Genomic DNA, 53,824 nt, shown 5'->3' with positions numbered 1-53,824 from the left:
GCCGCCGAACTGATACGTGATTGGACGGACGGCAAGGAACGAGGCCAGGCCCAGCCCGATCAGGAACCCCGCCCACGGGCGCGGACCGCGCTCGCGGCGGGCCTTACGGCTCACCCCGAGCGGGCTCGTGGTGACCGTACGCAGCATCAGAGCGGTAACCAGCGCTGCGACGACCGGCAGACCGAGCACCACTGCGGCCAGAGCCCCGGTCGACGGCAGCACGTCGGTGGGCAGAGCCAGTTGACCTCGCTCGTCGGGGCGGTGCAGCTGCACACGGCCGACCAGGTAGACGCCCAGCCCCACGAGCGTGCCGAGCAGGGCGGCCACGCCGGTCTCCAGCACGGCCAGCCTGGTGACCTGGCCGGGAGTCGCGCCGGCCAGCCGGAGCGCGGCCAGCCGCCGATCCCGCGCTGGCGCGCCGAGCCGGGCGCACTGGCCAGCCAGCGCAAGCACCGGAATCATCAACATCAGCAACGCGAACGCCGTCCCACCCCGCAACCCGGGCTCGACCAGCAGCGCATTGTGGTATTGCTCCGACCATCTGTTGGGATTTTCGTCCGTTGCCGCTGGCGTCGGGATGGCCAGCACGGTGAGTGCCGCGAGCCCGGCCAGGGTCGCCAGCAGGGCACTCAGCGCGGTGAGCACCACCCGGGCGGTGTCGGTGCGGGTGCCGGCGAGCGCGAGGCGGACCAGCGTCGCCGGTCTCACCGGGCGCCGCCGACCACCGGCACGTCGACCCCCAGGCCGGTGTGGTCCACCAGGCCGTCGCGCAGCACGATCTCCCGATCGGCGTACGCGGCAATCCGCGGTTCGTGGGTGACCAGCACGACGGCGGTGCGCTGCTCTCGGGCGAGCCGGACCAGATGAGTGAGCACCTGCTCACCGGCGAGCGTGTCCAGTGCGCCGGTCGGCTCGTCGGCGAAGAGCACCCGGGGCTCCGTGACCAGCGCCCGTGCCGTGGCGCAACGCTGCTGCTGGCCACCGGACATCTCACCCGGCCGAAGGTCGGCCAACTCGGCCACACCGAACCGATCCAGCCAGGTGAGCGCCGCCGTCCGCGCCTCTCGCCGCCCCGTGCCGGCGAGAAGCAGGGGCAGGGCGACGTTCTCCGCGGCCGTCAACTCGGCCACCAGTTGGCCGAACTGGAACAGCACCCCGAACTCGGTGCGCCGCAGCCGGGAACGCGCCGCCTCGGACCAGGTGTCGATGCGGTGCCCGCGCCAGGTGACCTCGCCGGCGTCCGGCCGGAGGATCCCGGCCAAGCAGTGCAGCAAGGTCGACTTGCCGCAGCCACTCGGACCGGTGACGGCGACGATCTCACCCTCGGCCACGTCGAGTGTCACGCCGCGCAGCGCGGGCGTCGGGCCGTACGCCCGAACCACGCCGCGAGCCTGGAGTTGCGTCACGGATGCACCTCCCGGTGCCAGTCGGCGACCCGGCCCAGGGTGGCGTGCAACCACCCCAGATCCGCATCGAGGTGGGCGATCGCGAAGTCGGCCGCGACCACATCGCTGAGGGTGGCGGTGGGGTCTCCCTTGACCGCGGTCAGCTCACGCAGCCGTGCGGTGTGCGCGGCGCGCTGGGAGATCAGGTAGGACCGTGCCCGGTCGACATCGGCGACCAGGAGCGCCACCATGACCTTGGCGAAGAGCGTGCTGGCCACGTACGGCATCGGTGGCTCGACGGTGGACAGCCACTGGTCCAGCGTGGCCCGCCCCTGGTCGGTCAGCGCGTACGCCGTGCGATCCGGCCCCGCCGCGCGATCCTGCCCGGCGGTGGCCACCAGACCGTCGCGTTCGAGGCGGCCAAGGGTGGCGTAGACCTGCCCGAAGGCCAACGGCCGGGCCCGGGGCAGCCGCTCGTCATGTGCACGCTTGAGGTCATAGCCGTGCCGGCTGCCCTCAGCAAGCAGCCCAAGCAACACATGCGGCGTAGACACGCCCGCCACTATTCACCGAGCGAATACCCAAAGTCAACAACCCACCCACCCCACCCCCCACACCCCCACCCCCACCCGGGTGATCAAGAAGTTTGCGTCACCAGCGCCCCGAAACCTGACGCAAACCTCTTGATCACCGAGACGGGGTGGGGGGTGGGGGGTGGTTAGGGGGTTGGGGTGGGCCAGGTGGGGGTGCGGCCCGTTTGGGACAGTAGGTGGGCCAGGTCGGGAGTGGAGGTTGGGGTGGTGGCGGTCGGGAGCGGCTCGGCGAAGACGCCCATCTTGCGGGCGGTGGGGCCCAACTGCTCGACCAGGCCGTGCAGTTCGGCCACAGCCTCCGGGGCGGGCTGGTACGGCTGGCCAGTGGCGACGGCAAGATCCCAGCCGTGCACGGTCAGATCCAGCAGAGCCATACCGCCGATGACGGTCTGCGGCATGCCCATGCCCGGCGACACCCCCTCCAGGGTGGAAGGATCGGCCCAGGCGGCCACCAAACGGCCGGTCTCCGCCTCGAACCGGTCCTGCCAGCCGCCGACCAGGTGGTCCGGCTTCTCGGCCCATTCCACCTGCCGCTTCAAGGCCAGATCCTGGAAGTTGACCACCACCTCGAACAGGTGGTTGAGCAGATCACGAACGACGTAGTCACGGCACGGCGTGGGCAGGTCGAGTTGGTGGTCGGCGATACCGCGCACCACATCGACGGTTCGCGGCGCGGCAGCCGCCAGCAGATCGCTAGTCTGAGTGGTCATACGGCCAGCGTATGAGGGTGGTCTTGAATAAATGCGACATCGACCGCGTGGCGACAGCCGGGGAATTCTCGACCCGGAGCGGATGCTGCGCGAGGTGCGCTTCCGTCGGCACCTGCCGGTGGAGTCGCTACGCCCTTGGGTCGAGCACTACTGGCTGATCGACTGGACGTTGAGCACACCGTTCGAGCAGCGGATCGTGCCGCACCCGGCGGTAAACGTGGTGTTCCGGCGTGACGGCGACGGCCCCGAGTTCGGCGAGGTGGCCGGGGTGGGCCGCGACCTGTTCCGGATCACGCTCACCGGCACCGGCCGGGTCTGCGGGGTGCAGTTCCGTCCCGGCGGCTTCCACTCGTTCTGGCGTCGACCGGTCACCGAGCTGACCGGCCGCCGGGTGCCGTTGCCCGCTGGCCGACTGGCACTCCCCGACACCCCGGTGTGCGTGGCGACCGACGACGAGCGCTGCCACGCGTTGGACACCATGCTCACCGCCTGGGAACCGGAGCCGGACCCGATGACCGAGGAGGCCGTCCGGCTGGCCGAGGCGATCCGCACCGACCGGACGGTGCTACGCGTCGACGACTTCGCCGCGCGGCACGACATTCCGGTCCGCCGGTTGCAGCGGCTCTTCATGGAGTACGTGGGGGTCGGGCCAAAGTGGGTGATCCGCCGCTACCGGCTCCAGGAGGCCGTCGAACAGGCCGCTGGTGGCCCACTGAGCTGGGCGGATCTCGCCGCCGACCTTGGTTACAGCGATCAGGCCCACCTGGTCCGCGACTTCACCGCCGTGGCCGGGATGTCACCCGCCGCGTACGCCCGCTCGGTGCACTGAGCCCGGCAACGCACCAAGGCCGGCAGCACACCGAGGCCGGGCTCAGCGTCGGCGCAGGACGACGACGGCGACGTCGTCCTGGATCTCCGGTGGCGCCAGCTCCACCAGCAGTCGGGCGCAGAAGCGCTCCAGGTCGTCGTCGACCGTGGCGCAGACCGCGGCGAGTGCGGCCAGCCCCTCGTCGATGGTGGCGTCCCGTCGCTCGATCAGCCCGTCGGTGTAGAACACCAGCGTCGCCCCGGCCGGAAGCACGAACTCCAGGTCGGCCGGGCGAGGCGCGCGGATGCCGAGCAGCGGCGCCGAGTGCTGCACGAACTCGACCTTGCCCTCCTTGCTGAGCACCGGCGGAAGATGCCCGGCGCTGGCCAGCCGCACCCGCCCGGTCGGCGGGTGCAGCAGCAGCACGCAGAGCGTGGCGATCTCGTTCGGCAGCAGTGTCCGCATCAGCTCGTTGACCCGGTGCAGGATCTCGCCGGGCTGGTGCCCCTCGACGGCGTACGCCCGCACCGCGTGCCGCAGCTCGGCCATGACGGTCGCCGCGTGCAGCGAGTGGCCGGCTACGTCGCCGATAGCCAGCAGCAGGTGCCCGTCGAGCATCACCAGCTCGTAGAAGTCGCCGCCCACCTCGGTCTGCGCGCTGGCCGGCTCGTAGCGCACCGCGAGGTCCAGGCCGGCAACCGTGGGCAGCCCGCGCGGGAGCAGGCTGCGCTGGAGGGTGACCGCGATCCGGTGCTCCTCGTCGAACGAGCGCTGCGCCTCCACGGCGGCGGCCACCGCCTGGGCGAGCTGCTTCAGCACCGGGGTCCGAGCGGTCTGGGTGGCGGTCGGGACGACCACGTACAGCGGGGCCCGGTCCTCCCGCAGTTTGGCGGCGGCAACCGTCACCGAGTCGTCGGCCGGCCAGTCGAGCAGCGCCCACTGTGCCGGGGTCTCCACCCGGACCGTCGCGCCGGTCGGCACCCCGGTGTCGTCGACGACCCACGGCACCACGGCGGCTACTGCGCCCGGACCGGCGCAGATCCCGGCAAGACAGTCACCGTCGAACGTTTCGGCGATCACTGCCGCTGGGCTCTTGAAGATCTCTGCGGCCCCCGCCGCGGCGGCCTCCAGCAGGCGTACGAAGGTCGGGGCGGCGTGCACCGCCACGGTCGTGTCGGCCAGCCCGAGCAGCCGCTCGGCGAGCAGTTCGGCGCGCTGCCGGGCCTGGTAGTAGCGCAGCACCGCCCGCGTGGTGGCGATCAGCTCTTCCGGCTCGATCGGCTCGGTCAGGTACGCGTCCGCGCCCCGGGTCAGCCCCTGGGCACGGTCGGCCACGTCCACGGCGTGCGCCGACACGTGGATCACCGGCTTTGCCGGGTGCCGCGCCTTGATCTGTTCGCAGACCTCGTAGCCGCTGAGGTCGGGCAGCCGGACGTCGAGGACCACCAGGTCGATCCGGTCGACCTCGATCCGGGCCAACGCCTCGGCGCCGTTCTCGGCCTCAAGCACGGTGAACCCGGCCCGGGTCAGCCAACTGACCAGCAGGTAGCGCTTGGTACGACTGTCATCGACCACCAGGATGGTTGCCGGCATGCCGTCCACGCCGTCACATCCCGCCGGCGGGCAGGGAGACGGTGAACGTGCTGCCCTGGCCGGGTGCGCTGGTCAGCTCCAGTGTCCCGCCGAGCAGCGTCACCAACCGCCGGGCGTACGGCAGGCCGAGGCCGGTGCCGCCGACCCGGGTGGCACCCGGCACCTGGTAGAACTCCTCGAATATCCGGTCGTGCAGCTCGGGCGCGATGCCCGCCCCGGTGTCACTGACCTCGAAGTTCCACCGGGCGCCGTGTTGGCGGGCCCGCAGTCGCACCTCGCCGCGCTCGGTGAACTTCAACCCGTTGTGCAGCAGGTTGCGCAGCACCTGGCCGAGCAGCACCTCGTCGGTGCGGAGCACGGCCGGCGCAGCCGGCTCCTCCACCACCAGCTCCACCTCTGGGCGGGTGGCCAGCGCGCGCAGGGTGCCGCGCAGTTGACCGAAGACCGGGCGCAGGTCGACGTCCGCCAGGTCCGGTTCGATCCGGCCGGACTCCGCCTTGGCCAGATCGAGGAGTTCGTTGACCAGCCCGAGCAGGTCCGCTGCGGAGGAGCGGATCAGGTCGACCTGGCGGGCCTGCTCGGCGGTGAGCGGGTCGGAGGCGGAGTCGGTGAGCAGCCGCCCCAGCCCGATGATCGCGGTGACCGGGGCGCGCAGCTCATGGCTGACGTTTGCCAGGAAACGGCTCTTCGACTCGCTCGCGGCACGCAGTTGCGCCGATTTCTCGTCCAGTTCGGCGTAGAGGGCGACGACGCCCCGGTTGGTTTCCTCCAACTCTTCGGTGAGCTGGTTGTAGAGCGCCAGCACACCGCGGTTGGTTTCGGCTAGTTCCTCGTTCAGTACGGCCAGTTCGTCGCGCTGACTGCGCACCTCGTCGAGTGCGGCGATGAGCTGCCCGTTCTGCACGGTCAGCTCGTCCAGCGCACTGGACGGCGCGGTACGGCCGAGTTCGGTACGGAACTCGGCGAGCCGCGCCGGGGTCGGCATGGGCGCGTTGGCCGGGACTCGTCGGGACATCCTCACGACCGTAACCCCCTCGACGGTCGACACGCTCAGTGTGTCGACCAGTCGGGACACCGCGCCGGACTGCGGCTCGTAGCGGCCGCCGGGCAGCGGGGCCACCGGGGCCAGGTCTGCGCGCAGGTGGAAGCGGCCGTCGACACCCGCGTCGATGTGGAAGGAGACGTCCGCACCGCCTGTCGTTCGCAGCAGGTCCCGGGCGACCTCGCTGAGCGCGGTGGCGATGCGGACCTGGTCCTGGTGTTCGAGACCGACCACGGCGGCCACCTCGCGGCCGCGCTGGCGGATCACGAAGATGTCCTGCTCAACCCGCAGCGCCATCTGCAGCAGCGGCAGCGCGGCCGGTTCGCCGGTCATGCCCAGGACCTCGCGACCAGTACGCAGGCGTCGTCGCGTCGCACACCGGCGTCGCGTAGCAGTGTCGCCGCCATCACCAGCGGGGACCGCTCCGCGAGGCCCGGGTAGTCGGTCAACCGCCAGCGGTCGACAACTCCGTCGCTGTGCATGACCAGTCGGGCACCCGGACCGAACGGGTAGTCGTACTCCCGGATTGTCGGCCGCTGGTGCCCGGAGATGCCGGGCAGCGACACCAGCCCTCGGCGTTGTCCGTCGCCCTCGACGACCACGCCGGAGATGTTGCCCAGGCCGGCGTAGTGCAGCACACCGGCCTCCGGCCGCAGCTCGGCGACGGCGAGCGCGGCACCACGGGTGTGCGACATGCTCCGGTGCAGGTGACCGACCACCGCAGCCGGTGGGCCGGCCGGGGCGTTGCGGAAGGCAGCGAGTGCCGCGTCGGTGGCGGCACCGGCCAGTGGGCCGTGCCCCAACCCGTCGCTGACCAGCACCTGGTGCCGGCCGTCGGCGACCCGGACGGCGTACCCGTCACCGCTGACCGTTTCGCCGGTGAGCGGCCGGGTGAGGGCGCCGGCCCAGGACGGCCGGGCCGGCTCCGCCGGCCAGACCTGCACGGCGAGGACGGTGCCCCGGCCGGGCAGGGAGTATCCGTCGAACCAGCTGGCCTGCCGGACGATGGCACCCAGACCGATGCCGAGCGTGCCGGCGGTGGAGTGCCCGTCCTGCGACGAGACGGTCAGGTCGGCCATGCCGGGCCCGGAGTCGGTGGCCACCAGCTCCACGCCGGCCTCCCCGGCGCGGCGCACCGGCCGGAGCAGCAGGACGCCCTCGTCGGCGTGCTTGACCAGGTTGCTGGTCAGCTCGGCTGCGACGATGGCCAGGTCGGCGATTCGTGCCGCACCCATCTCCACCTGAGCACCGAGGCGTTCGGCGGCGCGCCGGACGGTGCTCGCCGCGCTACTGGCCTCCACCCGAAACCAGATGCCACTGTCAGTAACCGCGTCGGCGTTCACCGGGACCACTTGGTGACCGTAATGCGCGTGCCGGTCTCCGGAGAAGTCTCGATCTCGAATTCGTCGACGAGTCGGCGGGACCCGCTGAGGCCGAGGCCGAGGCCGCCGCCTGTGGTGTAGCCGTCGGTCAAGGCCAGATCGAGGTCGGCGATGCCCGGCCCGGAGTCGGCGAAGACGATCCGGACGCCCTTACGTCGGCCGTTGTCCACGGTTGTCACCTCGACCGAGCCGCCGCCCCCGTACACCAGGGTGTTGCGGGCCAACTCGCTCGCCGCGGTGACCACCTTTGTCTGGTCGACGAGGGAGAGCTTGACGGCCACGGCCACGGCGCGGACCAACTGCCGGACGCGCACCACGTCCTCGTCGCTGCGGACCGACTGCGCCTGTGGGTGGCCCAGGTCGATGCCCGCGGTCACGGCGTGGCCGTCTCGGCGTCCGGATCGTCGTCGAGCTGGTAATCGAGCTCGTCGGCGTGGGCCGCCGCGATCAGCTCCATGCCGCGCTCGACGTTCAGCGCGGTACGGATGCCGTTCAGCGACAGCCCCAGTTCGACAAGGGTGATGGCGACTGCGGGGCGCATCCCGACCACGACCGTCTCCGCGTCGAGCACCTTGGAGATCGACGCGATGGTGGAGAGCATCCGCCCGACGAAGGAGTCGACGATGTCCAGCGCGGTGATGTCGATGATGACGCCGTGGCAGCCGGTGTCCACGATCCGCTCGGCGAGGTCTTCCTGGAGCTGGACCGCGGTCTGGTCGGACATGTCCAGTTGGATGGAGACGAGCAGGATGTCGCCGATCTTGAGGATCGGCACGCGTTCCATCAGAAGCCCCGGCGCGGTTGGCGGCGGGCGGTCTCCACCCCGCTGAGCCGCAGCACGTGGCGCAGCGCGTCGGCGAGGCTCGCCTTGGTGGCGATGTCGCCGAACTCGATGCCGAGCGCGACGATGGTCTGCGCGATCTGCGGGCGGATGCCGGAGATGATGCAGTCGGCACCCATCAGTCGGGCGGCCACCACGGTCTTCAGGATGTGCTGGGCGACCTGGGTGTCCACCGCGGGGACGCCGGTGATGTCGATGATCGCGTACGGGGAGCCGGTATCGACCAGGGTCTGCAGCAGCCGCTCCATCACGACCTGCGCCCGGGCCGAGTCCAGGGTGCCGACCAGCGGGACGGCGACCACGCCCTCCCAGAGCTTGACCACCGGCGTGGAGAGCTCGAGCAGCTGCTCGGCCTGGTCGGCGATCAGGCTCTCCCGGGTGCGTACGAAGCTTTCGAAGGTGAACAGGCCCATCTCGTCGACCAGCTTGGAGAAGGCGACGTAGTCGGGCAGCGCATTGGTGCCACCGGCCTCCTGGACCAGCTCGGCCAGCACGTCCTTGAGCGCGAAGATGCTGACCGTGGTCTCGGTGGCGGAGAAGCCCTGCCGGGCCCGGCCACGGGACAGGTCGGCGAGCGCCGCGCGCAACTCGGCGGCGTGGTCGGCGGACAGGTCGATGTCGCCCTGCTCGCCGGTGGTGACGATGGCGCTGTGCAGGTCCTGAACCTGCCGGCGCAGCTCGGCCTGGCTCAGCCGGCCCCGCAACGAACTGGTGACGATCTCGGTCCACCGAGACGTGACCCGCTCGGCCTGCCCGCTGAGCAGTGCGGCGAGTCGACCACTTTCTTCGGTGCTCAACGCCATTTGGAACCCCCTTGACCTGGACCGGGCGGACTGTATCACCGGAGGCTCACCAACTACTTGCCCCGTAGCAACAAAATGATGATGGCCACCGGATCACGCCTCCCGTTCTGCGTACGACCCCGGTCGTGGGATACCGTTCCCCCGATAACAGGAGGTCTGGCGGATGTCGTTGACGGTGCATACGGAACAGCGCGGCGACGTGGTCGTCGTGTCGGTCGCGGGCGAGTTGGACATGGCCACCGCACCGCAGTTGCAGGACCAGATCACCGACCTGCTCGACAAGGGTCGCAACCGGCTGGTGTTCGACCTGGCGGACGTCTCGTTCTGCGACTCGACCGGCCTGTCGGTCTTCGTCCGCGCCAAGAACAGCTGCGACGAGGCCGGCGGCGTGGTCCGGCTGGCCGCCCCGCAGCGGGGTGTGCTGCGCATCCTTGAGGTGAGCGGGCTGGTCGAGGTGCTGCACACCTACCCGACGGTGGATGAGGCAGTCGCCGGCAAACCGACGCCGGCCTCCTCCTGACCGTTGCCGTTGCTCACTCGTCCTCGACGTAGCGGGGACGGGCGATCGCCATGCCCGCCGCCGTCTGCACGGCGAGTGCACCCAGCAGGAACCCGATCGGCGCGGTCCAGCCGCCGGTGACCTCGTAGAGGATGCCGACCATCAGCGGGCCGAGGGCTGCGATCACGTACCCGGTGCTCTGCGTGAACGCGGAGAGCGCGACGGTGCCCTCGGCCGTGCGGGCGCGCAGGCCGATGGCGGTCAGGATCATCGGGAACGCGCCCTGGCCGATCGCCAGCAGGATCACCCAGAGCAGCGCGGCGCCGTGCGGGGCGAGCGCCAGCCCCAGGTAGGCCAGTGTCGACGCGGCGGTCATCCCGAGCACCAGCGGGCGCAGGCTGGCCATCCGGCCGGCCACGGTGGGCATCAGCAGCGCGATCGGCACGCCGAGCGCGGTCACCCCGGCGAGCAGCAGCCCGGCCGACTCCGGCTGGTAGCCGGCATCGCGGAACAGTTGGGCCAGCCAACCCATGATCGCGTACCCGCTGAGCGACTGTGCCCCGAAGTAGACGGCCATCGCCCAGCCGAGCCGGGTCCGCGCCGGCCGGACCCGAAGCGGCGCGGCACTGGCCGCCGTCGAGGTCGCGCGCCGTGCGGCGGCGCGGGTCCGCATTGCCAGCGGCACCCACGGGAGTACGGCCACCGCGGCCATCGCAGCCCAGATGCCGAGGCCGGCCCGCCACGACCCGAAGGCGTGCGCGATCGGCACCGCGGAGGCTGCGGCCACCGTCGTGCCCAGGGTCAACGCCATCGTGTACGCCCCGGTGACCAGGCCGGTGCGCTGCGGGAAGTGCTGCTTGACCAGCATCGGTAGCAGGATGTTGGCGACCGCGATGCCGGACAACGCCAGCGCGCTGGTGAGCACGAAGATCAAGGCCGAGTCGGTGGTGGCCCGAAGCACCTGGCCGACGGCGAGGGCGAACATGGCGACCACCAGCACCCGGGCCGGCGCCACCCGGCGGACCAGCCACGGGGTGAGCGCGCCGAGGCCGGCGAACGCGATGGTCGGCAGGGTGGTGACCAGGCCAGCGGTGGTGCCGGAGAGGCCGAGCCCGTCGCGGACCTCGTCGAGCAGTGCGCCGAGGCTCGTCACCACGGCGCGCAGGTTGAGCGCGACCAGCAGCATCCCGACCAGCACGAGCGCGCCACCGGTCGCCGGGTGCGTCCGTCGGCCCGTACCGGGGTCGCGCGTTGAGCGCGGGTCGACGGCGACGGGAGCAGGCGGCGCCGGAGCGGCGATAGGTGGCGGGGTCATGGCATCCAACCTACAATCATGGGATGAATTTGAGCCCGGTGATGTAACCAGTGCCACCGTCGGTCGATTTCCCCTCCGCGCCGCCGGTGCCGCCCAGCGGCCAGCCAGCAGTGCCGCCCCGGGGCCACCGGGTCCGGCAGACCATCGAGCAGCTCCGCGCCCGGATCCTCGCCGGCGAATGGCCGGTCGGCGGGCGCATCCCCACCGAGCCGCAACTGGTCGCCGCGCTGGGCGTGGGCCGCAACACGGTCCGCGAGGCAGTCCGCGCCCTGGTGCACGCCGGGGTGCTGGAGTGCCGGCAGGGCTCCGGCACGTACGTGGTGTCCACCGACGAACTGGCCCCGGTGGTCGCCCGCCGGCTCGGCGACGACCGGATGACCGAGGTCGTCGAGGTGCGTCGCGCCTTCGAGGTGGAGGCCGCCCGGCTCGCCGCGCTGCGGCGTACACCGGAGGACCTCGCGGCGCTCGACGGCGCGCTCGCCGCGCGCGAGGCCGCCTGGCACGGCGGCCGGGTCGACGCGTTCGTCGAGGCCGACGCGGCACTGCACACCGCGGTGGTCGCCGCCGCGCACAACGCCATGCTCGCCGAGCTGTACGCCTCGTTCGGCGCCGCCCTGCGCAGCACGGTCGCCCAGGCGATGGGGGAAGCGCTCACACCTGAGCGCTACGTCGACCACACGCGGCTGGTCGAAGCGATCCGGGCCCGTGATCCAGGCCGGGCGGCGATCGAAGCTGGCGCTTTCCTGGAGCCCGCTCCCGGGGCATAGGTTGTCCCGGACAGAAAAGCGGACACCTCGGGAGTACGGATGCTCAAGGGCTTCAAAGACTTCATCATGCGCGGCAACGTCGTCGACCTGGCGGTCGGTGTCGTCATCGGCGCCGCGTTCACGGGCGTGGTCACCCAACTCACCAAGTCGTTCCTGGATCCGCTGATTCGGGTCTTCGTGTTGCTCATCACGGGCAGCGACAAGGGCCTCGCCGGCACGGCGCCCGAGTTCCGCGGCATCGCATTCGACTGGATCGCCTTCGTCAACGCGGTGATCACCTTCCTGCTGACCGCGCTGGCGCTCTACTTCCTGGTCGTCTACCCCATGAACAAGCTGGCCGAGCGGCGCAAGCGGGGCGAGGAGCCGCCGCCGGCTGCGCCGAGCGAGGAGGTCAAGCTGCTCACCGAGATCCGGGACGCGCTGGTCTCCGCCGGCCACACCACCCCGGGCCAGCAGCGTGGGGCGCTGGACGACGTGCTGGCGCGTCGCACCGAGCCGCCGACGCAGCGCTGACCCGAGCGGATACACATCGGCCCCTGCGGGATTCCCGCAGGGGCCGCACCTTCTCGTACGTGTGTTCGATAGAGTCCCGCCATGGAGCAGCGCAAGCACTGGTGGAACGGGAAATGGGGGCGACTCGCCCGGCGGGACGTCTTCCTGCGGGTGGACGCCGACCGGTGGCACGTCGAGCAGCGGGCCGGCGGCGCCGAGGGCATCTCCCGGTTCTACGAGTACGGCAGTGCGGACGAGGCCGAGGACACGGTCCGGGCGCTGCTCGACGGCCCGGACACCTGGCGTGAGTTGTCCCCCCGCCCGCCGGGCAGCTGGACCCTTCCGAACAGCTAAGCGATCGCCGTCGCCCACCGCCATTCCGGACTTGGAGGCGGTAGTGCTCTCGTCGGTTATGACTCAGTGGCATAAATATGCCGCAGAGTCATAACGCTCTCCGGGCCCATCGCATCCGAGCCCATCGCATCCGAGCCCTGCCGCCCCGCCGAGCCCTGCCTCCGCCGGGCTGCCGGGTCAGCGGCCTGCCGGCGGGCCGGCGGGCCGGCCTCCGGGCGGAGCGTTGGGCGGGTCGGCGGTGGCGTTTAGCGGCGTACCGCCCCGGGAACCGCAATGGGATGGACCAGCAGGACGAGCAGCAGGCGACCATCTCGCGGATCACCACCGGAATGCCGGTGATCGACTCAGCCGGCACCGAGGTCGGCACGGTGGACCTCGTCCAGCGGGCCGACCCGAACGCGGTCACCGTCCAGGCACCGACCGCCGACCCCGGCAGCAGCCTGAACGAGTTGATCGAGGCCACAGCGGTCGAGGAGCCGGATGTTCCGGCCGATCTGGCGGCGCGGTTGCTGCACAGCGGCTACCTGAAGGTCTCGACGGATCTGACCCGCACCGGGGCGGTCTACGTATCGGCCGACCGGATCGGCTCGGTCGCCGACGGCCGGGTCCTCCTCGCCGTGGACGTGGCCGACCTACCGCCGGAGGAGTGATCGACTCCATATCGGCGACGTGGCGGCATCCCCGGGCGGCGCTGGAAGAGCAGCAGCATCAGGCAGCCGGCGACCAGACCCCAGAACGCACCGCCCACCCCGATCAGCGTTACCCCGGAGGCGGTCACCACGAAGGTGACCACGGCGGCCTCGCGGGTCGCCGGGTCGGTCACCGCCGAGGCGAGCGCGGTGGCGAGGGCGCCCAATAGGGCCAGCCCGGCGACCGCCTCGATGAGGATCGGCGGGGCGACCGCGACCAGCGCGGTGGCCACGCCGGCGCCCAGACCGAGCAGGGCCAGCCCGACGCCGGCGGTGACCGAGGCGACCCATCGGCGCTCCGGGTCCGGGTGCGCGTCGGGGCCGGCGGCCAGCGCTGCGGTGATCGCCGCGAGGTTCACCGCGTGCCCTCCGGCCGGGGCTGCGAGCAGGCTCGCCAGGCCGGTGGCCCGAAGCGCGGCACCGAACGGTGGCCGGTAGCCGTAGCCGACCAGCACCGCCATACCGGGTACGTTCTGCGCGGCCATGGTGACCAGGAACAGCGGCAGGGCGAGCCCGATCAGCGCCGACGCATTCCAGGCCGGCGCGGTCAGGGTGACCGACGGGGCCAACACGGCACCGGTCAGGCCGGCCGGCGGCGCGGTCAGCGCGATCGCGACCACCGCTACCAGCAACGCGCCGGGCACCGCCCAGCGGCGGGCGAACCGGTGCAGCAGCAGCCAGCCGACCACCACCGGGGCAGCCACCGCAGGCAACTCGACAAGCGCGCGGACCGGGGCGGTGCACAGCGGCAGCAGCACCCCGGCGAGCATCGCGCCGGCCACCGGTTTGGGGATGGCGGCCACCGCACGACCGAGTGGCGGGAACAGCCCGGCCGCCACGATCAGCACACCGGAGACGAGGAAGGCACCCACCGCCACGGGCCACCCGCCCGGCGGTGGCCCGGTCGCCACCAGCAGCGCCGCACCCGGCGTCGACCAGGCCACGCTCATCGGTATCCGGTGCCGCCAGCCCAACCAGGCGGCGGTGAGCCCGCACGCCACGCAAAGAGCGAGCAGGCCGGAGGCGGCTTGCGCGTCCGATGCGCCGGCCGCCCGGAGCCCGGCCAGCACGACAGTGAACGAGCTGGCGAAGCCGACCAGGGCGGTCACCGCGCCGGCCAGCACCGGTTGGACGCGTCCGGCCACCCCACCCTCCCGAGTGTTCCGTTTACGGAACGACAGTGTGTAGCACGATAGCCGGGTGCCGCACCCACCACCAGCCCGCCGTCCGGCCCTCGACGTGGATCCCGCCGTCGTCGGCCGCCGGGTCCGTGCCCTGCGCGAGGAGCGGGGGATCTCGCTGTCCACACTGGCCCGGCTCGCCGGTGTGGGGAAGGCCACCCTCTCCGGCCTGGAGCACGGCACCCGCAACCCGACCCTGGAGACGCTCTGGGCGGTCACCGCACAGCTCGGCGTACCGTTCACCGCTCTGCTGGCGGAGCCGACCGCCGGGCCCACCGCGCACGGCACCGCGGTCACCGCCACCCTGCTGGAGGTGTTCACCGACACCGACGCGACCTACGAGTTGTATCGGATGCAGGTCACGCCCGGCCCAGGTCAGCTCTCCCCCGCCCACCAGCCAGGAGTCACCGAGCACGTCACCGTCTTCGCCGGGGTGCTGCGCGCCGGCCCGGCCGACGCACCACTGACCGCACCGGCCGGCGGTCACCTCCGCTGGGTCTCCGACGTGCCGCACACGTACGTGGCGGTGGGTGACGAGGAAGTCACCGCCAGCTTGCTACTGCGCTATCCACGCCGCTGAAAAACCGGCCGATCGGCCCTGGTTCGCCAGCTGCGACGACGAAGATCGCAATCATTTCTCGACCCTACGCAGTAGGCGTAGAGACGAATGCGGGTTGTTCTTGGCAAGCTTGACCCCATGACGCTGATCCTCCGCTCGGTCATCCTCAACGACATCGGCTTGGTCCGCACCAACAACGAGGACTCCGCCCTCGCCGGTGACCGCCTGATCGCCGTCGCCGACGGCATGGGCGGACTGCCCGCGGGCGAGGTGGCGAGCGAGATCGTGATCCGGATTCTGGACGAGCTGGCTCCGCCCACCGAGCCCGATGGTGCCGCCGACGCCCTGCGTGCCGTAGTCAGCGCCGCCAACCAACGGATCCACGCCGCCATCACCGTCGACCCGAGCCGCGACGGGATGGGCACCACGCTCACCGCGGCGCTACTGGCCGGGGAGACGCTGGTGCTGGCCCAGGTCGGCGACTCCCGCTGCTATCTGCTGCGCGACGGGGAGCTGACCCAGCTCACCCGGGACGACACCTTCGTTCAGGCACTTGTCGACCAGGGCACCCTCTCCCCCGAGCAGGCCCGCCACCACCCGCAGCGGTCCCTCGTGACCAGGGCCGTACAGGGGGCCGACACCCCACCGGCGATCGGTGTGCTCACTGTGGTCCCCGGCGACCGACTGCTGCTGTGCAGCGACGGGCTCTCCGACTACGTCGAGGACGACGCCATCGCGGCGGCGCTGGGCATGTACGCCGACCGCCAGCAGTGTGGGGAGCAGTTGGTGAAGCTCGCCCACCACGCCGGTGCACCGGACAACGTGACAGTCGTGGTCTCCGACGTCGTCACCCGCTGACCAGTGCACTGGCTGGCGCCGGCGCCACGGATACCGCGAATCCGGTTGCTGCGATCCGTACGGCAGGTTGAGATGGGCGGATGACCATCCGCCGGGTGACCGCCGACGACCGTCTCACCACCAGTTTCCCGCTGGCCGCGTACGCCTTCGAGTCGTCGCCGCTCGGTGCCGCCCGGACCGAGGAGTTCCGCGACTACCTGCCCTACAACCAGGGCAACCGGACGCTGGTCGTCGAGGAGGCCGGCACCACGCTGGCCGCTGTCTCGGCCATTCCGATGCGGCAGAATCTGCGCGGGGTGGTGCTGCCGATGGCCGGGGTCGCCGGGGTGGCGACCCATCCGCTGGCCCGTCGGCAGGGGCACGTCCGGACGCTGCTGCACCAGCTCCTCGACGAGATGCGCGACGAGGGGCATGCGCTCAGCGCGCTCTACCCGTTCCGGCCGAGCTTCTACGCCCGGTTCGGCTACGTCGGGCTGCCCAAGCCGCGCAAGGTCACCTTCGCCCCGGGCAACCTGGGGTCGCTGCTGCGCGCGGACCTGCCCGGCGAGGTGGGCTGGGAACGCATCGCCGCCGGCTATCCGGTGTGGCGCGCGTTCACCGAGCAGAACCTTCAGGAGCGGCACGGCTTCTCCCTTTTCCCGGATTACCGGGCGGTCGGGATGCGTGACCGCGACGAGCATTGGCTGCTCACCGCCCGCGTCGACGGCGAGGTCACCGGCGCGGTGACCTACCGGATCGACGAGCACGGCGGCACGCTGCACGGCAACGAACTGCTGGTCACCGACCCGCTTGCGCGGGCGCTGCTGTTGCAGTTCTTCGCTCGGCACGTCGACCAGATATCGCGGATCACCCTCCAGGTCCCACCCGACGAGTTGCCGGAGCTGTGGTTGACCGACCTGGACGTGCACGTCGAGGCGCGGACGGCGGTGCCGGGCTCGTCTGCCCCGATGGCCCGGCTGTTGTCGCTGGACGCCTTGAGCGGGCTACCCGCTGGCCCCGGCCGGGTCCGAATCGAGCTGACCGGGGACCGGTGGCTGGCCGGCACCCACCTGCTGGACGGCACGACCGGCGCGCTGGAGATGGTCGACGACACCGTCGGGCGCGCGCCGACCGCCACGCTCACGGCCGCTGGGCTTTCCGCCCTGGCGTACGGGGTGCTGGACCCGGCCGAGCTGCCGTTGCGTGGGCTGGGCGAGGTGCCGCCGGACGCCGCCGCCGAGCTGCGCAGCATCTTCCCCCGGCGGGTGCCGTACCTCTTCGCCGACTTCTGAGCCTTCCTCAGGGCCAGGTTTGCCGGCCCGGCGACCGTGGGTACCGTCCCGCGAATGCCGGAGTGGTTGCAGGCGGGTGGGTGGGGGCTGCTGGCCGGGTCGGCTCTGCTGGTCGGGGCGGCAGTCGGTTGGTTCGCCCGGGTGCCGCAGCGCGTCATCGCGTCGATCATGGCTTTCGGGGCTGGGGTGCTGCTCTCCGCCGTGTCGTTCGAGATGATCGCCGAGGCGCACGCCCAGGGCGGCATGGTGCCCACCGTGCTCGGCGCGGGCGGCGGCGCGGTCGTCTACACCCTGGCCAACCTGGCACTCGCCCGGCACGGCGCGCGGAACCGGAAACGTTCGGGCGCCCAACCCTCCGAGGGTGAGCAACCCGGCTCCGGGTCGGCGATCGCGGTCGGCGCGCTCCTGGACGGCGTACCGGAATCGGTGGTGATCGGCGCGAGCCTGCTCGGCGGCGGCGCGGTCAGCCTGGTCACGGTGGCGGCGGTCTTCCTCAGCAACGTTCCGGAGGGCCTGTCCAGCGCGGCCGGTATGCGCCAGGCCGGTCGGTCCCGGCGGTTCGTCTTCCTGCTCTGGATCGGGATCGCGCTGATCAGCGGGGCGGCGGCGCTGCTCGGCAACTCGTTGCTGGGCGGTGCCCCGCCGGAGGTGCTGGCCGGAATCACGGCGCTGGCCGCTGGCGCGATCCTCGCGATGATCACCGACACCATGGTTCCCGAGGCGTTCGAGAACGCGCACCTGCTGGTCGGTCTCATCACGGTCGCCGGCTTCCTGACCGCCTTCGCCCTGTCCCACGCCTGAGACCCGCCCAGCCTTAACCATGGATTAAGCCCGCACGGCGGATTCGTCGTGACGCCGTCAGGGCTCCTAGCATCACGGGGTGCGCATGACGTCGCTTGCCGCTCTGCTCGTCCTCGGTGTCGCCACGGCGGCCCTGCCCGCCTGCGCGCCCAACGATCCGGCTCCCGCCTTCCAACCCGGCTCGTCCGCCACGCCGGAGGCCCTGCCGACGAGCAACCAGGGCGCAGCGCCGACGAGCCGCGACGGTCTCGGTGGCCCGGGGGTCAGCAAGAGCCCGAAGCCCGCCGACAAGGTGCTCGCGGCCGGCAACCCGAACGGCAAGGCCGCCGTGCCGGCCGAGGCACGGGCGGTGGACACCTCGAAGCCGACCCGGACCATCGGCACCGGCACCCCGGCGAGCTGCACCTCCGCAGCGGTCGTGAAGGCCGTCGCGGCCGGCGGTGTCATCACGTTCAACTGTGGACCGGCCCCGGTGACGATCAAGATGACCGCCACCGCGAAGGTCCGCAACGCCAACGGGCCGAAGGTCGTGCTGGACGGCGGCGGCAAGGTCACGCTGAGCGGCCAGGGGCAGCGCCGCATCCTCTACATGAACACCTGCGACGAGGCCCAGGGCTGGACCACCTCGCACTGCCAGAACCAGGACCATCCGCAGCTCACCGTGCAGAACCTGACCTTCGCCGACGGCAACTCCACAGGCGACGAGGCCGAGGGCGGCGGCGGTGGGGCGATCTTCGTCCGCGGCGGCCGGTTCAAGGTGGTCAACTCGCGCTTCGTCCGCAACCGCTGCGACCGCACCGGCCCCGACCTGGGCGGCGCGGCCATCCGGGTGCTGAGCCAGCACGACAACAAGCCGGTGTACGTGGTGGGCAGCACCTTCGGCGGCGCGTCCGGCCAGGGCGGCTCCTGCTCCAACGGGGGCGCACTGAGCAGCATCGGCGTCTCCTGGGTGGTGCTGAACAGCGTGCTCAGCCACAACGAGGCGATCGGCAACGGCGCCAACCCGGCCAAGTCCGGCACGCCCGGCGGCGGCAGCGGCGGTGCGATCTACTGCGACGGCAACGAGTTCACCGTACGGCTCGCCGGCACGATCATCGAGAACAACAAGGCCAACGAGGGCGGCGGAGCGGTCTTCTTCGTGAGCAACAACCGCACCGGCACGATGAAGATCGAAAACTCGACTCTGCGCCGCAACCCCAGCGGCAAATTCGAGACCGGCGGCTTCCCCGGCATCTTCTTCCTGGGTGCCCGCAACCCCACAGTCACCAATTCCAAGCTGAGCTGACGGCACTGCCCGCCCCGGCGCTGCACCCCGGCACTGCACCCCGGTGCTGCACCCCCGTGCTGCACCCCCGTGCTGCACCCCCGTGCTGCACCCCCGTGCTGCGCCCCGGTGATCAAGAGGTTTGAGTCACCGGAGCGGCGTTTCCTGACCGAAACCTCTTGATCACCGAGCCGGGCGTACCTCAGTAGGGGTTTCCTTGGCCTGGTGGGCGGGCCTGCAGGAGGGCCGCTGGGCGGCCTGGTCGGTCGCGTGCGCCGGACAGCGGCGGGCTTGCCGCGTGGTCGCCGCCGGCCATTCCGACGAAGAGCTCCTTGAGCGCGGTGAGCGCGGTGATCTTGGGCTGCCAACCCAGCTCGGTCTCCGCACGCTCGCTGGACATCAGCGGGGCGTTCAGACCCAACTCCACCCAGCCCGCGTCGACCGGCTGCAGCCGCGCCCGCCAGGTCAGTGCCGCCGCCACCCGCAGCACCGGCGCGGCGACCGGCACCGTCCAACCGTGGAAGTGCCGAGCCACCAGCTCCGGGGTGAGCACCGGGTCCGCAGCGACGTTGAAGGCACCGCGCACATCACTCAACACCGCCCGGGCGTACGCATCGGCCACGTCGTCGGCGTGCACCGCCTGCATCCGCAATCGGCGGTTCGTGGGCACCAGCGGAATCCGGCCGAAGCGGAGCAGCCGCACCGGTGCCAGCGGGCCGAGGAAGTAGCGGGTGATCTCCACACCGGCAGCCCGCTGAAAAATCAACCCGGGTCGCATCCGCACCACCCGCAGCGTCGGGTGATCGCGCTCGACCTCGTCCAGCAGCGCCTCCACCTCCGCCTTGTGCTCGCTGTACGACGAACCGGACACACCGGTCGCCGGCCACCGCTCACTGACCGGATGGTCCTTCGGGCCGGGAGCGTAGGTGCCGACCGACGAGGCGTACACCAGCGCCGGCACACCGGCCCGGATCACCGCGTCGAACACCGCCCGACTGCCCTCGACGTTGGTCCGACGCAACACCCGCTGATCGTGGCTGGGCTGGATCTGCCAGGCTAGGTGCACCACCGCGTCCGCACCCGCGAACATTTCGACGAGCTGCCCCGCCGCGCCCGGCGCGCCAATGTCGCAGGAGTGCCACTCCACCTGGTCGTACGGCTCACCGGCATCCGGGCCGGGCAACCGCCGAACCACCCCGGCCAACTCAACGCCCCGCTCCCGGCGCAGCCGCCGCAGCACCGCCGTACCGACATTGCCGCTCGCCCCCACCACCACGATCCGCATGCTCGACCCCGTACCCGCCCAGCAGCACCTCAACCACCCACCCCGACCCGCGCCGCACCCGTGACCCCCACGGCGCGCGGCCCTCGGGCGACGGGCCCCGCAGCGACGCGGCCCTCCCGGCTTGATCCACTCCATATCGCCGACATGGGGCTATCCAGCGCTCCGGACACCGCCAGCTCGCCGATATGGTGATGATCAGGTGCACTGAGGGCCGCCAGTCGCAGGCATTGACGACCGACCGGAAGCCGCGAGTCGTCGCCGCTCACCGTCGGGTAACCTGAGCGCGCGGGCCGCTAGCTCAATGGCAGAGCTGTGGACTTTTAATCCATAGGTTCAGGGTTCGAGTCCCTGGCGGCCCACTCTTACGCAGGTCAGCGGCCTCTTGCAGGGCTGCTTGAGCTGCGCTCTCGGCTCGTACAGCAGCGAAGTACGACAGTAGCCGCCTCCACCGGTCCAGCGCCTCAGCTCGCCGGTGGCGAACTTCATCTTGATCATGGGCAGGCCGAAGCCGAGCAGGACGGCGACCTCAGCGGGCGAGTACCAGCGACGAATGAGGTCTCTGCTCATGCGGCGGCTCCGACGAGCCAGGCTTCGTGTGCCAGCTCTTCGTGACATTGGCGTGGCGGTTGAGGTAGCTGCGGATTTCCCACACGTCGACGGCGGCGCGATCGACCTGGCGGGCGAAGCCGACCAGAGCTTGCGGCTCGACGGACAGCGTCATTTGTGCCGCCTAGTTTGTGATGAAGATGCCGGCCACGCCCACGACGGCCAACACAACGGCGGCGGCGAGAACGTAGAGCCTTGGACGCGGCTCTCGTACGAAGTAGGTTGACAGGCCGAACGCGCCACTGAGGATCGAGACTGCGTACCACGGGAAGGTCGTCGGCGTGGGCTGGTCTATGAAGATCATCCAGGTGGCCGTGACCGCGACGAAGATCGTGGCGTAGGCGACGGCCTGCCGCATGTTCCGGTAGGCGGTGTGCTGCAAGCGGGACACCGACTCGCGGTAAGCCTCCACCGCCGCAGCGCGTTCATCCTCGCTGACCTGTCGTCGCCGGTTGCGGCTGCCTGACCTCCGGCCCCCACTCATGCCGCCGAAGATACCAACGAGAGTGACGCTGTCACTGCCCTGCGTAAGGCCATGCCTGAACTTAGGTAGACTGGTCCGAAGTAAGATTCGATCTAGCTTCGGAGAGTCGATGTTCATCGGTCGGCGCGCGGAACTCGACCTGCTCACCAAACAGCTTGATCATGTGACGCGCACCGGCGAGGGGCGCGCTGTCGCTATCCGAGGACGGCGGCAGGTAGGAAAGTCGCGGCTGGTGCAGGAGCTGTGCGACCGCGTCGATCTGCCGTACTGCTTCTACACAGCGGTCAAGGGCACGTCGAGCATCGAAGCGGTCAGCTACTTTCTCGGTGCCTTGCGCGACTCGTCGCTGCTCACTTCTGGCGGTCGCGACCTTCTGCCGTCCCAGCCGCCGGCCGGTGGCTGGGGCGACATGCTGCGGGTCCTGGCGGGTGTCTTACCCGATACGCCGAGCGTGGTCGTCCTCGACGAACTGCCTTGGATCTCCGAGCAGGACGCGACGTTCGACGGGCACCTGCAGGTCGCCTGGGACCGGCTCATCTCCAGCAAACCAGTGCTACTACTGCTGCTCGGCAGTGATCTGCACATGATGCAACGGTTCACCGAATACGACCGGCCGTTCTATGGCAGGGCCACGAACATGGTCCTCGGCCCGTTCAATCTCGCCGAAACCGCCGCCGTCACCGGGCTGAGTGGCGCGGACGCGATCGATGCGCACGTGATCACCGGCGGGTTGCCCGGCATCGCCCTGGAGTGGTCCCCGGGAACTCCCCCCGCCGATTTCCTGAGTCAAGAGATCTCCAACAAAACGTCAGCGTTGTTCACCGTCCCCGAGCAGTCCCTGGCGTCGGAGTTTCCCGCCCCGGACACTGCCCGGCGCATTCTGGAAGCGGTCGGCGGGGCAGGCAGTCGCACGTTCAGCAACATCGCCGCTGCCGCCGGTGACCGCGGCGGCCCGGTCAGCTCCGGCACCCTGTCCCCGCTGCTTCACCGACTCGTCGAGGAGAAACAGATCCTCGCTGTCGACAAGCCGTTGTCCACCAAGCCCAGCAAACTGGCCCAGTACCGGATCGCCGACAGCAACCTGCGCCTGTACCTGGCCATCCTGCGCGATGTGCATCATCTGGTTCTGCGCGACCGGACAGCGGCCGCCCGCGCCATCCTCGAAAGTCGGTGGTCCACCTGGCGGGGCAACGCCGTCGAGCCGATCATCCGCAATGCGCTCGCCATCGCCGCCGGCGCTGGAGCCTTGCCCTGGACCGACACGGGGGAGGTCGGCGGCTGGTGGAACCGGCAATCCAACCCAGAGGTCGATCTTGTCGGAGCCGACCGCGCCCCGATCGCCTCCCACATCGCGTTCGCCGGCTCCATCAAGTGGCAGGACGGCCCGTACGACCGGCACCATCTTGACGAGTTGCGGCGCAACGCCCCGGTGATCCCGGGTTTTCAGCCCGGGATCAGCGGCCTGGTCGTCGTCAGCCGCTCCGGAGCCGACCTCCCGGACGGGGCCGCAGATCTCATCTGGGGACCTGACGACATCGTCCACGCCTGGTCAATCTGATGCTGTCCAACGTGCCGACGGACGCGGTGTTCTCCGCCGGTAATGGTCACGGAACGCGCCGCCGAAGGACGAGACATGAGCACACAGCGCAGCTACTACGAACCAGCTCCGGCGACCCACTACACGGCCACAGCCGCACTCGCAGCGGGCGATCTCGACACCCTCACCGACTCGATGGTCGGGCTCGCTCTGCACGACGCGGACTGGCGCTGGTGCCAGGACTTCTACCTGCGCGTGCTAGATCATCCGGAGGAAGACGTCCGGGCCACGGCAGCGATCTGCCTTGGCCACCTTGCTCGCATCCACCACCAACTCGACACCGACAAAGTTCTGCCCGCCCTGCGCGCCCGGCTGCGCGACCCGGAGGTCGGCGGCACGGTGAAGGACGCCATCGCCGACATCGAACAGTTCCTCGCTCTTCCGCCCGACGCCGCGCGGGGATAGACACCCAAGCGAGGTTTCGCAGCTGCGGTGGAGGTAACGCCGCTCGGGGTCTGCGGAAAGGTTGATGCACTTTGTCCCATTCTAGCCATCTTTAATCCACAGGTTCGGGGTTCGAGTCCCTGGCGGCCCACCTCTTATGCAGGTCAGCGGCTCTTTGCGGGCCGCTTGCGCCGTGCTCTCGACTCGTACAGCGGCGAAGTACAGCAGTAGCCGGCGACGCACATGCATGTCGTCGCAGGCCCACCCGAGGTACAGTTTTCTGTACTTGCCATGGAGGTGGTCATGCGGACCGTGAACTTCACCCAACTACGACAGAACCTGGCCGCCGAACTCGACAGCGTCATCAACGACGCGGAGGAAGTGGTGGTGACTCGATCCGGCCACGAGCCCGTGGTGATCGTGCCCCTTGCGGAGTACGAGTCGATGAAGGAGACCGAGTACCTCCTCCGCAACCCGAGCAACGCCGCCGCGCTGCGCAGGTCGATGGCGGAGCTCGAGAAGGGCGATGCGGCCGAGCGGGACCTGATCGACCCGGCCACCGTCCGGGACGTCGCATGAGGCTGGTCTTCACCGCGACGGCGTGGAGCCAGTACCTCAGCCACACGGATCGGAAGCTGGTCAAGCGCATCAACGACCTCGTCGCGGACGTGATGCGCAACGGATACGAGGGCATCGGAAAGCCGGAGCCCCTTCGGGGAGAGCTGTCCGGCTTCTGGTCCCGCCGGATCGATCGCGAACACCGGCTGGTGTATCGGATCACCAAGGACGACGTCGAAATCATCGCCTGCCGGTACCACTACGTCGACCGGTAGCGGACTGGACTGGACCCAGGTGCGCCGGCCGTCCCGACTGAATCGGTACCGTCCTACCGATCCAGCGCGCTGTCGAGCCGCTTGAGGGCGTCGCGGGTGGCCGCCGAGGACACCACCGTGTAGATCTCCATGGTGATGGCGAACTGCGCGGGCTGGGCGGTGGGACGACCCGACTGGCGCGTCGGTGATGCCGAAGGTGGTCCAGCACCCGGCCGGTCCGGCTTACCGGACAGGCCGGGTGGCTCCGCTGGCTCGCCCGGTACGGAGGTGGGCTTGCCGGTCGGGTGGCCGGGCTTGCCGTTGGACGAACCGGGCGGGTCGGCAGAGGGTTTGGACTGCTGGCTGTCGTCCGCGGGCCCGAGGAGCCCGTCGCAGTACCTGGGAACCTCGTTCCGACCACCGGCGGCTTCGATCAGGGTTCGGAACTGCGGATCGTCCAACGTGCCGGCCGCACCTTCGCTCGTCCGGACCCGGTAGGACCGGCACAAGTCGTGCGGAGACTTCGGAGACGATCCGATCGGGGCGGTGCCGGCGGGCACCGACGGCTTCGGTGTGCTGTGTTGGCGTGACGACGGGGTCCACCTGTCCCCGCCCAGCGCGTCGGGTAGCGCACCGCTCGTGGCAGCGAATGCCACCCCGCCGGTGGCCGCGACCGCGAGAGCCGTGGCGAGGGCGACCTTCACGGTGACGAACTTCGCCACCGTCGCCGGAACCGATCTGCGCCCCGCCCCCTGACGAACCTGACTGGCGTGGTGCGACAAGAAGGCGCTCATCACCGCCTCCTCACCGGCCAATTCGTCCGGGTGAGCGGGCGCGGACAGCACGGCGAGCAATCGGGAAAGTTCATCCTGAGCGTCCGCGCCGGCACCGCCGGGCCGGCGCTCGGCTGCGTCACCGTCGGAACTCACACGGGGAGATCTGCTCATCTCATGTCCTCCAGCGTCAACCGTCCTGCCGCCGTCACTGAGCCGTCCTCGGCGGCAACCAGGTCCGGCCGCTGGACATGCTTGGCGAGCCGGCGCAAACCACGGTAGGCGGCGGTACGCACCGCGCCGGGCCGCTTACCCAGCACCTGCGCTGTGGTCGTCACATCCAGCCCGAGCAGCACCCGCAGCAACACCGCCTCGGCTTGGTCCGGCGGCAGCGTCGCGATGAGCTCGACCGCGGCCCGGGTGGACATCGCCTCGACCGTCAGGTCGGCGGCGTCCGCCCCGTCAGCCAGTTCGCCCATCTCCTCCATCGGCACCGGCACGCTCGGCCGGCGACGCGCGTACCGGACATGGTCCAGCGCTCGGTGCCGGGCGATCGTCGCCGCCCAACCTCGGAACCCGTCGTAGTCGCCACGGAAGGAATCCAGGTCGCGGACGATTTGCAACCAGGTCTCCGACGCCACGTCCTCGGCGGAGTCACCGACCAACACACGCAGGTAACGCAGCAGGAGCGGCTGGACTGCTCGGTAGATCGTCCGGAACGCCTCGTCGTCGCCGTTCTGGGCTGCGGCAACGGCGGTCGAGAGGTCCACTGCACCTGCGATCTCCCGGCCTGCCCGACGATTCATCGGGCCCGTAGCCGGGCGTGCACCTGCGGCATCAGCACCTCCCTCAGGTGGCGGAGTTACTCCGCCCAGAGGGGTCAGCGTCGCCTACCGTCGTCTCGTCACACCTGAGACCAGTGGCCGAGGTAACAGATGGCACAGATCCAACGGCCCCGGCGACGGTGTGTCGCCGGGGCCGGTTCATCTGTTACGGGTCGGGACTACGCGGTCGGAGCGAGGCCAATGTCGACGACGGTCTCTCCGGCGTCGGTCACTTCGACCACGGCGCTCCAGCCCCGGTTGTAGTAGCCGCCGGTGCTGCCGACGATGTCCGAATCGGTGACATCGTCGCCGACATCCGGGGTGGTGAAGCTGTACGGCACCCCGTCCTGCAGGTAGACGTTCGCCACGTAACGGCCGGGCTTGAGCCGGGTGAGGTACGTGCCGTCGCGGTCGTTGATGTAACCCCTCGGCACGTCCCAGCCTGGCTCGGTGCCCTCGAGCACGAACTCGATCTTGCCGATCTTCCCGTACGCGTTCGGTTCGCCCGCGTCGCGCTGACCGTCGCGGTCTGTGTCGATCCAGGCGTGACCGGTAATGACCCCCTCGGCGACGTAGGTGACGCTGCCGGTGGCGGTGTTGTTCTCCAGCGACGACTCGGGTGTGGACGCGGACGCGGTAGCGGTGAAGGTCAGCGGGCCGTCGGGGGTTCCCGCGTTCGCCTTCAGCTTGAGCAGCAACTCGCCGTTGGACGTGCCGATGTCCCAGGAGGGGCGGGTGCACTCGACGAAGCGGTCGTCGGCCGCGTCGTTGAGTCGGCAGGTCCAGTTGGCGTCACCAGGGTCGAGGGAGGTTGGCTCGACCGTCGCCGGGAGCGGCACCCGCACGGCGGTGTTCTCCGACGGGGTGCCGCCCAGGAGGCTGACGGCGACGAACAGTTCGAACTCCTCGTTCGCCCGCAGCTCTTCGCGGCCGACCACGTCGACCCCATACAGCTCCAGATCGCCGGGGGGCGGCACGACGTAGGTGAACGTGGTGGAGCCGCTGTTGTTGGCCAGTGACCGCTCGGGGGCCGAGGTCGACACGGAGGCGGTCACGGTCCTGGTGTCGCCCACCGTCCCGGCCGGGAAGTAGGGGTAGAGGTTCAGGTAGGCCACCCCGCCCGGCTCGATCTCCCTGTCGTTTCCACAGACCCAGGTGGAGGTGGAGAAGTCGCAGTTCCAATCCGGGTCCGGCGTCCAGCCGCCGGCGAAGGCGTCCGGCGGCATGTGGAAGGTGAAGCGGGCGCCGGGGGCCGGGACGGTGCCGATGTTGGTTGCCCGGGCCTGCACAGAGCCGCGTGCCCCGTTGCCGCCCAGGTAGGAGATGTCGCCGATGGCGAACTCGAACGAGAAGGCAAGGTCTGGCTTGGCAACGTACTCGATGGTTGCCGAGGCGGTGTTGTTCGTGGTGGACGACTCGCGGCTTCGCGTGGCGGCCGTCGCCGTCACGACCTTTTTCTGGCCGTCCGTGCCGGTCGGCAGAGTGACGCCCACGACGAGGGCGGCGTCGGTGCCGGCCGCGAGGGTGCCGTACTTGCACTTGGCGGCCACGGCGTCGCAGGTCCAGCCGCCGGAGGATTCACCGAGGTCGAGGGTGGCGCCGGACGGCAGGTTCAGCTTCAGAGTGGTGTCGGTGGCCGCAGCGCCCCCCACGTTGCGCACCGAAACGGAGAGGCGGACCGCGCCGCCAGCCGGTCCCACCTCTCCCGGATCGGAGGTCAGGCCGACGACGACGTCAGCGGAGTCCGGAGCGGCGGAGGCCGTACCGGGGAGAGCTGCAAGCAGTGACGCGACGACAGCGGTCGCGAGGGAGCCCACCTGCAGCGTGCGGAATGCCTTGGTGACCAGGTTCTTGTTGACCATAAATTCCCCGTCTGGTCGGGTTCGGACAACGGCCGCAGACGCGCCGGAGGGCGTCTGCGGCCATTCCGGGATCTTGGCCCCGTTGATCGATTAAGCGTTTCGGAGTCGGAGAGCGTCACACACCCCTGGGCCGGGTCGGCAGCGTCCTGGGCGGCTCGACGGCGATCGAGCGTCGCAGTGCGGATGCCTGACGGCGGCAGGGTCGCGTCCAAGATGACCGTCTTTGTCTCCCGGTGCAGCGTCGGCCTGCCGGACGAGTACGGCCGTCGACGAAAGAGAGAAGAGACACCCACCAGGGCCCGTTGACATGCATTTCAGTCCGGTGACAGCGTTGTCATCGACTCATTTCCTGCATATGAGACGAGGAGCGCATCTTGCTCTATCGGAGTTCACGCCGCCGCGGCGCTACAGCAGCCGCCACAGCCGGCATTCTCATCACGGGGCTGGCACTCGCTCCGTCTGCGCCAGCTCAGGCCAGCCACAAGCAGGCGCAGGACGAGGCCGTTCGGTCGGGCGACGCACGTTTCGAAGTGCTGTCCCCGACCCTGATCCGCACCGAGTACCAGAAGGACGGCAAGTTCACCAACGCCGCCACGTTCAACGCCATCGGGCGCGATGACTTCTCCCGTACGCGTTTCACGAAGCACGTCGATCACGGCTGGCTCACCATCGACACCGGCGAGATGACGCTGCGTTACAAGGTCGGCTCGGGCACGTTCACCGCCGACAACCTCACCGTGCAGCTCAAGACCGGCAAGCAGGTCGTGCAGGGCCAACCCTGGGCCGGCCACAGCGCTCCGGACTGCGCGTTCGGCGCGCTCTGCGAGGCCGAATTGCTGCAGCTGAACGGTCCCGGCGTGGCTACCGACCACCAGGGATATACCGGCCGTGGCTTCGCGGCCGGCTTCGCCTCGTCCGGCGACTCGGCCAAGTTCGCGCTCGATGCTCCAGCAGACGGTACGAAGCAGCTCACCGTCCGTTACGCCAACAGCGCCGGCGGCGACGGCCAGACCGTGGACCGCACCCTGACGGTTCAGGTCGACGGCGACGCCGGCCACACGTTGACGCTGCCGGCCACCGCGAACTGGGACACCTGGGGCCTGGCCAGCGTGCCGGTCGACCTCGCTGCGGGCCGGCACGAGATCAGCGTCGTGCGGGGTCCCAACGACTCCGGCAATGTGAACATCGACAGCCTCGCGGTGGTCAACCAGGGTGATTCGTTCCCGGCACCAGCCGCGCCCCAGCCGCAGCCCCTGCGGTTCGGCACGCTGGGAGAGGCCGAGACCGGCGCGCTGACCGGCGGTGCGAAGCCCGGAAACGACCACAACGGCGCTTCCGGTACGGGGTTCCTGGCCGGCCTGGAAAGCACCACCTCCAGTGACGCACTCACCGTGACGGATGTTCCGTCCGCGGGTCGCTACCAGCTGCAGATCCGCTACGCCAACGGCCAGGCCGGCTCCCAGCCGAGCCAGGCGCGCACCATGTCGGTCACGGCGGGAACGGCGGCGCCGGTCACGGCGACCCTTCCGCCGACCAGCGGGTGGGACTACTGGAACACCGTTTCCGTCCCGGTCCACCTCAACCGCGGCACCAACACCGTGACGCTGGGCTGCCCCACGGATGCCAGCTGCAACGTCAATGTGGACACGGTCGCCGTCACGAACACGGCCTCTCCGCTGCTCGCCCCGCACGCGCCGCTCGGCGGCTACCGCCGGGGCCTCGACGGCGTGAGCGGTGCCGCACTCACCGCTCCGGGCCTGCTCTACCAGGACGGCTGGTACCTGCTCGACGACTCGGCCTCGGCCCTGAGCAACACCAAGCCGCGGCCCGCCGCCGAGCAGGACGGCTACGTCTTCGCGTACGGGCAGGACTTCAACCGTGGCCTGAAGGACCTGTCGACCCTGACCGGGCCCACGAAGCTGCTGCCGAAGTGGGCGTACGGGGTGTGGTACTCCGAGTACTACGACCGCACCGCAGCCGAGTTCCAGGACCTGGTGGCCCGGGCCAAGGCCGAGGGTGTGCCGATGGATGCGCTCGTCGTCGACACCGACGTCAAGGCGCCGGACAAGTGGAACGGCTGGAGCATCGACCCCACCCGGATCCCCGACCCGAAGGCGTTCTTCGACTGGGCCAAGAAGCAGGGCCTGCACACCGGCATCAACATCCACCCGAGCATCCTTGGCTCGGACCCGAAGTTCGCGCAGGCGCAGGCCACCGCGAAGGGCAAGCTGCAGCGCGTCGGCTGCAACGGCGGTGCCGACTGCTACGCGTTCGACTTCGGCGACCCGGACCAGCTCAAGGCGTACATGCAGCTCCACGACGAGATGCTCCCGAAGGGCAGCAAGGGCCCGGACCTCTGGTGGTTGGACTGGTGCTGCGACAACACGAAGTCCTCCCTTGCCGGGGTTACTGCGGACGCATGGATCAACCAGCAGTACGCCGACAAGACCGGCTTCGCGTTCTCCCGTGCGTACGGCTCATTGCAGGCCGGCGGCTACAGCAGCCCGACCCCGGTGTCGACCGGACCGTGGGCTGACAAGCGCACCACGCTGCATTTCACCGGCGACACCACCTCCGACTGGCAGACCCTGCAGATGGAGGTCGGCTACACGCCGGGCGAGTCGGCCGCGACCGGGCTGGCTGCGATCAGCCACGACATCGGCGGGCACACGAACGGGCTGCAGGAGCCGGGCAGCGAGCCGGGCAGCACGAAACTGCCCGACGACCTCTACGCCCGGTGGGTCCAGTTCGGTACGTTCCAGCCGATCGACCGGCTGCACTCCAACCACAGTGACCGGCTGCCCTGGCAGTACGGCCCGGTGGCGAACGCGTCGGCCAAGAAGTTTCTGAACCTGCGCGAGGAGCTGCTGCCGTACACCTACGCCGCTGCCAAGGAAGCCACTCGCACGGGTACGCCAATTGTCCGCTCGATGTACCTGGCCTACCCGAATGAGCAGGCCGCGTACGCCACCGCCGGTTCCGAGTACCTCTACGGCCCGGACTACCTGGTGGCACCGGTGACGACGCCCGGCAACACCGCCACGACGTCGGTGTGGTTCCCGCCGGGCAACAGCTGGACCGACATCTTCACCGGAAAGACGTATCGGGGCGGCACCACGCAGAACATCACCACCACGCTGGACACCATGCCGGTGTTCAAGAAGCACTAACAGGGCATTCCAGCACTGCCAGCCTTCCGGGGCCGGCTTGGAGAACGGATCCGGACACCGGCCGGGTGGGGCAACCCACCCGGCCGGTGTGTGTAAGTCCGCAGGGTGAATCCCGGTCAGCGTGCAGGGCGCGTCAGGAATAACGGAACCAGGCTCGGGCAGGGGCGGGAACCAGCACGAGCAGCGCGGCGATGAGCACCGGCGCGGGTGGCCGGGACGCGGCCCGAGCGCTCCCGTCCGGAGAGCTGCCGGCCACGGCCCGACGGCGACCGCGCTGATCGCGCGGTCGCCGAAGGTCGAGCTTGCCGTCAGCAGCGCACGCCGGTCTCCTTCGACGCCACGTCGGAGATTCCGCCGAGGGCCCGGGTGCACTCCGACAGCGTGTTGGCACCGGACGACCAGACCTCCGGACCGCTCGAGCACTGCAGGTCGCGCAGCGTGTTCCCGGTCACGATCGAGGTGCAGACCTGGTACGAGCCGTGGCTTGCCCGGTACTGCTGCCACACGAACGTGTATGCGTAGTTCTTGCCGCATCCCTTGTACTGCTTGACGGATGCGGCGGTCTGGCCGCCGACGGTCACGTACGCGGTCGCGCCGATCTGCACCGAGCCCGCGCAGCGCGGGTTGGTCTCGGCGTAGGCAGGGCCGGAAAATGCCAGCACCGCGGGCATAGCCAGCCCGGCGGCCGCGAGGATGCGCACGCTACGTCGGGTAAGGCTCTTCATCGGTGACCTCCTTCGATGCACCGGATCTGTCGCGCCCGGTGTCTTCATCCATCACGATGATCGTCACCGACGTTCGTTCGGTACCCTCTTACAAGCCCTGACAACGCCTGACGACGATGTCTGACAAGGGGGACGGATGGAAGACCAGCGTGCTGCCACCGAGTTGATTCAGGACCGTGTGGCCGCCGAGAGATTCGCCGAACAGTTGCGGACACTACGGGCCAGCGTGGGCAGCCCATCGTTCCGCAAGATGGCTGGTCGGTCGGGCCGCATCTCGCACACAACGCTCCACGAAGCTGCCACCGGGAGCAGGTTTCCCTCATGGGAGACCACGCGCGAGTTCGTCCGGGCCTGCGAGGCAGACGAGGTCCAGTGGCGGCGCGAGTGGGAGGCCGCTCAGCGTCGGGTGACGGTCCGCGCCGTCCCGGATGGCGAACCGGCGCCCACCAGCAGCGATCTCGCGACCGAGGTCGATGCTCGAAGCACTGTAGACACGTACGTGGCAGACACAGCGGCCGCCGTTACGTCTGCCGCCGTGGGCACTCCGAAAGCCGGCGGGCCCGTCATGTCCGACCTCACCGCAAATTCGGACCACGTACCGGAGGGCCAGCGTGCGCTGCGGGTCGCGGATGACTCGCAGACCGCCGAGGTTGAGGCCAGGCGTGCGCGTCAGCTCCGATCGCCGTGGCTCGCCGCTGCTGCGGTGATGGTGGTGGTGGCGATCGCCGCCGTGGGCGTCATGGTGCGCGGCCGGTCGTCCCCTGCTGGCCCCGCAGCCGCGACACCGTTCTCGGATGCGTTGATTCCTGGGGATTCGAGCAAGTTCGTCGTCGATGCCACCTACCCCGACGGTACGCAGGTGCCGGTGAACTCCACCTTCGTGAAGGTGTGGACGCTCGCAAACGTGGGAAAGGTCGACTGGCACAACCGTTTCCTGGCGAGGATGAACCCCGCCGCCGACGCAGACGGCTGCCAGATGCCGGATCGGGTGCCGATCGGCGACACGCCACCAGGCGACAAGGTGAACATCAGCGTCGAGGTCACCGCTCCCAACCACCCCGGGAAGTGCTGGGTCAGCTGGAAGATGGTGGACGAGCACGGGCAGGAATACTTCCCCACCCGCCGGCCGGTCTACTTCTTGGTCAACGTCACCGCCTGAGCGCCACGACGGGTGCCAAGGCACGAAGCTCGATGTCAGTCCCGGGCTCCAGCCAATCTGACAACACGACATCCATCGAGGTCCGCGACGGCCTGACGAATCTGACAGGACAACGGGGTACCGAACAACAGGTCGCTTCTCGCAGGGTGAGTCCGTTCCCAACGCGACTCACCACCTACGAGGAGGATCGTCTATGCGCCGACCCTGGATAGCTGTCGGGCTCGCCGTGCTCTGCGGGGCCGTCAGCGTCCCGGCCCAAGCATCGGCCGCGAAGTCCGGCGCCACAGCGCAGCCGAGCGTCACCACGGCCGCGCTGCCTGTCGTGTCCATGGAGGCCACCGTTCTGGCGGCCCAGATCGACCCCCGCCGTGCCGACAACACGCTGACCCCGGGCGCGAAGAGTTCCGTGCTCTCCGTGGAGCAGGCGCTCCAGGCGAAGGGCCTGTTGGACGCGCAGTGGGTCGACGGCTACTTCGGCACCGTGACCATCTCGGCGTACGCGGCCTACCAGCGCTCGCTCGGCTACACCGGCCTCGCCGCGAACGGGCTGCCCGGCACGACTTCCCTCACGAAGCTCGGGCAGAACCGTTACACCGTCAACAAAACGATCGGCCCAGGCGCGAAGGTCCAGCGTGACGGGTACGTCGTCGACGCCCGTACCGAGGCGATGCTGGCCGAGGCTCAGCGTCTGCTCGGTTACACCCTGGTGCTCGATCAGGGCTCGTACAACCCTGGGGGCGACCCGACCTCGGCCGGTACGCACGACGGTGGGGGTGTGGTGGACATCGCGGTCACCGGCATGACCGCCGCCAAGCGCACCGCCGTCGCCCGGGCTCTACGCCAGGTCGGCTTCGCCGCCTGGGTCCGTAACCCGAGTCAGGGTGACTGGCCGTGGCACATCCACGCCACGGCGATCAGCGACACGGACCTGTCCAGCCAGGCGCAGCACCAGGTCGGCGACTACTACCTCGGCATGAACGGCCTGGCCAACCAGGGCCCGGATGACGGTCCTCAGATGCCGTTCACAACCTGGGAGCAGTACCAGCGCGGGCAGTGACCCGCACCGAACCCATCCGCCAACCAACGCTAACCGTCCGCGAAAGGACACCATGAACATCCGCAAGAGCCTCGCCGTCGTCGGCGCCGCGCTCGCCATGACCACCTCCATCCTGACCGTCGGCTCCCCCGCGCAGGCGGCGGCCCGGGACGGGGTCTGTGACAGCGGTGAGTTCTGCTACTACTACAACAGCGACAACGCTGGCTCGATCTCGGACTTCACCGGGTCGCTCGCCGACTACGGCACCGAGCAGCCCTCGTGCTACGACTTCAAGGGCGCTGGCGCCGGCAAGGGCCTGTGCATCAAGAACGAGGCCGCCTCGGTCTGGAACCGCAGCACCAAGACCGTGCGGGTCTACTTCAACAGCGACTACGCCGGTTCTTACCAGGACTTCGCTGCCGGGGCGAAGGGCAACCTCAGCGCCACGCTGAAGAACAACAACGCATCGCACCAGTTCTCGCCGTCGACGCGCACGAACATGTCGTACGCCCTGTACCAGGCCAGCGGCGGCTCGGTCACGTGCGGCTTCGACGGATACACCACCACGCCCGGCCGGCACGAGGGCATCGACATCGCCCGCAGCGTCGGCTCGGACGTGCACGCCCTGGTCTCCGGAACGGTCACCTACGTCGCGCAGGGCAGCACCGGCAGCGGCGGCCTGTCCACGATCGCCGTCTACAACTCCTCGCTCAACAAGACGGTGGTCTACCTGCACACCGCGCCGAGGTCCGGCGTGAGCGCGGGCGACGCCATCAGCAAGGGCGAGATCATCGCCGATGAGTCGTGGCACGGGGTGTCCTCCAGCTCGGGCGCGCACACCCACGTCGAGGTTCGGGCCGGCCGGCAGACCCGCGCGGCCGTCAGCGTCGGTGACCCCACCCTGGACAACGCCGACCCGACCTCGTTCTGGAACTCCCAGGGCTACAACGAGAAGTAGGACACCGTGAATATTCGCAAGGGCCTCGCCGTCGTCGGCGCCGTCCTCGCCATGGCCACCTCCATCCTGACCGTCGCCTCGCCAGCGCAGGCGGCGGCTCGGGACGGGGTCTGCGACAGCGGCGAGTTCTGCTACTACTACAACAGCAACCAGGCCGGCTCGGTCTCCGACTTCACCGACTCCCAGGACGACTACGGCACGACTCAGCCGTCGTGCTACGAGTTCAAGGGTGCGGGCAGCGGCAAGGGCCTGTGCGTGAAGAACAACGCCGCGTCCGTGTGGAACCGCACCTCCAAGACCGTGCGGGTCTACTTCAACAGCAACTTCGCCGGTGCGACCCAGGACTTCGCTGCCGGGGCGAAGGGCAACCTCAACGCCACGCTGAAGAACAACAACGCATCGCACGAGCTGCTGACGGGCGGGGTGACGGGCTGCAGCACCGACGGCACCAACAGCAAGCTGCCAACCACCATCCTCGTCTACCGGGTCAGCCTCGGGCGAGTCGACCGGGTTGACTTCAAGACGTACGTCAAGAACGTCCTCCCGAACGAGTGGATAACGAGTTGGCCGGCCGCTTCGCTGGACGCCGGTGCGATGGCCGTCAAGAGCTACGCCTGGTACTGGGCGTTGCACTCGACCCGGAAGACGCCCTCCGGGCAGTGCTACGACGTCGCTGACAACACCAACGACCAGGTGTACCGGCCGTCGTCTGCGGTGGCCTCCACGTCAGCCGCGGTGGACCGCACCTGGTCGACCAGGATGACCCGGAGCGGCAACATCCTGCGGGCGCACTACTGCGCGACCACCACCGCGTGCGGTGGCTGGGTGGACGGGAACTGGATGTCGCAGTACGGCTCGCGTGATCAAGCGAACGCGGGCAAGAACTACCAGGCGATTCTGCACTACTACTACAGCGACGTGGCCATTTCCTGACGTCACGCGCCAACCGCGCCGCCCGCCGCATGTCTGCGACGGGCGGCGCGTTCGTTGTCGAGCAGGCCTGAGTGAGCCTTACGGCTGCCGCGCCTCGGGCTCCTGGGCGTAGGCCCGCAGCGCCGCCAGGCCCGGCGCTTCCTGCGCGGCCACGTCCGGCACGAAACCGGCCTTCGCGTGCTCCGGCTTGCCGGCCCATTGCCGCAGCACCTGTAGCGGGCGCACCTGGTTGGCCTTCGCCCAGCGGATGCGCTGCACCCACCCGATGCCCGCGTTGAGCCCAACGTGGCCGGCATCGGGGCGTACGACGAAACCGGCCGCGTCGTCGGTCACGGCTGCCCAGAGGTAACCGATGGTCCGTCCGCCGAGCTGCACCGGCAGAACCCGCACCGGCGACGTCGTAGTGTCCGGGTAGTTGTCGGGCATGGAAACGGTCTGGAACTCCGGATCCTCCGACATCGGGCCGCGGATCATGGCACCTCTCAGTTACTCGTGCCGGGGACGATGCGGCCACGGACGTGCAGGCGGCCGGCAGCGTCGTAGTCGGCGGAGTCGATCACGTACGTCTGCCCCCGACCGAGCAACAACTCCCGTTCGGCGGGGAAATCGGAGACGCCGTCAACGTACATTGCGGGAGTGCCGGCGGGCACCTCCAGGTGCAGGACGACCGGCTTGTGCGGGGCGAAGTTGGCGTCCGGGCCGAGTGCCGTCGACAGGTACGCCGGCTCGTGCTGGGTGCTGCCGACCAGCTGCGCGGGGTCGCAGTTGAAGGCGTTCAGGCCGGTTTCCCGGGTGACCATCACGTTGTCCGGCACCGGTCGGAGGTTCATCGACTCGTCGATCCGGGTGATGACCTCGGACAGCTCAGGACTGGTCGGCGAGTGTCCGCGCAGCGCCCCGTTGATGTCCTTGTAGTCCGGCGGCCACGGATCTGCCCCGGGAGGCTTCTCACCGGTGTACCAGCGGAGCGCGTCGGCCTGGTCGGGGGTCAGGTCAGCCTGCGCCTCTGCCCAGGTGGCCCGCCCCCAAGCGGCACCGTCGTCGTTGGTGGCGAACGTCTGCGGTTCCGGCTGATCGGGCGGCCGGCCCGGCCCGTCTGCCGGGTCGAAGCCCGGGTCGGTCCCGTCCGGGGAGGTCCCGTCCGGGTCGGTCCCGTCCGGGTCGGTCCCGTCCGGGGTTGAGCCGTCCGGGGTTGAGCCGTCCGGGGACGAACCGCCCGACGAGGAACCGTCCGGCGAGGAACCGTCCGGGGAGGCACCAGTCGGCGCGCCACCGCCGGGGCTGTCCACCGCCCAGGGCGGTGCCGCCGTCGCCCCGCCGTGCCCATTGCCGCCCCCAGTTGGCGGCGGCCCGTCAACCCTGGGACCGGTGGTCGGCAGGTCCGGGGCCGCAGGGCCCCCGCTCGGGGAGCGCCGGAGGCTCTTCAGAACCGCCTCCAACGTGTCGACGAGTTCGCCGAGGCGGGAGAAGATTGGACGGAGCCGGTTGACGGTGGACGCGAGAGCGGCGAGGACCTTGGCCACCTTCGCGACCCACTTCGCGACCAGAGCGGACACCTGCGCGGCAACCCACGGGGTGGCGAGGCCCAGGGTGAGGCCGGCTTCGGCGAGCCATTCCCAGAGCCGGACCGCGAGCACCGAGACGAAGTCGGCGATCAGGTCCCGGACCAGCTCGCGGACCAGCGCCACCAGCAGGCCAGCACCCTCGACCAGCATGCCGATCAGGTCGGCGGCGGACGCGATGTCCTGCAGGCTGCCCACGTGCTTCGCCGCGTACGCCCGATAGGCGTCGGACGCCGCACCCGCCCAGTCGGCGAGATCGCTGCCCACCGCCGCGCCGAAGGCCGTGGCCTGCGTGCCGACGTGACGGGCGACGTTGTGCCAGGTCTGTGCGTAGGCGGTGATCTGGTCCGGGTCGCCGGCCAACCAGTCGAGCGCGTCGGAGAGAGGCTGCACGTGCTCGATCAGCCACGCCACGCCCCACGAGACCAGCGACCCGACGGGGTCGGTGCAGAACGCCAATGCCTCCATCGACGCGCCGACGCCGCCGATCGTGGCGTCCACCCAGGAGCCTGACTCGATGCCGGCGCGCAGGCCGGCGATGCCCTCGGCCACTCCGACGCCGCTGTACCAGCCGGTGGTGTCCTCTCGCGTCGCAACCAGCGAGATGGCCGCGTCGGCGCTCACCGGTACATTCCATTGAAGCTGGCGGAGATGCCGGAGTCGGCCTCATCGTAGGCGCGGGCGTTGGACTCCAGCCCACCCACGGCGCTGCGTAGGGACTCCTCGGCGGCGGCCAGCGCAGCCACCGCCCGATCCTGCAGCAGGTCCAGGAACAGCGGGATCACCTGGCAGACGGGCAGCTTCCCGTACGCCTCGGAACCCATCACCACGTGCTCCGCCGCCGCGTGGGCCTGGTCCACCTCCCCGGCGATCCGGTCCACCGAGCGTGCGTGCTGGACCAGTGCCGAGCTGGTGACCTCGAAACCCTTATCGGCGGTCACGGCGGCCTCCCGCCTCCGGCCCCGGGTCGCTCCTGTCGTCCTCGGGCTGCTCCGGGAAGCGGCGTTCGTAGCTGGAGAGGACCGCCCGGGCGGTTTCCGAGTCGGAGCCGACGGTCTCCGCCGCAACCTCGGCCACCTGGGCGGAGAGCCGTCCCTGTGCGCGCCGCATCACGGTCAGCACCTCGGCGGCGATCTCAGCGGGCCGCCACCGCAGCACCCGGTCATCGAGGCGCAGGTCGGTCAGCACGCCGGACGCCGCCACCGTGACCTGGACGGCGCCATCGGCACCATCGGCGGTGGCCGACATGGCCGCCACTCGTGCGGAGAGCGCCTGCGTCTGTGCTGCCCGCTCCGAGACACCTGCCGTCCAGGAAGCCACGAATCGTTCGGTCGCCTCGCCGTAGTCGCCCATCGGCATCTGGGTCATGTCATCCTCCCCGTCGCCGGACACGCCCTGCCTGGTCGCGCGCCCAGCCCGCGCCGCCGGCCGTCCAGCAACCGACGGCCACGGCGCACACACCGTACGACACAGCGGGTTGCGATGACGTCCCCTGTCAGTCCGGTGAAGGCCGATCTGATGCACCGGTAAGAGCGACGTACCGCAGCCGTGCCAACCGACCGGAGACCGGAGCGTCGGGTCAGCGGTCGACTTCGGCCGTCTAGAGATCTGTCGCGATCATCGAGAAGACGGCCAGGTCGTGGCCCTTTTCGCCATCCCAATCGGCCATCCGCAAAGTGCCTTCCCGCTGGTATCCGGCGTTTTCAGCGACCCGCACGGAAGCGACGTTGTCGACGCGGGCGCGCAACTGGATTCGCCGCATCCCGCCCTCGGTGAGCGCCCATCGGCCGACCGCGCGGGCCGCCTCACTCGCATGACCTCGACCGCGCTGGCTGGCCAGCACCCCGTAGCCGATTTCGCTGCGTCCGGCCCTCCAGTCGGTGTCTCGCAACCCGATGCTGCCGACGATCTCGCCGCTGGCCGCCTCCACCATCGCCAAGAGCACGCCGGCACCGTCCAGCCGCCGTTGTTGCGTCTCAGCCAGCCATCCGTCCACATCGGCGACGGCCTGCGGGGGGCCCGGTGGCAGCGCCGTCAGGTCCCTGGCCCTCACGAACGCCGCCACCTGGGGCGCGTCCCGCGGCCCGAACTCACGAAGCTCTAATCCACCGGAGGTGATCTGCACAGGAGCGAACATGGTCGGGAGCGTAAAGGCACACCAAAGTCGTCGCGCGGGATTATCCCCGCGGGCGGCTCACTGCCAGGCCATGTTGATGGCACGCTCGAAGTTGACATAGCCAGCGCGGGCAAACGCGTTTGCCATGGGGACGTTGCCCAGGTCGGTGGCGGCACGGATGCGAGGAACGTCTTCGGCGGCCAGGATTCGGGTGCCTTCAGCGAGGAGGCCGTCGACGTAGCCGTGGCCCCGGTGTTCTGGCACGACGCCAAGATAGGCGATCACCGGGTGGTAGGAATTGCGCGCCGGGACGACGAACCCGACCGGCTCGCCGTCCTCGCCCAACGTGCCGATGCGCCACCACTGACGAGGGCTGGAGTACGTGGCGAACTCCTGCTCGTAGTGCTTGACGGCGGCCTCGTGTGGGGACATCTGTGCCAGGTCCTCGCGGCTGTGCGCGTCCAGGGTCCCGTCCAGGGTGCGGGTCATCAGCGCGACCAGCTCGTCGGTGTCGAGGGCCGGGCGGAAGGCCAGGCGCCCATCGGGCGCGGGCAGATCGGCCCCGGGTCGCCACTCCAGGCGCAGCCGCTCGACCGTCAGGTGTGCGCCGGTGTTTTCGAGGACGCCCATCCTCCGTCGCACCGCCTGGTACGTGTCCGGGTCCTCGCGCCAGTCCGCCGGGAGGAAGCGACCGTACTCGGGTGGGGTGGCGCCGGACGGCACAACCTGCTTCGCGGCCGTCTCATACAGCGCCTGCGCCACCTCGGTCAGGTCCTCGGCGCCGTCTTCGATGTCGAGGATGTCCAGCAGCAGCGGGGTGCTGTCGCCGGCCCGGCCCCACCAGGCGACCCTCGCCAACACGCGGTCGCCGTGCAGGGCCACCCACATCCACTCGGGTCGGCGGCGTCGAACGACCAGGTCGTCGGCGAGTTCGTGGTTGATCGTGTATGGCAGGCGGTTGAACAGGGCGATCTCGTCCGCACCGGTGATGGGACGGATCGTGACGCCGCCGGGGATCGTGTTGCTGCTGGTCATGTGGGCTCGTTCTCGTTCGTCGTGCGGGAGTAGGTCAGGAAGAGCGCACCACTGTCCAGGACGGTGTGGTCGATCATGCGCCAGGTGCGTGGGGTGAAGACGGCGTCGCGGCCGAACAGCGGAATGCCGGCGCCGATGGTCAACGGAGCGAGCTTGACGATCAGCTGATCGATCTCGGGGTAGAGGGCACCGGCCAGGGTGCCGCCGCCAATCACCCAGATGTCCTTGCCGTCGTGCCGCTTGAGCTCACGCACGGTGGCAATCGGGTCCGTGGACATGACCTCGACGGCTGGGTCCGGGCTCTGACCGAGCGTGCGCGAGAACACCAGGTGGCGCAGGTGCGGGTAGGCGTCGGTCACGCCGGCCTTCAGACCCACCTCGTAGGAGTTGCGGCCTTCGAGGACGGTGTCGAACCGGCCGCCGTGGTCGGTGATGCCGAACGCCTGCCTGGCCGGCCCGGGGAGGGTTTCCGGATACTCGGTGACGAGGTGGTGCAGGTAGTCGTCCGGGATGGGCCAGAACCCGCCGGGGCCGGTGGGGTCAGCGCCGTCGGGAGCGGCGATGAAGCCGTCCAGGGTGACTGCGATGTAATACACGAGCTTGCGCACGGACATCTCCTTCCTTTCCGTGTCGGTTGCTGTTTCCTCGTTGTGATGATCACCAGCGTGCGTGGGAACGTGCCCGGCTACAAGGTCACGCCTGGTAACGTGCCATAACCCCTCGCTAATGCACGGATCGGACCCAGTGGTGGAACTTCGGGACATTGAAATCTTTCTCGTCCTGGCGGAGGAGCTGCATTTCACCCGCACCGCTGAGCGGCTGCACGTGACCCAGGCCCGGGTCAGCCAGGCGATCAAGAAGCAGGAACGCCGGATCGGTGCCGCCCTGTTCGAGCGCAACAACCGGAACGTGACGCTGACGCCGATCGGTCAACAGCTCTTCGACGACATCGAGCCCATGTACCGAGGCCTGCACGAGGGCATGGATCGGGCCAGGCTCGCGGCCCGCGGCAAGACCGGCGTGTTGAGGATCGGGTCCATCGCCGTCAATCTTCACGACTTCCGCCCGTTGTTCGACACGTTCGCGCACGATCACCCCACGTGCGAGGTGCAGCTACGACACGTCGACTTTGGCGACCCCTTCGGGCAGCTGCGCGCCGGGGAGATCGACATGCAGATCGTCTGGCTCCCCGTCCGGGAACCGGACCTCACCGTCGGCCCGGTCATCTACACCGAATCCATCGTGCTGGCCGTTGGGGCAACCCACCCGCTGGCAAGTCGCGATTCGGTCTCCTACGAGGATCTGGCGGACGAGACGGTGATGGGTGGGGCCCGGCCCGACTACTGGCGAGAAGTCTTGGTGCCCCTACGCACGCCCAGCGGACGTCTGATCCGCATCGGCCCGTCCGTCTCCAATTTTCAGGAGATGATCCCGATCCTCGCGACGGGCGAAGCTGTCTCGCCCGTGCACGCCCAGGCCGCCCGCTACTACGCGCGGCCAGACATCGCCTACGTGCCGATCCGCGACGCCCCGCCTGCTCAGTGGGGCCTGATCTGGCGAACCGGCACCGAGACGGAACTCATCCGATCGTTCGCCGACACCGCGCACCACCTCAACTCCGTCGAATAGCGCCACCGGAAAGGGTCAGCGTCGCAGCTGTTTCTCGAACCAGTGGTGGGCGTAGTGCTCGGTGTTGTACGCCTCGATCTCCCGATAACCGGCCGCGCGGTACGTGGCGATCGCCTCGGTGAGGTTGCGGTTGGTGTCCAGCCGCACGGCGGTCACGTCACGCTCGGCTGCGTACCTTTCCAGCTCACCGAGCAGCCGCCGCCCGATCAGGAACACGCCGGCCGGCGGGACGAGTGCCTGGTCGTGGACCGGGCTGCTCAGTGCTGGGTTTGGTCAGGTAGGTCGAGGGTGGCGGTAGGACATGATGCCGGCGTGGTCCAGGACGACCACCACGAACACCACTGCGGTGGCGACCGCACTGACCGCCAGCAGCGGCAGTCGCAGGACGGCCGCGGCGCCGGCCAGCAGCAACAGGGCGACCACCCGTGGCCAGGACAGCCGTTGGTGGATCGCCACCGAGAGGAGGATCCGCCCGAGGAGGAACAGCATCGGACCACCCAGGATGACCACGACAGCGGTCGTGTCACCGACCCTGGTGGGGTGGGCGATGCTCAACTCCGCGCCGACGGCGGTGACCACCAGCCCGGCGACCATCACCAGGTGCAGGTATCCGGTGATGACGCCGAGCCGGGATGGGTCGGCGTGCTCGATGGCCGTGCCCAGCCGCAGGCCGGCGGGCGTCACGTAGAGCAGACCGATCAGCACCGAGGTGGCGAAGACCAGCAGGAAGGCGGCGGTCTCCGCGAGGTCGAGGCGGGTTCCGCCGTACGTCAGGCCGGCGACCAGGACCAGTTCGCCGAGGGCGATGATCATGATTTGCTGGTACCGCTCGGCGACGTGCTCGCCGGCGAGGTGCAACTCCTGCCGCCTCGTCCGGCCCAGCCGTGGAGTGGGCCAGCCGAGTCGCGGGCCGGTGAAGTCGATGGCGAGGCCGAGCAGCCAGAGCGGCACCCGCCACTCCGGCAGGAACCCGCCGGCCAGCCACGGCACGGCGGAGACGCTGAACCAGCAGAGGATTCGCAGCGCCCGGGTCTGCCGCGGGTGACCGCGCAGCGTGAAAGCGGTGACCGCACCCCGGACGATGTGTACCGCGACGTACGCGCAAGCGAAGAGCTGGCCCCGCCCGTCCAGCGCCTGCGGGACCGCCACCCCGGCCAGCAGACTGCCCAGCGTGGCGGCGATCAGCACCGCTCGGATGGTCGGGGTTTCCGGATCGAACCAGTCGGCGAACCAGGTGGTGGGCACCCAGATCCACCAGACAGCCGCTAGCAGCAGCGCGGTACGCAGCGCGCCGACCAGGGTGAGGTCGTGGAGCAGATGCTGGGCCAACTGACTGAGGGCGAGCACGAACGCCAGATCGAAGAAGAGCTCCAGGAACGAGGCGCTGAGCGGTGTGACGCTTCCCCGCAGCAGCCGTTCAGGCCTGCTCGCCATCGGCGCTCCTCCCGGTGGCACGCACGCCTCGCGTCCGTCGTACCACCCGAGGAGGGCCGCCGGAGGCGAAAGCGGGTCAGCGGCGGACGCCGACCCCCGCGTACCCGTGCGAATCCACAGCCTCCGGCTCGCCGTCCGGCCGCCACAGGGTGGTCGCGACCAGGCCGGGCTCCACCAGGTCGTAACCGCTGAAGAAGCGCGAGGCCTCGGCGTGCGTGCGGGGCACCAGTGGGGCGCTGCTGTTGCGGTAGACGGCCTGGCCGCGCTCGGCCAGCTCCGGCGGAATGCCGTCCAAGGTCAGGTGGGACAGCACCAGGTGACTGCCGGGCACGGTGGCGTCACGCAGCTTGGCGATCGCCGCCCACGGGTCGTCGTCGTCCGGCACGAAGTGCAGCACCGCGAGGAGCAGCACCGCCACCGGGCGGTCCAGGTCGAGGGTGGCCCGTACGTCCGGGTGAGCCAGTAACTCGTCCGGTCGTCGCAGGTCACCCTGGACGACCGCGGTGCCGGGTACGCCGGTCAGCAACTGCCGGGCGTACGCGACGGCCACCTCGTCGTAGTCGACGTAGACCACCCGCGCGTCGGGCACCACAGCCTGCACCACCTCGTGCACAGCGTCCTGGGTGGGCAGCCCGGCACCAATGTCCAGGAACTGGCGGACGCCCTGCTCAGCGGCGTACCGGACGGCTCGGCGCAGGAAATGCCGGTTGGTCTGGGCGGCGACTCCGGTCTCCGGGAAGATTTCCAGCACCCGGTCGGCGGCGGCCCGGTCAGCGGCGAAGTTGTGGTTGCCGCCGAGGAAGTAGTCGTACATCCGGGCGACGTTGGGTTTGGTGGTGGCGTCGGGTGCCGGCTGTTCGGTCATGACGGAGCCCTTCGACGGCGGGGGGTTGATCTCGATGTCTAGCACCCGTGGCGACGACCCGCTGACCCCCCGTGTCGTTGATCCGGCTGCGCCCATGGTCGTCGCTGACCACGGTGGGGGCAGCGACTCAACGAGGAGGGACGCCGATGACCACTCAGCGGGAAACCGTGCAGGTCGACCACGACCTGTTCCGCGCCGTGTACGAATCGCCCGCAGCACTGCCCGGCCGACACCGCTGGACCACCCCGGAGTCGGACGTCCGACGGCTGGAGAAGCTGCTCGGCATGCCGGCCCGCAGCATCGGTGCCCCACTCTGGGTCAGCGGCGACGAACCCGACTGCCCGAAGTGCAGTCGGCGGGTCACCTGGTTCGACATCGTCTCGTCGGCGCTCTCCGGCCTGCATGACAAGGCCATGATCGCCACGGTCATCCTCGGCGAGCGCAAGTACGTCAACACCGAGATCCCGGATGCCATCGCCGGGGTGCGCTGCGCCGACTGCCACACCGCGATCGACGGCCTGCGCAGCTTCAAGTGCCACAACTGGGCGTACGCCTTCGAGGCGCTGGAGGCCGTCCGCGAACGGATGGCTGGCGGTCCCGCGCCGACCTCGGCGGACTGAGCGATCGTGTGCCTACTGAGCAGACGAAGGTCGTGGAGCCCGCCCGACCTTCGACATCCGTGCTGCCCTCTGCCGTGTTCCCAGGGTGTCGCCGAGGTGAACGAGGTATGAACATGGTGTGAGGTGATGCATGGCCAACAACGGCAGCATGGACGTTCCGGAGATCAGTGTTGAGTGGTACAACGACGTCGTCGACGCCGCCGCCAGCAGCCCCGAGCCGGTGCAGTGGTTCGTCGGGCACGCCACCGAGGGGGTGCTCCTGCTGCTCGGTGCGCTGCTGCTGATGGCCGCGCTGAGCCGCCGGTCCGGCGGTCCGCACGACCGGGCACTCGCCCTGATCGCGCCGGTGCCAGCCCTCCTGGCGTACGCGGGCAGCGAATGGCTCAAGACCGTGGTGGACGAGGAACGCCCATGCCGGACGGTCGGTCGGGCGATCATCGCGGGTGCCTGCCCACCCCCGGGTGACTGGTCGTTCCCCAGCAACCACGCCACCCTGGCCGGCGCGCTGGCGGTGACGACGCTGCTGCTCTCCCGCCGACTCGGCCTGGTCGCGCTGCCATTGGCCGCGCTGGCCGCCTTCTCCCGGGTGTTCGTGGGGGTGCACTACCCGCACGACGTGATCGTGGGCGTGCTGTTTGGTGCGCTGGTCGCCGTGGTGGCAACCCCGCTGCTGGCCCGCCCGACCGCCGAGGCGCTACGCCGTCGAACCAACCGCGCCGACCGCGCGGCCCCCAAACTGGCAAGCCGCTCCCGCCCCTGACCCCGGCTGCGGGCGTCGGCCTCAACCGGCCAGCAGGAGCGCGCTCACCGTGCCGAGCAGCAGAAACGGGCCGAACGGCAGGTGCGTGCTCCAGCGGGCCCGACGCGCGGCCAGCAGGCCCACACTCACCAGGGCGGACAGCCCGAAAGCAACAAACAGGCCGGAGACCAGCACCGGCCAGCCGTACCAGCCGAGCAGCGCGCCCACGCTGAGCGCCAACTTGGCGTCGCCCAGCCCGAAGCCACGGCGACCCAGCAGCAACGTGCTGCTGGCGAAGAACAGCGCCAGCCCCGCGCCGCCGATCGCGGCCCGCAGCCAGTGCCCCGGGTCGGCATCGAGCGCGGCCACGCCGAGCAGGAGCCAGGTCCCGGCCGCCGCTGGCAGGGTGAGCCGATCCGGCAACCGGTGCACGGCCAGGTCGACGAAGACCGCCGGGATCGTCCAGCCGAGCCACCAGGCCAGCGCCGGCAGCGCCCCACCCGACGGGCCGACAAGTGCCAGCAGCACCACTGCGGTGAGCCCGGCCAACTCGACAGTGCCCGGCGGTGGCCCGACCCGTGCCCGGCAGCGCCCGCACCGGGCCGCCGGCCCCAGCGCCGGCCAGGGCCGGGTCAGGCCGATCGGCGCGCCGCAGGCGTCGCAGCCGGTCCGGCTTGGCATCCCCGAGGGTACGGCGTAGCGCAGCGCAGCCATCCGCATCAGCGGGCTGACCGCGAGGATCGCAAACACGGTCGAGACCCGGGCGCGAGCCACAGCCGAGACGAGCGCCGCCGAACGTTTACGACGTCCAGGCGCCACCGGCTGGTGGGCGGGCTCCGTCGGGCCACCGGACGGCGGGGGTGCCGGGCCCCGATCGGGTGGGTTTTCCCGACCTGGGACGGCCGCAGGGGGGCCGGTCAGCGCCACGTCGCCTCCATCACGCCTCGGCAGCCTGCCCCGATGGTGAACACGGAGTGTGACTGGGCGATCGCCGCGGTGTGGCGGATGGCGCAGAAAGCGACCTGCCCACCCGACGGCAAGAGGGTGGCCTCGGCCGGCCCCGGGTCGGGCACCCCGTCGGACGAGGCAGTTCGTCGATCGATCGACACCTCCGCCCGGATGCCGGGATGAGGCCGCGATGTCCCACTCCCGGGACCGGTGACGAGGCCCAGGCGAGCCCATTCGGCCGTGCGACGCCCGATCATTGACGACTCCTCGCTGAGCCATTGCGCGAGACGCGGCGCGGACACCCGCCACCACCACCTGTCATCACGGAGAGTGTTCACTTGAATTGCCTCTGTCGCATTGTCGAGCGTCAGCCTATGCTCGCCCCTTGGGTGTGACGCAAGCCTCACCTTCACAACCGGACGACACAGGACCTTGCATTTGCAGAAGATCCGTAACGGTGAATGCAGAAGCGCAATGAACGGCTCCGGATGTGCTGATCCGAGCGCGCTTCCGCAGGCCCGCGGCGGTGATCCGTCACCGCGTCGGGCGACCAGGAGGAGGCTCGACAGTGCGCGGACGGCAGCTCAGACGAGCGGCAATCTGCCTGCTGGCGGTCGTGGCGGCAGTGCCGGTCACCGCCTGCGCCAGCGGGCAGGAGGCCGTCGAACGGCCAACGACAAGCCAGGACGACGGACAACGGGCAGATCCCGACGTCGAACGGCGAGCTGCCGAAAAAGCAGCACTTGACGCGTACTCGGGCTATCTCGCCGCCTCGCGGACGGCGAGTGGGCGCAGTGATCCGCGCGCGCCGGAACTGTCCCGATTCCTCGCTGATCCACTTCTCACGCGGGTTCGATTGTCCATTCGGGAGGCTAAGGAGCACGGCGCTATGCGTACCGGGACGTTGAAGTCCGACCCGACCGTGACCGTCGTCAGCCTGGACGCGAAGCCGGCCACCGTCGAGATCCAGGACTGTCTGGACACGACCGGCTACCAGCTGGTCTACGCCAAGGACAAGCGCGTGGTCCCGGGCAGCAGGGGCGGCAGGCACCTCTCCACCGCCACCGCGACCCGATATCCCGACGGCCGCTGGCTGATCAACTCCGGCACGGCGCATCGGGACCAGCCGTGCTGACCTGGGGAACAAGCGGCACTCCGACCCAGACCCCCCGGGTCACGGCGTCTCGGCGGGCACTCGTCGGGATCGGCCTCGCGCTCCTGCTGGTGGTCAGCGCGACCCTGCCGGCTGCCGCCGCCCTGCGCGCCGGCCCGGGGGCCGGCTGCCCGCCCGACCAGCCCGACTGCAGCGTCTGGGACGACGAACCCGGCAAACCGGGGGAACCCGGCGGCGGCGGAGACAACGGTGGCGGGGACTCCGGCGGCGGTGGGGGCGGCGGCGGCGGCTGCCAGTGGAACGGGCGGACCATCCCCTGCTACGACGAGTACAAGGGCTGGTTCAACAGCAACGACGGCTGCTACTACAAGCTGGCCGAGCCGCAGGGCGAGGCACCCGAGGGCAAGCAGTGGTACGTAAAGACCTGCAACGGCGGCGCAGACATCGGCAATGAAGACCCGGTGCTGCTGGACGAGCCGCCGCCCGGCTTCGGCGCGCCGCCCGACCCGGAGGAGTTGGCCCGTCGTGCTTTCGCGTCGATCACGCTGCTACCGGCGCCCCTGGCGGTCGCACCACGGAAGAGAAACGGCCCCGGCCTGGTCGGCCTGCCGGTGTGGATGTGGTCCGAGCAGAAACGCGACTACTTCGGCCCGATATTCGCCGACGAGACCGACCGGGACGTGACCGTCGTAATCACGGCGGAGGTCAAGCGGATCGTCTGGGACATGGGCAACGGAGAGCAGGTCCCCTGCGACGACGCCGGCACCAAGTACGAAGCGACGGGCGAACACGCCGGCGGGACCTCCCCGGACTGCGGCTACGACGACGGCTACCAGAAGGCCGGCACCTACGACGTCACCGCCACCACGTACTGGACGGTGACCTGGCGCGGAGGTGGCCGGACCGGAGAAATCCCCGGGGTGACCCGGAAGAGCGGCATCGTGCAGATCCAGATCAACGAACTCCAGGTGGTGACCCGATGAGCCTCGCGACACACAACGGGACCGGGTCGGTCGACGCACCCGTCAGCCCGCCCAAGGTGGTCCGGCAGCGTCGGGTCCGCCCCGGGTTGCTCGGCCTCGCCGTGCTCCTGATCGCCCTCGGTGGGCTGGGCGCGGCGTTCGCGGTCACCTCGGTCCGGGCCACCGGCAGTTACCTCGCGGTGGCCCGAGATGTGGAGGTGGGCCGGGAGATCAGCGCCAGCGACCTGGTCACCGTGCAGGTCGCCGGCGGCCAGGGACTGCGCCCGGTGCCCGCCGGCCGGCTCGACGAGGTGGTCGGCAAACGGGCCGCGGTGGCGCTCGTCCCCGGCACACTGCTCACCCTGGGGCAGATCACCGACGACCCGCTGCTCGGCCCGGGCCAGCAGCAGATCGCGCTCGGCTTGAAGACCGCCCAGGTGCCCGCTCGCCAACTGCACCCGGGGGACAAGGTCCTGCTGGTGAGCACCCCGGACCGCAGCAACACCGGGCAAGCTGACACCGCCGGCACCAGATTCCCCGCCACCGTGATCGACATGGTCAGCCCGGCCAGCGACGACAAGGTGCTGTACCTGGCGCTCAGCACCCGGGACGTGCCCGCCGTCGTGGCGCTCGCCGCGCAGGAGCGCCTCGCCGTCGTGCTCACCGAGGCGGCCTGAGCATGGCGATCATCGCCCTGGTGTCCGCGAAGGGTTCGCCCGGCGTCACGACCTCCGCGCTGGCCTGCACGCTGGCCTGGCACCGGCGGCTGGTGCTCGCCGAATGCGACCCGGCCGGCGGCTCGATCCTCGCCGGCTACCTCGGCGGCCAGTTGGACGGCCCACGCGGCATCGGCGAGCTGGCCGTCGGGGAGCTGCGCGACGGCAACCTGGAGACCGCGTTCTGGTCACAGCTCGTCGACCTGGACGCACCCCGACGGGAACGACTGCTGCTGCCCGGGCTCGTCGACCCCACCCAGGGCGGCAGTGTCACCCCGCTGTGGCAACGGTTCGCCGACTACTTCAACGCCCTGGACCGCGGCACCCCCGGCTACGACGTGCTGGTCGACTGCGGCCGGCTGCACGTGACCGGGCCACCGTGGCCCGTGCTGCGGGCCGCCTCGGTGGTGCTGCTGGTGACCCGGGCACAACTGCCGGACCTCTCCGGCACCCGTGCGGTGGTCACCTCGATCGAACGGGACTTCGCCGAGCACCGGGTGCCACCGGGCACCCTGCGGCTGCTGTTGATCGGCGGCGGGCACGGGCGAGCCGAGATCAGCCGCGCCCTGAAACTGCCGGTGATCGCACGGCTGCCGGACGACCCGCGTACCGCCGGGGTGCTCGCTCTGGGCGGCACCGTGCGGACCGGAAGGCCGCTGATGCGCGCGGCCGCCGCGCTGGAGGTGCCGATCGGGGCACTGCTGGAGCGGCGGCAGGCCCGGCTGGCGTGGCCCGTGCAGCAGGGGGTGCCAGATGCGGTTTGAGCCGGTCTCCGCCGACCCGCGCCAACAGCCCCCCGGTGTCACCTCCACCGCGCCGCCACTGGCCGCGCCGAACGGCCGGTACCACGAGTCCGTGCCGATGCCACAGCCGACGTCCGCGGCCACACCGCCAACGGAGTCGACGCCCCGCCCCCGGATGGACTTCCAGGTGGTCCGGGAGCTGCGTCGGGAACTCACCGAACGGCTCACCCTGTGGCAGCGCGGCCGGGAGTTCTCAGTCGACGAGGAGGACACCGAGCGGGCCCGGCTGGCCGTCATGGTGGTCGCCCAGTACGCGGATTCGGTACGCCGGGCCGGCACGCCGATGGCCGCCGGTGAGGAACGCCTGCTGCTCGACCAGGTGACCGCCGAGCTGGTCGGGCTCGGCCGGCTCCAGACGCTGCTGGTCGACGACACCATCGAAGAGGTGCACATCCTCGGCTGCGACCAGGTACGCATCACCCGCCACGGCGGTGGGGTGGACTGGGCCGAGCCGATCGCCGACAGCGACGCCGAGCTGGTGGAGATCCTCCAGGCGGCGGCCCGCCGGGCGGGCGCGACCGAGCGGTCCCTGTCGACAGTGAAGCCCACCCTCGACCTGCAACTGCCCGACGGCAGCCGGCTGGCCGCGGTGTTCCTGGTCAGCCACCGCCCGTACGCGGTGATCCGTAAACACAACACCCTGGACGTGAGCCTCGACGACGTCGCGGGCGCCCGGGGTGACCTGGACGAGATGATCGACCCACTGCTGCGCGACTTCCTGCGCGCGGCGATGCGCGCCGGGCTGAACATCATGGTCGCCGGGCTGGCCGGTGCCGGAAAGACCACGATCATCCGGGCGCTGATGAACGAGATCCCGCCCGACGAGCCGTACGTGCTGCTGGAGGAGAGCCGGGAGCTGCTGCCGGCCCGCCGCCGCGAGCGGCACCGGGCGGTGATGAGCTTCGAGGCACGGGAGGGGCACGGCGAACGCGGCTTCGACGGCCGTCCAGCCGGCGAGGTGACCATCGCCGACCTGATCCCGCTGTCGCTACGGATGGGCGTGTTGCGGATCATCGTGGGTGAGGTGCGGTCCCGGGAGATCGTGCCGATGCTCCAGGCGATGACCACCAGCCGGGGCTCGATGTGCACCATCCACGCCCGCACGGCTGCCGGAGTGGGTGAACGGATCGTCGAGCTGGCGCTGGCGCACGGCCGCGAGATGACCGTCGACCAGGCCCGCCGCATGGCCGGCAACGCCCTCGACCTGATCGTCTACGTCACCGTCGAGGACGAGACAGCCATCGGTGGGCGTAAACACCGGTTCGTGTCGCATGTGGAGGAGGTGATCGGGGCCGGCGAAGCCGGTCGCATCACCACCACCACGGTCTTCGGGCCCGGCCCCGACGGTCGTGCGGTCCCCCGACACCTGCCCGAGCGGGTCCGCGACCAGTTGATGCGGGTGGGTTACGACGCGCGGCTGCTGACCCGGTGGATCGAGGCCGGCGCAGGCGCCTGGCGGCGACCCCGACAGACCCGACTGGCCCGGCGGTGACCTGATGATGGGCAGCCTGGAGTTGATCGCGGTGGTCTCCGGGGCCGCCTGTGTGGCCGGGCTGCTGTTGGCCGTGGTCGCGCTGATCGGCACCCGACGGCCCCCCGGGCCGCGCCCAGGCGGCGGGCCGGGCCTTGGTCGACTGTGGCGCGGACCTGGCACCACGCCGGCGGAGCAGCGGGCCTACCAGGCGCTGCTGGTCGCCGCTCTGGTCGCCGGCGCGTTGGCTTTCCTGCTGACCGGGCTGCCGGTGGTGGGCCTGCTGGTGGCGGTGGCGGTGCCCGGCACCCCGTGGCTGTTCGGTGTGGGCAAGGCCGAGCAGCGGGCCATCGCCCGGATCGAGGCGGTCGGCGAGTGGACCCGCCGGCTCAAGGACGTCTCCGGCACCGGGCAGGGCCTCCAACAGTCGATCATCGGCACGATCGGCAGCGTGCCACCCGGCGTCGAGGACGAGGTACGGCTGCTCGCCGCCCGTCTGCAGGCCGGCTGGATGGCCCGCTCCGCGCTGCTGGCGTTCGCCGACGAGATCGGTGACCCGGTCTGCGACCAGGTGGTCGCGGCGCTGATCCTGCACCTCTCCGACCGGGGTGAGCGGCTCGGCGACGTGCTCGGCTCGATCGCCGGGGCAGCTGCGGCTGAGGTGGCCACCCGCCGGGAGATCGAGGCCAAGCGCACCCAGCCCCGGTTCGCGGTCCGCTTCCTCACCGGGATGACCCTCGCCACCCTGGCGTACGGGCTGCTCAACACCGAGTACATCAAGCCGTACGACACGTCGACCGGTCAGGTGGTGATGGCCGCCCTCGGTGCCGCCTTCATCGGCCTGCTGGCCTGGGTGCGGTCGATGAGCCAGCCGCAGCGGCCGGCCCGGTTCCTGCCGGCGCCCGACCCATCCGAGGTGATCGCGTGAGCGCGAGGAGTGCAGCGCAGCGGAGCCCCGCAGTCGCGAACGAAAGGCGGCTCCCGTGAGCGCGAGGAGTGCAGCGCAGCGGAGCCCCGCAGTCGCGAACGAAAGGCGGCTCCCGTGATCGTGAACTGGCCATTGGCCATCGCGGTCTGCGGTGGTGCCGGGATCGGGTTCGGCGTGTTTCTGGTGGTCCGGGAGTTGGTGCCGGCAAGCCCGGCGCTCGGGCCGGCGCTGCGCCGACTGCATCAGCCGCCGGGCACCGGCCGGGTCGCCTCCCCCGCATCCCGACGGCTGGACTGGCTGAGCGGGATGTCCCGCTGGCTACGCCCGCCGCACCGGCAGCTCGCCCTGATCGGTCAGACCCCCGAGCAGTACGCGCTGTCGGTGCTGCTCTCCGCGCTGATCGGGCTGGCCACGCCGACCCTGCTCGGGGTGGCGCTGGTAGTGCTCGGCATCTCGATCCCGCTGGTCGTACCGGTGCTCGGCAGCCTCGGTCTGGCGCTGATGGGCGGCCTGCTGGCGCATCGGGCCGTCCTGACCAAGGCCGAGGCAGCCCGGGACGAGTTCCGCCAGGCCGTCTGCACGTACCTGGACCTGGTGGCGTTGCAACTCTCCGCCGCGCACGGGCCGGTGCAGTCGCTGGAACGTGCCGCGGCGGTCTGTGACGGCTGGGTGTTCGACCGAATCCAGGAGTCGCTGCGGATCGCCCAGATGCAGATGCACGCACCGTGGGACGAGCTGCGCGACCTCGCCGACAAGATCGGCATTCCGGAGTTGGGCGACGTCGGCGCGATCATGCGCTCCTCCGGCAGCGAGGGGGCGCAGGTGCACGAGACCCTGCGCAGCCGGGCCGACTCGCTACGCGACCAGATCCGCACCGACAACCTCGCCCGTGCCGAGGGGGTCACCAGCAAGCTCGACATTCCGGGCGCACTGCTCGTTTTCGTGCTGCTCGGCTTCGTCCTCTACCCGTTCATGGCCCGCATCTGACCCCGTCCACTGAAGGAGTACGCCATGTCCATCCTCAGCTACCTGCACGTCGTGCTGACGACGCGCTTGGCCGAACTGCG

At 70.2% G+C, this 53,824-nt stretch carries 63 protein-coding genes and 1 tRNA gene (2 of these 64 running past the window's edge); 33 read left to right on the top strand and 31 right to left on the bottom strand.

Translation table 11 applies throughout. The features are described 5' to 3' along the window. The 4 genes from ACLQ28_RS06205 to ACLQ28_RS06190 all read right to left on the bottom strand — a co-directional run. Positions 1-708 carry the 5' portion of an FtsX-like permease family protein gene (locus tag ACLQ28_RS06205; RefSeq protein WP_425685208.1) on the bottom strand. Its footprint begins 825 nt before the window's first position, so only the first 708 of its 1,533 coding nucleotides appear in the window; its start codon is at positions 706-708; its stop codon lies off the left edge, out of view. Continuing rightward, entirely contained in the window at positions 705-1,406 is a 702-nt protein-coding gene (locus ACLQ28_RS06200) for an ABC transporter ATP-binding protein (protein ID WP_425685207.1), read from the bottom strand. Before ACLQ28_RS06200 ends, ACLQ28_RS06205 begins: the two co-directional genes overlap by 4 nt. Next, positions 1,403-1,939: a PadR family transcriptional regulator gene (locus tag ACLQ28_RS06195; RefSeq protein ID WP_425685206.1), complete on the bottom strand. Its 537-nt coding sequence runs from the start codon at positions 1,937-1,939 to the stop codon at positions 1,403-1,405. Before ACLQ28_RS06195 ends, ACLQ28_RS06200 begins: the two co-directional genes overlap by 4 nt. A 164-nt stretch (positions 1,940-2,103) precedes the next feature. Next, complete coding sequence (locus ACLQ28_RS06190) at positions 2,104-2,688, bottom strand: TIGR03086 family metal-binding protein (RefSeq protein ID WP_425685205.1); 585 nt, start codon at positions 2,686-2,688, stop codon at positions 2,104-2,106. A gap of 31 nt (positions 2,689-2,719) precedes the next feature. Here ACLQ28_RS06190 and ACLQ28_RS06185 point away from each other — a divergent pair, with 31 nt between their 5' ends. Further along, positions 2,720-3,517, top strand: a complete 798-nt coding sequence (locus tag ACLQ28_RS06185) for an AraC family transcriptional regulator (RefSeq protein WP_425685204.1) — start codon at positions 2,720-2,722, stop codon at positions 3,515-3,517. Between the two features lie 42 nt (positions 3,518-3,559). Here the strand turns inward: ACLQ28_RS06185 and ACLQ28_RS06180 are convergent, their stop codons facing one another. Genes ACLQ28_RS06180 through ACLQ28_RS06155 form a run of 6 tightly spaced genes read right to left on the bottom strand, consistent with a single transcriptional unit; the run spans position 3,560 to position 9,157 of the window. Beyond that, positions 3,560-5,089, bottom strand: coding sequence for a SpoIIE family protein phosphatase (locus ACLQ28_RS06180; protein ID WP_425685203.1), 1,530 nt, complete (start codon positions 5,087-5,089; stop codon positions 3,560-3,562). A gap of 13 nt (positions 5,090-5,102) precedes the next feature. Further along, positions 5,103-6,464, bottom strand: coding sequence for a sensor histidine kinase (locus tag ACLQ28_RS06175; protein ID WP_425685202.1), 1,362 nt, complete (start codon positions 6,462-6,464; stop codon positions 5,103-5,105). Then, positions 6,461-7,474: a SpoIIE family protein phosphatase gene (locus ACLQ28_RS06170; protein ID WP_425685351.1), complete on the bottom strand. Its 1,014-nt coding sequence runs from the start codon at positions 7,472-7,474 to the stop codon at positions 6,461-6,463. The genes ACLQ28_RS06175 and ACLQ28_RS06170 overlap by 4 nt, the downstream gene beginning before the upstream one ends. Beyond that, positions 7,471-7,890, bottom strand: coding sequence for an anti-sigma regulatory factor (locus tag ACLQ28_RS06165; protein WP_425685201.1), 420 nt, complete (start codon positions 7,888-7,890; stop codon positions 7,471-7,473). The genes ACLQ28_RS06170 and ACLQ28_RS06165 overlap by 4 nt, the downstream gene beginning before the upstream one ends. Next, positions 7,887-8,297: an STAS domain-containing protein gene (locus ACLQ28_RS06160; protein WP_355029225.1), complete on the bottom strand. Its 411-nt coding sequence runs from the start codon at positions 8,295-8,297 to the stop codon at positions 7,887-7,889. Before ACLQ28_RS06160 ends, ACLQ28_RS06165 begins: the two co-directional genes overlap by 4 nt. Further along, positions 8,297-9,157 carry an STAS domain-containing protein gene (locus tag ACLQ28_RS06155; protein WP_425685200.1) on the bottom strand — a complete coding sequence of 287 codons (861 nt, stop codon included), beginning with the start codon at positions 9,155-9,157 and terminating at the stop codon, positions 8,297-8,299. Before ACLQ28_RS06155 ends, ACLQ28_RS06160 begins: the two co-directional genes overlap by 1 nt. Positions 9,158-9,320: 163 nt before the next feature. Here ACLQ28_RS06155 and ACLQ28_RS06150 point away from each other — a divergent pair, with 163 nt between their 5' ends. After that, a complete protein-coding gene (locus ACLQ28_RS06150; protein WP_425685199.1) occupies positions 9,321-9,677 on the top strand; it encodes an STAS domain-containing protein in 357 nt (118 codons plus the stop codon). A 13-nt stretch (positions 9,678-9,690) separates the two neighbouring features. On the opposite strand, the gene ACLQ28_RS06145 is transcribed toward ACLQ28_RS06150, so the two are convergent. Next, a complete protein-coding gene (locus ACLQ28_RS06145) occupies positions 9,691-10,971 on the bottom strand; it encodes an MFS transporter (RefSeq protein ID WP_425685198.1) in 1,281 nt (426 codons plus the stop codon). Between the two features lie 50 nt (positions 10,972-11,021). Here ACLQ28_RS06145 and ACLQ28_RS06140 point away from each other — a divergent pair, with 50 nt between their 5' ends. The 4 genes from ACLQ28_RS06140 to ACLQ28_RS06125 all read left to right on the top strand — a co-directional run bounded on the left by ACLQ28_RS06140 (position 11,022) and on the right by ACLQ28_RS06125 (position 13,234). Next, positions 11,022-11,738 carry a FadR/GntR family transcriptional regulator gene (locus ACLQ28_RS06140; protein WP_425685197.1) on the top strand — a complete coding sequence of 239 codons (717 nt, stop codon included), beginning with the start codon at positions 11,022-11,024 and terminating at the stop codon, positions 11,736-11,738. A 39-nt stretch (positions 11,739-11,777) separates the two neighbouring features. Next, on the top strand, positions 11,778-12,251 hold the full coding sequence (gene mscL / locus ACLQ28_RS06135) for a large conductance mechanosensitive channel protein MscL (protein WP_425685196.1): 474 nt from the start codon (positions 11,778-11,780) through the stop codon (positions 12,249-12,251). 81 nt (positions 12,252-12,332) lie between these two features. Then, the gene (locus ACLQ28_RS06130) at positions 12,333-12,584 is read left to right on the top strand and encodes a hypothetical protein (protein WP_088951051.1); all 252 of its coding nucleotides are present in this window, start codon (positions 12,333-12,335) and stop codon (positions 12,582-12,584) included. A 278-nt stretch (positions 12,585-12,862) separates the two neighbouring features. Further along, on the top strand, positions 12,863-13,234 hold the full coding sequence (locus ACLQ28_RS06125) for a hypothetical protein (protein WP_425685195.1): 372 nt from the start codon (positions 12,863-12,865) through the stop codon (positions 13,232-13,234). Here ACLQ28_RS06125 and ACLQ28_RS06120 read toward each other — a convergent pair. Beyond that, the gene (locus tag ACLQ28_RS06120) at positions 13,147-14,418 is read right to left on the bottom strand and encodes a benzoate/H(+) symporter BenE family transporter (RefSeq protein WP_425685194.1); all 1,272 of its coding nucleotides are present in this window, start codon (positions 14,416-14,418) and stop codon (positions 13,147-13,149) included. The two genes, ACLQ28_RS06125 and ACLQ28_RS06120, sit on opposite strands and share 88 nt — an antisense overlap. Positions 14,419-14,473: 55 nt before the next feature. Here ACLQ28_RS06120 and ACLQ28_RS06115 point away from each other — a divergent pair, with 55 nt between their 5' ends. The 5 genes from ACLQ28_RS06115 (at position 14,474) to ACLQ28_RS06095 (ending at position 19,228) form a co-directional block, all read left to right on the top strand. Then, the gene (locus ACLQ28_RS06115; RefSeq protein ID WP_425685193.1) at positions 14,474-15,034 is read left to right on the top strand and encodes a helix-turn-helix domain-containing protein; all 561 of its coding nucleotides are present in this window, start codon (positions 14,474-14,476) and stop codon (positions 15,032-15,034) included. Positions 15,035-15,151: 117 nt separating this feature from the next. Continuing rightward, positions 15,152-15,871, top strand: a complete 720-nt coding sequence (locus ACLQ28_RS06110) for a PP2C family protein-serine/threonine phosphatase (protein WP_425685192.1) — start codon at positions 15,152-15,154, stop codon at positions 15,869-15,871. Positions 15,872-15,951: 80 nt separating this feature from the next. Beyond that, on the top strand, positions 15,952-17,142 hold the full coding sequence (locus tag ACLQ28_RS06105; RefSeq protein WP_425685191.1) for a GNAT family N-acetyltransferase: 1,191 nt from the start codon (positions 15,952-15,954) through the stop codon (positions 17,140-17,142). A 54-nt stretch (positions 17,143-17,196) separates the two neighbouring features. After that, positions 17,197-17,943 carry a ZIP family metal transporter gene (locus ACLQ28_RS06100; protein WP_425685190.1) on the top strand — a complete coding sequence of 249 codons (747 nt, stop codon included), beginning with the start codon at positions 17,197-17,199 and terminating at the stop codon, positions 17,941-17,943. Positions 17,944-18,028: 85 nt separating this feature from the next. After that, positions 18,029-19,228, top strand: a complete 1,200-nt coding sequence (locus tag ACLQ28_RS06095; protein WP_425685350.1) for a hypothetical protein — start codon at positions 18,029-18,031, stop codon at positions 19,226-19,228. A 181-nt stretch (positions 19,229-19,409) separates the two neighbouring features. On the opposite strand, the gene ACLQ28_RS06090 is transcribed toward ACLQ28_RS06095, so the two are convergent. Then, the gene (locus tag ACLQ28_RS06090; protein ID WP_425685189.1) at positions 19,410-20,492 is read right to left on the bottom strand and encodes an NAD-dependent epimerase/dehydratase family protein; all 1,083 of its coding nucleotides are present in this window, start codon (positions 20,490-20,492) and stop codon (positions 19,410-19,412) included. 287 nt (positions 20,493-20,779) lie between these two features. Here ACLQ28_RS06090 and ACLQ28_RS06085 point away from each other — a divergent pair. Further along, positions 20,780-20,851: transfer RNA gene (locus tag ACLQ28_RS06085), tRNA-Lys, on the top strand. On the opposite strand, the gene ACLQ28_RS06080 is transcribed toward ACLQ28_RS06085, so the two are convergent. From ACLQ28_RS06080 to ACLQ28_RS06070, 3 genes are read right to left on the bottom strand one after another with little or no spacing between them, the layout of a single operon-like run. Continuing rightward, positions 20,826-21,059 carry a hypothetical protein gene (locus tag ACLQ28_RS06080; RefSeq protein ID WP_425685188.1) on the bottom strand — a complete coding sequence of 78 codons (234 nt, stop codon included), beginning with the start codon at positions 21,057-21,059 and terminating at the stop codon, positions 20,826-20,828. The genes ACLQ28_RS06085 and ACLQ28_RS06080 overlap by 26 nt on opposite strands. After that, positions 21,019-21,213: a hypothetical protein gene (locus tag ACLQ28_RS06075; RefSeq protein WP_425685187.1), complete on the bottom strand. Its 195-nt coding sequence runs from the start codon at positions 21,211-21,213 to the stop codon at positions 21,019-21,021. Before ACLQ28_RS06075 ends, ACLQ28_RS06080 begins: the two co-directional genes overlap by 41 nt. Before the next feature lie 9 nt (positions 21,214-21,222). Then, the gene (locus tag ACLQ28_RS06070) at positions 21,223-21,582 is read right to left on the bottom strand and encodes a hypothetical protein (RefSeq protein WP_425685186.1); all 360 of its coding nucleotides are present in this window, start codon (positions 21,580-21,582) and stop codon (positions 21,223-21,225) included. A gap of 22 nt (positions 21,583-21,604) precedes the next feature. Here ACLQ28_RS06070 and ACLQ28_RS06065 point away from each other — a divergent pair, with 22 nt between their 5' ends. The 4 genes from ACLQ28_RS06065 to ACLQ28_RS06050 all read left to right on the top strand — a co-directional run bounded on the left by ACLQ28_RS06065 (position 21,605) and on the right by ACLQ28_RS06050 (position 24,396). Further along, a complete protein-coding gene (locus tag ACLQ28_RS06065) occupies positions 21,605-23,140 on the top strand; it encodes an AAA family ATPase (RefSeq protein WP_425685185.1) in 1,536 nt (511 codons plus the stop codon). 75 nt (positions 23,141-23,215) lie between these two features. Continuing rightward, positions 23,216-23,584: a hypothetical protein gene (locus ACLQ28_RS06060; protein ID WP_425685184.1), complete on the top strand. Its 369-nt coding sequence runs from the start codon at positions 23,216-23,218 to the stop codon at positions 23,582-23,584. A gap of 282 nt (positions 23,585-23,866) precedes the next feature. Then, positions 23,867-24,142 (top strand): type II toxin-antitoxin system Phd/YefM family antitoxin, encoded by a 276-nt coding sequence (locus ACLQ28_RS06055; protein WP_285792619.1) that lies wholly within the window; start codon positions 23,867-23,869, stop codon positions 24,140-24,142. Beyond that, on the top strand, positions 24,139-24,396 hold the full coding sequence (locus ACLQ28_RS06050) for a Txe/YoeB family addiction module toxin (RefSeq protein ID WP_425685183.1): 258 nt from the start codon (positions 24,139-24,141) through the stop codon (positions 24,394-24,396). Before ACLQ28_RS06055 ends, ACLQ28_RS06050 begins: the two co-directional genes overlap by 4 nt. A 53-nt stretch (positions 24,397-24,449) precedes the next feature. Here the strand turns inward: ACLQ28_RS06050 and ACLQ28_RS06045 are convergent, their stop codons facing one another. The 3 genes from ACLQ28_RS06045 to ACLQ28_RS06035 all read right to left on the bottom strand — a co-directional run bounded on the left by ACLQ28_RS06045 (position 24,450) and on the right by ACLQ28_RS06035 (position 27,834). Beyond that, a complete protein-coding gene (locus tag ACLQ28_RS06045) occupies positions 24,450-25,322 on the bottom strand; it encodes a hypothetical protein (protein ID WP_425685182.1) in 873 nt (290 codons plus the stop codon). Then, complete coding sequence (locus ACLQ28_RS06040; RefSeq protein ID WP_425685181.1) at positions 25,319-25,918, bottom strand: RNA polymerase sigma factor; 600 nt, start codon at positions 25,916-25,918, stop codon at positions 25,319-25,321. Before ACLQ28_RS06040 ends, ACLQ28_RS06045 begins: the two co-directional genes overlap by 4 nt. Before the next feature lie 233 nt (positions 25,919-26,151). Next, positions 26,152-27,834: a hypothetical protein gene (locus ACLQ28_RS06035; RefSeq protein WP_425685180.1), complete on the bottom strand. Its 1,683-nt coding sequence runs from the start codon at positions 27,832-27,834 to the stop codon at positions 26,152-26,154. A gap of 530 nt (positions 27,835-28,364) precedes the next feature. On the opposite strand from ACLQ28_RS06035, the gene ACLQ28_RS06030 reads away from it, so the two are divergent. Then, entirely contained in the window at positions 28,365-31,004 is a 2,640-nt protein-coding gene (locus ACLQ28_RS06030) for a TIM-barrel domain-containing protein (RefSeq protein WP_425685179.1), read from the top strand. Between the two features lie 308 nt (positions 31,005-31,312). On the opposite strand, the gene ACLQ28_RS06025 is transcribed toward ACLQ28_RS06030, so the two are convergent. Then, complete coding sequence (locus ACLQ28_RS06025; RefSeq protein ID WP_425685178.1) at positions 31,313-31,729, bottom strand: hypothetical protein; 417 nt, start codon at positions 31,727-31,729, stop codon at positions 31,313-31,315. A 535-nt stretch (positions 31,730-32,264) separates the two neighbouring features. On the opposite strand from ACLQ28_RS06025, the gene ACLQ28_RS06020 reads away from it, so the two are divergent. From ACLQ28_RS06020 to ACLQ28_RS06005, 4 genes are all read left to right on the top strand, one after another. Then, entirely contained in the window at positions 32,265-32,888 is a 624-nt protein-coding gene (locus tag ACLQ28_RS06020; protein WP_425685177.1) for an NBR1-Ig-like domain-containing protein, read from the top strand. 193 nt (positions 32,889-33,081) lie between these two features. Then, entirely contained in the window at positions 33,082-33,945 is an 864-nt protein-coding gene (locus ACLQ28_RS06015) for a peptidoglycan-binding domain-containing protein (protein WP_425685176.1), read from the top strand. Positions 33,946-33,997: 52 nt separating this feature from the next. Then, complete coding sequence (locus tag ACLQ28_RS06010) at positions 33,998-34,882, top strand: peptidase inhibitor family I36 protein (RefSeq protein ID WP_425685175.1); 885 nt, start codon at positions 33,998-34,000, stop codon at positions 34,880-34,882. Positions 34,883-34,888: 6 nt separating this feature from the next. Continuing rightward, positions 34,889-35,815, top strand: a complete 927-nt coding sequence (locus ACLQ28_RS06005) for a peptidase inhibitor family I36 protein (protein ID WP_425685174.1) — start codon at positions 34,889-34,891, stop codon at positions 35,813-35,815. Between the two features lie 78 nt (positions 35,816-35,893). Here ACLQ28_RS06005 and ACLQ28_RS06000 read toward each other — a convergent pair whose 3' ends face one another. From ACLQ28_RS06000 to ACLQ28_RS05970, 7 genes are all read right to left on the bottom strand, one after another. Next, entirely contained in the window at positions 35,894-36,274 is a 381-nt protein-coding gene (locus ACLQ28_RS06000) for a hypothetical protein (protein ID WP_425685173.1), read from the bottom strand. Positions 36,275-36,297: 23 nt separating this feature from the next. After that, positions 36,298-38,001 (bottom strand): ADP-ribosyltransferase, encoded by a 1,704-nt coding sequence (locus tag ACLQ28_RS05995; RefSeq protein WP_425685172.1) that lies wholly within the window; start codon positions 37,999-38,001, stop codon positions 36,298-36,300. Next, positions 37,998-38,318: a hypothetical protein gene (locus ACLQ28_RS05990; RefSeq protein ID WP_425685171.1), complete on the bottom strand. Its 321-nt coding sequence runs from the start codon at positions 38,316-38,318 to the stop codon at positions 37,998-38,000. The genes ACLQ28_RS05995 and ACLQ28_RS05990 overlap by 4 nt, the downstream gene beginning before the upstream one ends. Continuing rightward, entirely contained in the window at positions 38,305-38,745 is a 441-nt protein-coding gene (locus tag ACLQ28_RS05985; protein ID WP_425685170.1) for a YbaB/EbfC family nucleoid-associated protein, read from the bottom strand. Before ACLQ28_RS05985 ends, ACLQ28_RS05990 begins: the two co-directional genes overlap by 14 nt. A gap of 232 nt (positions 38,746-38,977) precedes the next feature. Beyond that, a complete protein-coding gene (locus ACLQ28_RS05980) occupies positions 38,978-39,502 on the bottom strand; it encodes a GNAT family N-acetyltransferase (protein ID WP_425685169.1) in 525 nt (174 codons plus the stop codon). 69 nt (positions 39,503-39,571) lie between these two features. Continuing rightward, on the bottom strand, positions 39,572-40,528 hold the full coding sequence (locus ACLQ28_RS05975) for a GNAT family N-acetyltransferase (RefSeq protein WP_425685168.1): 957 nt from the start codon (positions 40,526-40,528) through the stop codon (positions 39,572-39,574). After that, on the bottom strand, positions 40,525-41,136 hold the full coding sequence (locus ACLQ28_RS05970) for a dihydrofolate reductase family protein (protein ID WP_425685167.1): 612 nt from the start codon (positions 41,134-41,136) through the stop codon (positions 40,525-40,527). Before ACLQ28_RS05970 ends, ACLQ28_RS05975 begins: the two co-directional genes overlap by 4 nt. A 61-nt stretch (positions 41,137-41,197) precedes the next feature. On the opposite strand from ACLQ28_RS05970, the gene ACLQ28_RS05965 reads away from it, so the two are divergent. Beyond that, positions 41,198-42,157, top strand: a complete 960-nt coding sequence (locus ACLQ28_RS05965; protein ID WP_425685166.1) for a LysR family transcriptional regulator — start codon at positions 41,198-41,200, stop codon at positions 42,155-42,157. Positions 42,158-42,172: 15 nt separating this feature from the next. Here the strand turns inward: ACLQ28_RS05965 and ACLQ28_RS05960 are convergent, their stop codons facing one another. The 3 genes from ACLQ28_RS05960 to ACLQ28_RS05950 all read right to left on the bottom strand — a co-directional run bounded on the left by ACLQ28_RS05960 (position 42,173) and on the right by ACLQ28_RS05950 (position 44,456). Then, positions 42,173-42,373: a GNAT family N-acetyltransferase gene (locus tag ACLQ28_RS05960; protein ID WP_425685165.1), complete on the bottom strand. Its 201-nt coding sequence runs from the start codon at positions 42,371-42,373 to the stop codon at positions 42,173-42,175. Between the two features lie 57 nt (positions 42,374-42,430). Beyond that, a complete protein-coding gene (locus ACLQ28_RS05955; protein ID WP_425685164.1) occupies positions 42,431-43,591 on the bottom strand; it encodes a low temperature requirement protein A in 1,161 nt (386 codons plus the stop codon). 76 nt (positions 43,592-43,667) lie between these two features. Beyond that, the gene (locus ACLQ28_RS05950) at positions 43,668-44,456 is read right to left on the bottom strand and encodes an SAM-dependent methyltransferase (protein ID WP_425685163.1); all 789 of its coding nucleotides are present in this window, start codon (positions 44,454-44,456) and stop codon (positions 43,668-43,670) included. Between the two features lie 146 nt (positions 44,457-44,602). On the opposite strand from ACLQ28_RS05950, the gene ACLQ28_RS05945 reads away from it, so the two are divergent. Next, on the top strand, positions 44,603-45,076 hold the full coding sequence (locus ACLQ28_RS05945) for a hypothetical protein (protein ID WP_425685162.1): 474 nt from the start codon (positions 44,603-44,605) through the stop codon (positions 45,074-45,076). 130 nt (positions 45,077-45,206) lie between these two features. Then, the gene (locus ACLQ28_RS05940) at positions 45,207-45,836 is read left to right on the top strand and encodes a phosphatase PAP2 family protein (RefSeq protein ID WP_425685161.1); all 630 of its coding nucleotides are present in this window, start codon (positions 45,207-45,209) and stop codon (positions 45,834-45,836) included. A gap of 21 nt (positions 45,837-45,857) precedes the next feature. On the opposite strand, the gene ACLQ28_RS05935 is transcribed toward ACLQ28_RS05940, so the two are convergent. Continuing rightward, on the bottom strand, positions 45,858-46,565 hold the full coding sequence (locus tag ACLQ28_RS05935; RefSeq protein WP_425685160.1) for a prepilin peptidase: 708 nt from the start codon (positions 46,563-46,565) through the stop codon (positions 45,858-45,860). A 210-nt stretch (positions 46,566-46,775) separates the two neighbouring features. Between ACLQ28_RS05935 and ACLQ28_RS05930 the strand changes: the two genes are divergently transcribed. The 9 genes from ACLQ28_RS05930 to ACLQ28_RS05890 form a co-directional block, all read left to right on the top strand. Further along, a complete protein-coding gene (locus ACLQ28_RS05930; protein WP_425685159.1) occupies positions 46,776-46,946 on the top strand; it encodes a hypothetical protein in 171 nt (56 codons plus the stop codon). Positions 46,947-47,331: 385 nt separating this feature from the next. Continuing rightward, a complete protein-coding gene (locus tag ACLQ28_RS05925; protein WP_425685158.1) occupies positions 47,332-47,898 on the top strand; it encodes a hypothetical protein in 567 nt (188 codons plus the stop codon). After that, the gene (locus ACLQ28_RS05920) at positions 47,892-48,860 is read left to right on the top strand and encodes a hypothetical protein (protein ID WP_425685157.1); all 969 of its coding nucleotides are present in this window, start codon (positions 47,892-47,894) and stop codon (positions 48,858-48,860) included. The genes ACLQ28_RS05925 and ACLQ28_RS05920 overlap by 7 nt, the downstream gene beginning before the upstream one ends. Then, positions 48,857-49,516 carry an SAF domain-containing protein gene (locus ACLQ28_RS05915; RefSeq protein ID WP_425685156.1) on the top strand — a complete coding sequence of 220 codons (660 nt, stop codon included), beginning with the start codon at positions 48,857-48,859 and terminating at the stop codon, positions 49,514-49,516. Before ACLQ28_RS05920 ends, ACLQ28_RS05915 begins: the two co-directional genes overlap by 4 nt. A 2-nt stretch (positions 49,517-49,518) precedes the next feature. Continuing rightward, positions 49,519-50,319: a ParA family protein gene (locus ACLQ28_RS05910; protein WP_425685155.1), complete on the top strand. Its 801-nt coding sequence runs from the start codon at positions 49,519-49,521 to the stop codon at positions 50,317-50,319. Beyond that, positions 50,309-51,850, top strand: a complete 1,542-nt coding sequence (locus ACLQ28_RS05905; RefSeq protein WP_425685154.1) for a CpaF family protein — start codon at positions 50,309-50,311, stop codon at positions 51,848-51,850. Before ACLQ28_RS05910 ends, ACLQ28_RS05905 begins: the two co-directional genes overlap by 11 nt. A gap of 7 nt (positions 51,851-51,857) precedes the next feature. Continuing rightward, entirely contained in the window at positions 51,858-52,757 is a 900-nt protein-coding gene (locus tag ACLQ28_RS05900) for a type II secretion system F family protein (RefSeq protein ID WP_425685349.1), read from the top strand. A gap of 117 nt (positions 52,758-52,874) precedes the next feature. Then, positions 52,875-53,744, top strand: coding sequence for a type II secretion system F family protein (locus tag ACLQ28_RS05895; RefSeq protein ID WP_425685348.1), 870 nt, complete (start codon positions 52,875-52,877; stop codon positions 53,742-53,744). Positions 53,745-53,768: 24 nt separating this feature from the next. Next, positions 53,769-53,824 carry the beginning of a hypothetical protein gene (locus ACLQ28_RS05890; protein WP_425685153.1) on the top strand. 151 nt of this gene lie beyond the right edge of the window, so only the first 56 of its 207 coding nucleotides appear in the window; it begins with the start codon at positions 53,769-53,771; the stop codon falls past the right edge of the window.

The organism is Micromonospora sp. DT201 (genome assembly GCF_049841575.1).
GTDB lineage: Bacteria > Actinomycetota > Actinomycetes > Mycobacteriales > Micromonosporaceae > Micromonospora.
Note: the sequence above shows the minus strand (reverse complement) of the source record. Positions and strands in the feature narration are given on the sequence as shown.

Coding starts and splice junctions, on each gene's coding strand:
- ACLQ28_RS06075 (WP_425685187.1), bottom strand. CDS start 21,213: ATGACGCTGTCCGTCGAGCCGCAAGCTCTGGTCGGCTTCGCCCGCCAG.
- ACLQ28_RS06150 (WP_425685199.1), top strand. CDS start 9,321: ATGTCGTTGACGGTGCATACGGAACAGCGCGGCGACGTGGTCGTCGTG.
- ACLQ28_RS06160 (WP_355029225.1), bottom strand. CDS start 8,297: ATGGAACGCGTGCCGATCCTCAAGATCGGCGACATCCTGCTCGTCTCC.
- ACLQ28_RS06015 (WP_425685176.1), top strand. CDS start 33,082: ATGCGCCGACCCTGGATAGCTGTCGGGCTCGCCGTGCTCTGCGGGGCC.
- ACLQ28_RS05930 (WP_425685159.1), top strand. CDS start 46,776: ATGGTGAACACGGAGTGTGACTGGGCGATCGCCGCGGTGTGGCGGATG.
- ACLQ28_RS05985 (WP_425685170.1), bottom strand. CDS start 38,745: ATGACCCAGATGCCGATGGGCGACTACGGCGAGGCGACCGAACGATTC.
- mscL (WP_425685196.1), top strand. CDS start 11,778: ATGCTCAAGGGCTTCAAAGACTTCATCATGCGCGGCAACGTCGTCGAC.
- ACLQ28_RS06125 (WP_425685195.1), top strand. CDS start 12,863: ATGGACCAGCAGGACGAGCAGCAGGCGACCATCTCGCGGATCACCACC.
- ACLQ28_RS05950 (WP_425685163.1), bottom strand. CDS start 44,456: ATGACCGAACAGCCGGCACCCGACGCCACCACCAAACCCAACGTCGCC.
- ACLQ28_RS06000 (WP_425685173.1), bottom strand. CDS start 36,274: ATGTCGGAGGATCCGGAGTTCCAGACCGTTTCCATGCCCGACAACTAC.
- ACLQ28_RS06110 (WP_425685192.1), top strand. CDS start 15,152: ATGACGCTGATCCTCCGCTCGGTCATCCTCAACGACATCGGCTTGGTC.
- ACLQ28_RS06050 (WP_425685183.1), top strand. CDS start 24,139: ATGAGGCTGGTCTTCACCGCGACGGCGTGGAGCCAGTACCTCAGCCAC.
- ACLQ28_RS05975 (WP_425685168.1), bottom strand. CDS start 40,528: ATGACCAGCAGCAACACGATCCCCGGCGGCGTCACGATCCGTCCCATC.
- ACLQ28_RS06190 (WP_425685205.1), bottom strand. CDS start 2,688: ATGACCACTCAGACTAGCGATCTGCTGGCGGCTGCCGCGCCGCGAACC.
- ACLQ28_RS06180 (WP_425685203.1), bottom strand. CDS start 5,089: ATGCCGGCAACCATCCTGGTGGTCGATGACAGTCGTACCAAGCGCTAC.
- ACLQ28_RS06175 (WP_425685202.1), bottom strand. CDS start 6,464: ATGACCGGCGAACCGGCCGCGCTGCCGCTGCTGCAGATGGCGCTGCGG.
- ACLQ28_RS05910 (WP_425685155.1), top strand. CDS start 49,519: ATGGCGATCATCGCCCTGGTGTCCGCGAAGGGTTCGCCCGGCGTCACG.
- ACLQ28_RS06010 (WP_425685175.1), top strand. CDS start 33,998: ATGAACATCCGCAAGAGCCTCGCCGTCGTCGGCGCCGCGCTCGCCATG.
- ACLQ28_RS06155 (WP_425685200.1), bottom strand. CDS start 9,157: ATGGCGTTGAGCACCGAAGAAAGTGGTCGACTCGCCGCACTGCTCAGC.
- ACLQ28_RS05915 (WP_425685156.1), top strand. CDS start 48,857: ATGAGCCTCGCGACACACAACGGGACCGGGTCGGTCGACGCACCCGTC.
- ACLQ28_RS06145 (WP_425685198.1), bottom strand. CDS start 10,971: ATGACCCCGCCACCTATCGCCGCTCCGGCGCCGCCTGCTCCCGTCGCC.
- ACLQ28_RS06105 (WP_425685191.1), top strand. CDS start 15,952: ATGACCATCCGCCGGGTGACCGCCGACGACCGTCTCACCACCAGTTTC.
- ACLQ28_RS06095 (WP_425685350.1), top strand. CDS start 18,029: ATGACGTCGCTTGCCGCTCTGCTCGTCCTCGGTGTCGCCACGGCGGCC.
- ACLQ28_RS05905 (WP_425685154.1), top strand. CDS start 50,309: ATGCGGTTTGAGCCGGTCTCCGCCGACCCGCGCCAACAGCCCCCCGGT.
- ACLQ28_RS05955 (WP_425685164.1), bottom strand. CDS start 43,591: ATGGCGAGCAGGCCTGAACGGCTGCTGCGGGGAAGCGTCACACCGCTC.
- ACLQ28_RS06025 (WP_425685178.1), bottom strand. CDS start 31,729: ATGAAGAGCCTTACCCGACGTAGCGTGCGCATCCTCGCGGCCGCCGGG.
- ACLQ28_RS06100 (WP_425685190.1), top strand. CDS start 17,197: ATGCCGGAGTGGTTGCAGGCGGGTGGGTGGGGGCTGCTGGCCGGGTCG.
- ACLQ28_RS05900 (WP_425685349.1), top strand. CDS start 51,858: ATGGGCAGCCTGGAGTTGATCGCGGTGGTCTCCGGGGCCGCCTGTGTG.
- ACLQ28_RS06185 (WP_425685204.1), top strand. CDS start 2,720: ATGCGACATCGACCGCGTGGCGACAGCCGGGGAATTCTCGACCCGGAG.
- ACLQ28_RS06060 (WP_425685184.1), top strand. CDS start 23,216: ATGAGCACACAGCGCAGCTACTACGAACCAGCTCCGGCGACCCACTAC.
- ACLQ28_RS05945 (WP_425685162.1), top strand. CDS start 44,603: ATGACCACTCAGCGGGAAACCGTGCAGGTCGACCACGACCTGTTCCGC.
- ACLQ28_RS06055 (WP_285792619.1), top strand. CDS start 23,867: ATGCGGACCGTGAACTTCACCCAACTACGACAGAACCTGGCCGCCGAA.
- ACLQ28_RS06070 (WP_425685186.1), bottom strand. CDS start 21,582: ATGAGTGGGGGCCGGAGGTCAGGCAGCCGCAACCGGCGACGACAGGTC.
- ACLQ28_RS05940 (WP_425685161.1), top strand. CDS start 45,207: ATGGCCAACAACGGCAGCATGGACGTTCCGGAGATCAGTGTTGAGTGG.
- ACLQ28_RS06080 (WP_425685188.1), bottom strand. CDS start 21,059: ATGAGCAGAGACCTCATTCGTCGCTGGTACTCGCCCGCTGAGGTCGCC.
- ACLQ28_RS06045 (WP_425685182.1), bottom strand. CDS start 25,322: ATGAGCAGATCTCCCCGTGTGAGTTCCGACGGTGACGCAGCCGAGCGC.
- ACLQ28_RS06035 (WP_425685180.1), bottom strand. CDS start 27,834: ATGGTCAACAAGAACCTGGTCACCAAGGCATTCCGCACGCTGCAGGTG.
- ACLQ28_RS06090 (WP_425685189.1), bottom strand. CDS start 20,492: ATGCGGATCGTGGTGGTGGGGGCGAGCGGCAATGTCGGTACGGCGGTG.
- ACLQ28_RS06130 (WP_088951051.1), top strand. CDS start 12,333: ATGGAGCAGCGCAAGCACTGGTGGAACGGGAAATGGGGGCGACTCGCC.